At 72.4% G+C, this 57,671-nt stretch carries 54 protein-coding genes and 1 rRNA gene (1 of these 55 running past the window's edge); 42 read left to right on the forward strand and 13 right to left on the reverse strand.

The window, feature by feature from the left end:
• Positions 1–94: ribosomal RNA gene (rrf, locus tag ACIQMJ_RS39455) — 5S ribosomal RNA — on the forward strand; the annotation flags it as partial.
• Positions 95–181: 87 nt separating this feature from the next.
• On the opposite strand, the gene ACIQMJ_RS39460 is transcribed toward rrf, so the two are convergent.
• Complete coding sequence (locus ACIQMJ_RS39460; RefSeq protein ID WP_499766137.1) at positions 182–1,402, reverse strand: hypothetical protein; 1,221 nt, start codon at positions 1,400–1,402, stop codon at positions 182–184.
• A 159-nt stretch (positions 1,403–1,561) separates the two neighbouring features.
• On the opposite strand from ACIQMJ_RS39460, the gene ACIQMJ_RS39465 reads away from it, so the two are divergent.
• From ACIQMJ_RS39465 to ACIQMJ_RS39525, 13 genes are all read left to right on the forward strand, one after another.
• Positions 1,562–2,410 carry a hypothetical protein gene (locus ACIQMJ_RS39465; RefSeq protein WP_499766138.1) on the forward strand — a complete coding sequence of 283 codons (849 nt, stop codon included), beginning with the start codon at positions 1,562–1,564 and terminating at the stop codon, positions 2,408–2,410.
• Between the two features lie 96 nt (positions 2,411–2,506).
• The gene (locus ACIQMJ_RS39470; protein WP_499766139.1) at positions 2,507–3,295 is read left to right on the forward strand and encodes an HAD-IIA family hydrolase; all 789 of its coding nucleotides are present in this window, start codon (positions 2,507–2,509) and stop codon (positions 3,293–3,295) included.
• Between the two features lie 4 nt (positions 3,296–3,299).
• On the forward strand, positions 3,300–3,473 hold the full coding sequence (locus ACIQMJ_RS39475) for a hypothetical protein (RefSeq protein WP_499766140.1): 174 nt from the start codon (positions 3,300–3,302) through the stop codon (positions 3,471–3,473).
• Between the two features lie 3 nt (positions 3,474–3,476).
• Positions 3,477–4,283, forward strand: coding sequence for a TlyA family RNA methyltransferase (locus ACIQMJ_RS39480; RefSeq protein WP_499766141.1), 807 nt, complete (start codon positions 3,477–3,479; stop codon positions 4,281–4,283).
• On the forward strand, positions 4,280–5,188 hold the full coding sequence (locus tag ACIQMJ_RS39485) for an NAD kinase (RefSeq protein ID WP_499766142.1): 909 nt from the start codon (positions 4,280–4,282) through the stop codon (positions 5,186–5,188). Before ACIQMJ_RS39480 ends, ACIQMJ_RS39485 begins: the two co-directional genes overlap by 4 nt.
• Before the next feature lie 75 nt (positions 5,189–5,263).
• Positions 5,264–7,045 carry a DNA repair protein RecN gene (recN, locus tag ACIQMJ_RS39490; protein WP_499766143.1) on the forward strand — a complete coding sequence of 594 codons (1,782 nt, stop codon included), beginning with the start codon at positions 5,264–5,266 and terminating at the stop codon, positions 7,043–7,045.
• A complete protein-coding gene (locus ACIQMJ_RS39495; protein ID WP_499766144.1) occupies positions 7,042–7,674 on the forward strand; it encodes a hypothetical protein in 633 nt (210 codons plus the stop codon). The genes recN and ACIQMJ_RS39495 overlap by 4 nt, the downstream gene beginning before the upstream one ends.
• Positions 7,675–7,799: 125 nt before the next feature.
• Complete coding sequence (locus tag ACIQMJ_RS39500; RefSeq protein WP_499766145.1) at positions 7,800–8,528, forward strand: hypothetical protein; 729 nt, start codon at positions 7,800–7,802, stop codon at positions 8,526–8,528.
• A 75-nt stretch (positions 8,529–8,603) separates the two neighbouring features.
• Positions 8,604–9,788, forward strand: coding sequence for a putative cytokinetic ring protein SteA (gene steA, locus ACIQMJ_RS39505; protein WP_499766146.1), 1,185 nt, complete (start codon positions 8,604–8,606; stop codon positions 9,786–9,788).
• Complete coding sequence (locus tag ACIQMJ_RS39510) at positions 9,785–10,723, forward strand: copper transporter (RefSeq protein ID WP_499766147.1); 939 nt, start codon at positions 9,785–9,787, stop codon at positions 10,721–10,723. The genes steA and ACIQMJ_RS39510 overlap by 4 nt, the downstream gene beginning before the upstream one ends.
• 249 nt (positions 10,724–10,972) lie before the next feature.
• Complete coding sequence (pyrG, locus tag ACIQMJ_RS39515) at positions 10,973–12,661, forward strand: CTP synthase (RefSeq protein WP_499766148.1); 1,689 nt, start codon at positions 10,973–10,975, stop codon at positions 12,659–12,661.
• Positions 12,662–12,699: 38 nt separating this feature from the next.
• Positions 12,700–13,278 carry an NUDIX domain-containing protein gene (locus tag ACIQMJ_RS39520; RefSeq protein ID WP_499766149.1) on the forward strand — a complete coding sequence of 193 codons (579 nt, stop codon included), beginning with the start codon at positions 12,700–12,702 and terminating at the stop codon, positions 13,276–13,278.
• Positions 13,279–13,424: 146 nt separating this feature from the next.
• Positions 13,425–13,805, forward strand: coding sequence for a DUF2752 domain-containing protein (locus ACIQMJ_RS39525; RefSeq protein ID WP_499766150.1), 381 nt, complete (start codon positions 13,425–13,427; stop codon positions 13,803–13,805).
• Here the strand turns inward: ACIQMJ_RS39525 and ACIQMJ_RS39530 are convergent.
• Positions 13,794–14,414 carry a DUF1707 domain-containing protein gene (locus tag ACIQMJ_RS39530; RefSeq protein ID WP_499766151.1) on the reverse strand — a complete coding sequence of 207 codons (621 nt, stop codon included), beginning with the start codon at positions 14,412–14,414 and terminating at the stop codon, positions 13,794–13,796. The two genes, ACIQMJ_RS39525 and ACIQMJ_RS39530, sit on opposite strands and share 12 nt — an antisense overlap.
• 69 nt (positions 14,415–14,483) lie before the next feature.
• Between ACIQMJ_RS39530 and ald the strand changes: the two genes are divergently transcribed.
• From ald to ACIQMJ_RS39590, 12 genes are all read left to right on the forward strand, one after another.
• Entirely contained in the window at positions 14,484–15,602 is a 1,119-nt protein-coding gene (gene ald, locus ACIQMJ_RS39535) for an alanine dehydrogenase (protein ID WP_499766152.1), read from the forward strand.
• 659 nt (positions 15,603–16,261) lie between these two features.
• Positions 16,262–17,143 carry a site-specific tyrosine recombinase XerD gene (xerD, locus tag ACIQMJ_RS39540; protein ID WP_499766153.1) on the forward strand — a complete coding sequence of 294 codons (882 nt, stop codon included), beginning with the start codon at positions 16,262–16,264 and terminating at the stop codon, positions 17,141–17,143.
• 75 nt (positions 17,144–17,218) lie between these two features.
• The gene (locus ACIQMJ_RS39545) at positions 17,219–17,563 is read left to right on the forward strand and encodes an ArsR/SmtB family transcription factor (protein ID WP_499766154.1); all 345 of its coding nucleotides are present in this window, start codon (positions 17,219–17,221) and stop codon (positions 17,561–17,563) included.
• 115 nt (positions 17,564–17,678) lie between these two features.
• Complete coding sequence (locus ACIQMJ_RS39550; RefSeq protein ID WP_499766155.1) at positions 17,679–18,653, forward strand: ParA family protein; 975 nt, start codon at positions 17,679–17,681, stop codon at positions 18,651–18,653.
• Positions 18,650–18,970 (forward strand): hypothetical protein, encoded by a 321-nt coding sequence (locus tag ACIQMJ_RS39555; protein ID WP_499766156.1) that lies wholly within the window; start codon positions 18,650–18,652, stop codon positions 18,968–18,970. Before ACIQMJ_RS39550 ends, ACIQMJ_RS39555 begins: the two co-directional genes overlap by 4 nt.
• A 56-nt stretch (positions 18,971–19,026) precedes the next feature.
• On the forward strand, positions 19,027–19,857 hold the full coding sequence (locus ACIQMJ_RS39560) for a segregation and condensation protein A (protein WP_499766185.1): 831 nt from the start codon (positions 19,027–19,029) through the stop codon (positions 19,855–19,857).
• On the forward strand, positions 19,854–20,615 hold the full coding sequence (gene scpB, locus ACIQMJ_RS39565; protein ID WP_499766157.1) for an SMC-Scp complex subunit ScpB: 762 nt from the start codon (positions 19,854–19,856) through the stop codon (positions 20,613–20,615). The genes ACIQMJ_RS39560 and scpB overlap by 4 nt, the downstream gene beginning before the upstream one ends.
• Positions 20,608–21,351, forward strand: coding sequence for a pseudouridine synthase (locus ACIQMJ_RS39570; RefSeq protein ID WP_499766158.1), 744 nt, complete (start codon positions 20,608–20,610; stop codon positions 21,349–21,351). The genes scpB and ACIQMJ_RS39570 overlap by 8 nt, the downstream gene beginning before the upstream one ends.
• Positions 21,352–21,524: 173 nt before the next feature.
• On the forward strand, positions 21,525–25,283 hold the full coding sequence (locus ACIQMJ_RS39575) for an nSTAND1 domain-containing NTPase (RefSeq protein ID WP_499766159.1): 3,759 nt from the start codon (positions 21,525–21,527) through the stop codon (positions 25,281–25,283).
• 250 nt (positions 25,284–25,533) lie between these two features.
• Positions 25,534–26,301, forward strand: a complete 768-nt coding sequence (locus ACIQMJ_RS39580; RefSeq protein ID WP_387499947.1) for an ABC transporter permease — start codon at positions 25,534–25,536, stop codon at positions 26,299–26,301.
• Positions 26,298–27,104, forward strand: a complete 807-nt coding sequence (locus ACIQMJ_RS39585; RefSeq protein WP_499766160.1) for an ABC transporter permease — start codon at positions 26,298–26,300, stop codon at positions 27,102–27,104. Before ACIQMJ_RS39580 ends, ACIQMJ_RS39585 begins: the two co-directional genes overlap by 4 nt.
• Positions 27,101–27,982, forward strand: a complete 882-nt coding sequence (locus ACIQMJ_RS39590) for an ABC transporter ATP-binding protein (protein ID WP_499766161.1) — start codon at positions 27,101–27,103, stop codon at positions 27,980–27,982. Before ACIQMJ_RS39585 ends, ACIQMJ_RS39590 begins: the two co-directional genes overlap by 4 nt.
• A gap of 541 nt (positions 27,983–28,523) precedes the next feature.
• Here the strand turns inward: ACIQMJ_RS39590 and ACIQMJ_RS39595 are convergent.
• The gene (locus ACIQMJ_RS39595) at positions 28,524–29,771 is read right to left on the reverse strand and encodes a 4-hydroxybenzoate 3-monooxygenase (RefSeq protein WP_499766162.1); all 1,248 of its coding nucleotides are present in this window, start codon (positions 29,769–29,771) and stop codon (positions 28,524–28,526) included.
• A gap of 80 nt (positions 29,772–29,851) precedes the next feature.
• Between ACIQMJ_RS39595 and ACIQMJ_RS39600 the strand changes: the two genes are divergently transcribed.
• The 5 genes from ACIQMJ_RS39600 (at position 29,852) to ACIQMJ_RS39620 (ending at position 36,227) form a co-directional block, all read left to right on the forward strand.
• Positions 29,852–30,940 carry an ABC transporter substrate-binding protein gene (locus ACIQMJ_RS39600; RefSeq protein WP_499766163.1) on the forward strand — a complete coding sequence of 363 codons (1,089 nt, stop codon included), beginning with the start codon at positions 29,852–29,854 and terminating at the stop codon, positions 30,938–30,940.
• Between the two features lie 362 nt (positions 30,941–31,302).
• Positions 31,303–34,341 carry a sensor histidine kinase gene (locus ACIQMJ_RS39605; protein ID WP_499766164.1) on the forward strand — a complete coding sequence of 1,013 codons (3,039 nt, stop codon included), beginning with the start codon at positions 31,303–31,305 and terminating at the stop codon, positions 34,339–34,341.
• Positions 34,338–34,760 carry a roadblock/LC7 domain-containing protein gene (locus tag ACIQMJ_RS39610; RefSeq protein WP_073890506.1) on the forward strand — a complete coding sequence of 141 codons (423 nt, stop codon included), beginning with the start codon at positions 34,338–34,340 and terminating at the stop codon, positions 34,758–34,760. The genes ACIQMJ_RS39605 and ACIQMJ_RS39610 overlap by 4 nt, the downstream gene beginning before the upstream one ends.
• 47 nt (positions 34,761–34,807) lie before the next feature.
• Positions 34,808–35,404, forward strand: a complete 597-nt coding sequence (locus ACIQMJ_RS39615) for a GTP-binding protein (RefSeq protein WP_053721146.1) — start codon at positions 34,808–34,810, stop codon at positions 35,402–35,404.
• Between the two features lie 70 nt (positions 35,405–35,474).
• The gene (locus ACIQMJ_RS39620; protein WP_499766165.1) at positions 35,475–36,227 is read left to right on the forward strand and encodes a class I SAM-dependent methyltransferase; all 753 of its coding nucleotides are present in this window, start codon (positions 35,475–35,477) and stop codon (positions 36,225–36,227) included.
• Here ACIQMJ_RS39620 and ACIQMJ_RS39625 read toward each other — a convergent pair.
• The 4 genes from ACIQMJ_RS39625 to ACIQMJ_RS39640 form a co-directional block, all read right to left on the reverse strand.
• Positions 36,181–37,719 (reverse strand): diguanylate cyclase domain-containing protein, encoded by a 1,539-nt coding sequence (locus ACIQMJ_RS39625; RefSeq protein WP_499766166.1) that lies wholly within the window; start codon positions 37,717–37,719, stop codon positions 36,181–36,183. The genes ACIQMJ_RS39620 and ACIQMJ_RS39625 overlap by 47 nt on opposite strands.
• Before the next feature lie 113 nt (positions 37,720–37,832).
• Positions 37,833–38,297, reverse strand: a complete 465-nt coding sequence (locus ACIQMJ_RS39630; protein WP_499766167.1) for a hypothetical protein — start codon at positions 38,295–38,297, stop codon at positions 37,833–37,835.
• The gene (locus ACIQMJ_RS39635; protein ID WP_499766168.1) at positions 38,263–38,895 is read right to left on the reverse strand and encodes an RNA polymerase sigma factor; all 633 of its coding nucleotides are present in this window, start codon (positions 38,893–38,895) and stop codon (positions 38,263–38,265) included. Before ACIQMJ_RS39635 ends, ACIQMJ_RS39630 begins: the two co-directional genes overlap by 35 nt.
• A 148-nt stretch (positions 38,896–39,043) precedes the next feature.
• Positions 39,044–40,243 carry a S8 family peptidase gene (locus ACIQMJ_RS39640; RefSeq protein ID WP_499766169.1) on the reverse strand — a complete coding sequence of 400 codons (1,200 nt, stop codon included), beginning with the start codon at positions 40,241–40,243 and terminating at the stop codon, positions 39,044–39,046.
• 76 nt (positions 40,244–40,319) lie between these two features.
• On the opposite strand from ACIQMJ_RS39640, the gene ACIQMJ_RS39645 reads away from it, so the two are divergent.
• The 3 genes from ACIQMJ_RS39645 to ACIQMJ_RS39655 are packed head-to-tail and all read left to right on the forward strand — an operon-like array spanning position 40,320 to position 43,806.
• Entirely contained in the window at positions 40,320–42,935 is a 2,616-nt protein-coding gene (locus ACIQMJ_RS39645) for a CHAT domain-containing protein (RefSeq protein ID WP_499766170.1), read from the forward strand.
• A 33-nt stretch (positions 42,936–42,968) separates the two neighbouring features.
• Complete coding sequence (locus ACIQMJ_RS39650) at positions 42,969–43,397, forward strand: nucleoside deaminase (protein WP_499766186.1); 429 nt, start codon at positions 42,969–42,971, stop codon at positions 43,395–43,397.
• Positions 43,398–43,455: 58 nt separating this feature from the next.
• Positions 43,456–43,806 (forward strand): hypothetical protein, encoded by a 351-nt coding sequence (locus ACIQMJ_RS39655; protein WP_499766171.1) that lies wholly within the window; start codon positions 43,456–43,458, stop codon positions 43,804–43,806.
• Positions 43,807–43,810: 4 nt separating this feature from the next.
• Here ACIQMJ_RS39655 and ACIQMJ_RS39660 read toward each other — a convergent pair whose 3' ends face one another.
• A complete protein-coding gene (locus ACIQMJ_RS39660; RefSeq protein WP_499766172.1) occupies positions 43,811–44,170 on the reverse strand; it encodes an STAS domain-containing protein in 360 nt (119 codons plus the stop codon).
• A gap of 58 nt (positions 44,171–44,228) precedes the next feature.
• Positions 44,229–45,317, reverse strand: a complete 1,089-nt coding sequence (locus ACIQMJ_RS39665) for a carboxylate-amine ligase (RefSeq protein ID WP_499766173.1) — start codon at positions 45,315–45,317, stop codon at positions 44,229–44,231.
• A gap of 111 nt (positions 45,318–45,428) precedes the next feature.
• On the opposite strand from ACIQMJ_RS39665, the gene ACIQMJ_RS39670 reads away from it, so the two are divergent.
• Positions 45,429–46,391, forward strand: coding sequence for a DNA topoisomerase IB (locus tag ACIQMJ_RS39670; RefSeq protein WP_499766174.1), 963 nt, complete (start codon positions 45,429–45,431; stop codon positions 46,389–46,391).
• A 424-nt stretch (positions 46,392–46,815) separates the two neighbouring features.
• Here ACIQMJ_RS39670 and ACIQMJ_RS39675 read toward each other — a convergent pair whose 3' ends face one another.
• The 4 genes from ACIQMJ_RS39675 to ACIQMJ_RS39690 form a co-directional block, all read right to left on the reverse strand.
• Complete coding sequence (locus tag ACIQMJ_RS39675; protein ID WP_499766175.1) at positions 46,816–47,739, reverse strand: hypothetical protein; 924 nt, start codon at positions 47,737–47,739, stop codon at positions 46,816–46,818.
• Positions 47,740–47,977: 238 nt separating this feature from the next.
• The gene (locus ACIQMJ_RS39680; RefSeq protein WP_499766176.1) at positions 47,978–48,355 is read right to left on the reverse strand and encodes a hypothetical protein; all 378 of its coding nucleotides are present in this window, start codon (positions 48,353–48,355) and stop codon (positions 47,978–47,980) included.
• 49 nt (positions 48,356–48,404) lie between these two features.
• The gene (locus tag ACIQMJ_RS39685; protein WP_499766177.1) at positions 48,405–49,151 is read right to left on the reverse strand and encodes a SigB/SigF/SigG family RNA polymerase sigma factor; all 747 of its coding nucleotides are present in this window, start codon (positions 49,149–49,151) and stop codon (positions 48,405–48,407) included.
• A complete protein-coding gene (locus ACIQMJ_RS39690) occupies positions 49,148–49,510 on the reverse strand; it encodes an ATP-binding protein (protein WP_499766178.1) in 363 nt (120 codons plus the stop codon). The genes ACIQMJ_RS39685 and ACIQMJ_RS39690 overlap by 4 nt, the downstream gene beginning before the upstream one ends.
• 213 nt (positions 49,511–49,723) lie before the next feature.
• Between ACIQMJ_RS39690 and ACIQMJ_RS39695 the strand changes: the two genes are divergently transcribed.
• The 7 genes from ACIQMJ_RS39695 to ACIQMJ_RS39725 form a co-directional block, all read left to right on the forward strand.
• Positions 49,724–50,509, forward strand: coding sequence for an ABC transporter ATP-binding protein (locus tag ACIQMJ_RS39695; protein ID WP_499766179.1), 786 nt, complete (start codon positions 49,724–49,726; stop codon positions 50,507–50,509).
• Entirely contained in the window at positions 50,506–51,324 is an 819-nt protein-coding gene (locus ACIQMJ_RS39700) for an ABC transporter ATP-binding protein (protein WP_499766180.1), read from the forward strand. Before ACIQMJ_RS39695 ends, ACIQMJ_RS39700 begins: the two co-directional genes overlap by 4 nt.
• Complete coding sequence (locus ACIQMJ_RS39705) at positions 51,321–53,174, forward strand: AMP-dependent synthetase/ligase (RefSeq protein ID WP_499766181.1); 1,854 nt, start codon at positions 51,321–51,323, stop codon at positions 53,172–53,174. Before ACIQMJ_RS39700 ends, ACIQMJ_RS39705 begins: the two co-directional genes overlap by 4 nt.
• A complete protein-coding gene (locus tag ACIQMJ_RS39710) occupies positions 53,171–54,058 on the forward strand; it encodes a branched-chain amino acid ABC transporter permease (protein ID WP_499766182.1) in 888 nt (295 codons plus the stop codon). Before ACIQMJ_RS39705 ends, ACIQMJ_RS39710 begins: the two co-directional genes overlap by 4 nt.
• The gene (locus tag ACIQMJ_RS39715; protein WP_141982011.1) at positions 54,055–55,155 is read left to right on the forward strand and encodes a branched-chain amino acid ABC transporter permease; all 1,101 of its coding nucleotides are present in this window, start codon (positions 54,055–54,057) and stop codon (positions 55,153–55,155) included. The genes ACIQMJ_RS39710 and ACIQMJ_RS39715 overlap by 4 nt, the downstream gene beginning before the upstream one ends.
• 13 nt (positions 55,156–55,168) lie before the next feature.
• Positions 55,169–56,461, forward strand: a complete 1,293-nt coding sequence (locus tag ACIQMJ_RS39720; RefSeq protein ID WP_499766183.1) for an ABC transporter substrate-binding protein — start codon at positions 55,169–55,171, stop codon at positions 56,459–56,461.
• Positions 56,462–56,616: 155 nt separating this feature from the next.
• The coding region annotated (locus tag ACIQMJ_RS39725) for a WXG100 family type VII secretion target (protein WP_499766184.1) crosses the window boundary (this coding region is incomplete at its 3' end): on the forward strand, positions 56,617–57,671 show 1,055 of its 2,078 nt. The annotated region continues 1,023 nt past the right edge of the window.

The raw sequence follows: 57,671 nt of genomic DNA on the forward strand, positions 1-57,671 counted from the left end.
AACACCCGGTCCCATTCCGAACCCGGTAGTTAAGCCTTCCAGCGCCGATGGTACTGCACTCGTGAGGGTGTGGGAGAGTAGGACGCCGCCGAACAATTTTTCCCTGAAAGGGCTTGTGGTGGGGGCACATTGAGTTGTGCTCCAACCGCAAGCCCTTTCGGCGTGTCCACAGTAGGAGGAGTTAGTGTCCAGGTTCGGGGATCGACCCGGCGACCGTCAGCGTGGCCAGGGAGACCGACCGCGCCGATCCGACGACGGTGGCCGTGCCCAGGGAAGCCGCAAGCCGAGCAGTGGTGGCTATCCGCGCCGGGACGACCGGCCGAGCTACGACAAGCCTCGTGGTGCCGACCGGCGTGACGACAACCGAGGCGAGCGTCCTCGCTACGACAAGCCCCGTGACGACCGCGGTGCGGCTCCACGACGGGATGACAGCCGGAGTGGTGGTTTCCGTCGGGATTCCGGTGACCGGCCCAGCTACCCGCGCCGCGATGACCGGCCGAGTGGTGACCGCGGGGGCTACCAGCGTCGCGACGACCGCACCGGTGATCGGGGCGGGTTCCGGCGCGATGACAACAGGCGTGACGACAACCGGCGTGACGACAACCGGCGTGACGACAACCGCGGTGAGCGTCCCCGTTACGACCGGCGCGACGACCGGGGTTCCGACCGGGGTGAGCGCAGCAGCTACCCGCGCCGGGACGACCGGTCCGGTGGTAACCGTGGTGGTTACCAGCGTCGGGATGACCGCCCGAGCGGTGACCGGCCCAGCTACCCGCGTCGGGATGACCGGTCCGGTGGCGACCGCGGTGGCTACCAGAAGCGCGATGACCGGCCCAGCGGCGACCGTGGCGGGTACCCGCGTCGGGACGACCGGCCCAGTGGTGACCGTGGTGGTTACCAGCGGCGTGACGATCGGCCCAGTGGCGATCGTGGTGGTTACCAGCGTCGCGATGACCGGCCGAGTGGCGACCGGCCCAGCTACCCGCGTCGGGATGACCGGCCGAGTGGTGACCGTGGTGGTTACCAGCGCCGTGACGACCGGCCGAGTGGCGACCGTGGTGGCTATCAGCGTCGGGACGACCGGCCCAGTGGCGACCGGCCCAGCTACCCGCGTCGGGACGATCGGCCGAGTGGTGACCGTGGTGGTTACCAGCGCCGTGACGACCGGCCGAGCGGTGACCGGCCCAGCTACCCGCGTCGGGACGATCGGCCGAGTGGTGACCGTGGTGGTTACCAGCGGCGTGACGACCGGCCCAGTGGTGACCGTGGTGGCTATCAGCGTCGGGACGACCGGCCCAGTGGAGACCGTGGTGGTTACCAGCGGCGCGACGATCGGCCCAGCGGTGACCGTGGTGGTTACCAGCGCAGGGATGACCGGCCCCGTTACGACAAGCCGAGCCATTCCAAGCAGGGGCACGACAAGCCGAGCAACGACCGGCGCGATGAGCGCAGCCGGGAGCGGGCGGCGCGGTTCCAGGAGCGGGCGTCCCAGCCTGAGGACCGTCAGGTCGGCGAGGACACCGCGGCCGATGTCGAGGCGAGCACTGTCGAGGCCGTCGAGGTGGAGGCCGTTGAGGTCGCGCCCGTTGTCGCCGAGGAGTCGGTGACGGCCGAGGCCGAAGACGGCGCTGACACGGACGGCGTCGACACCGACGAGACCGACACGGACGAGGCTGAAGAGGCCGAGGCCGTGGAGGCGGCGGTCGAGGGTGATGGCGAAGAGCGGGTGTTCGTCCGGGCGCGCACGCCGGAGCTGCCCGAGGACGCCGACATCTCCATCCTCGACCCCGACGTGAAGCAGGAGCTGCGCGGGCTGCCCAAGGGGTTGGCGGAGATCGTCGGCCGGCACCTGGCGGCGGCGGGCATGCTGATCGACAGCGAGCCGGAGTTGGCGCTGGAGCACGCGCGGTACGCGCGGTCCAAGGCGGCGCGGGTCGCGGTGGTCCGGGAGGCAGCCGGGTTGGCCGCCTACCACGCCGGGGAGTGGGCCGAGGCGTTGTCCGAGCTGCGGGCGGCGCGGCGCATGTCGCAAGGCACCGGGCACCTCGCGGTGATGGCCGACTGCGAGCGGGCGCTGGGGCGTCCCGAGCGGGCCATCGAGCTGGCGCGGGAGGCGCAGGGGGCGGTGCTGTCGCCGGACGAGGCGGTGGAGCTGCGGATCGTCGCGGCCGGCGCCCGGCGGGACATGGGGCAGCTGGACGCGGCCGTGGTGGCGTTGCAGGGCGACGACCTGGACGAGAAGCGGCGTGACCCGTGGAGCGCGCGGCTGTTCTACGCCTACGCCGACAACCTGGAGGCCGCCGGCCGCACCGAGGAAGCCGTGAAGTGGTTCCTCAACGCCGCCCAGGCCGACGACGACAACGAGACCGACGCCGCCGAGCGCGCGTTCGACCTCAGCCCGCAGGACTGAGCGGCACCGACCGAAGTCACACCTGAAGGCTCGGCACCACCCGGTGCCGAGCCTTCAGACTTGTTCCCAGCCGGACCACCCCGAACGGAGAAGCCTGTGCTGCTGGACCGCTACGACGCCCTGCTGCTGGACCTCGACGGGACGGTCTACCGGGGCCAGGAGGTCGTGCCCGGGGCCGTCGAGGCGGTCGCGGCCGCCCGTGCGCGCGGCACGGCCATCCGGTTCGTCACCAACAACGCGTCCCGGTCGCCGGAGACGGTGGCCGGGCACCTGACCGAGCTGGGCTTCACCGCCGCGCTGGACGAGGTCAGCACGAGCGCCCAGGCGGGTGCGGCGATGCTGCTGGACCTGGTGCCGAAGGGCGAGCACGTGCTGGTCCTCGGCACGGACGCGCTGGCCGAGCAGGTGCGGTTGCGCGGCTACCGACCGACGCGTGACGCCGAGCACGCCCGAGCGGTCGTCCAGGGCCTGTCGCAGGACCTGGGGTGGCGTGAGCTGGCCGAGGCGTGCGTCGCGATCCGCCAGGGCGGCGCGCACTGGATCGCGTGCAACGTCGACGCCACCCTGCCCACCGAACGCGGCCTGCTGCCCGGCAACGGCTCGCTCGTCGCCGCGTTGCGGACGGCGACCGGCGTGGAACCGCTGGTCGCGGGCAAGCCGGCCACGCCGCTGCTGGAGCAGGCGGCGAAGTCGGCGGGCGCGCACCGGCCGCTGGTCGTGGGCGACCGGCTGGACACCGACATCGCGGGCGCGGTCAACGCGGGCATGGACTCGCTGCTGGTGCTCACCGGCGTGTCCACCGAAGCGGAGGCGGACGAGCTGCCCGAGGACCGCCGGCCGACCTACGTGGCTGCCGACCTGTCCGTGCTGCATCGGCTACCTTGAATCCGTGAGCTTCGAGGTTCCCCTCCCCGGCCCGCCGCGTGATCCCGTGGCCGGGATCGACGACGCCCTGGCCGGTCTCGACGGGCTGGACGGGCTCGACGTGGTCGAGCACGTGGCCCGGTTCGACGACGCGCACACGGCGTTGACGGTCGCGCTCTCCAGCATCGACAAGGTCTGACCGGTGCCGCGCAGGGCTCGGCTGGACGCCGAACTGGTCCGCCGCGGGCTGGCCAGGTCACGGGAGCACGCGAGCCAACTCGTCGCCGAGGGCCGGGTGACCGTGCGCGGCACAGTGGCCACGAAACCCGCCACCGCCGTCGAGCTGGACACCGCGCTGGTCGTCCGCGACACCGACGACCCGAACTACGCCTCGCGGGGCGCGCACAAGCTCGTCGGCGCGCTGGAGGCGTTCGACGGGGTGGACGTCAAGGGCAGGCGGTGCCTGGACGCGGGCGCGTCCACCGGCGGGTTCACCGACGTGCTGCTGCGCGCGGGGGCGCGGCAGGTCGTCGCGGCCGACGTCGGCCGGGGCCTGCTGGACTGGCGGTTGCGCACCGACGACCGGGTCGTGGTCAAGGACAAGACGAACGTGCGGTCCTTGACACCCGAAGACATCGGCGGCCCCGTTGAACTCGTGGTGGCCGATCTGTCGTTCATCTCGTTGAGGCTGGTGCTGCCGGCGCTGGCCGGGTGCCTCGACGAGGAGGGCGACTTGCTGCCGATGGTGAAACCCCAGTTCGAGGTCGGGAAGGAACGCCTCGGGTCGGGCGGTGTGGTGCGCGACCCGGAGCTGCGGGCCGAGGCGGTGCTGGACGTGGTCGCGTCGGCCGCCGGGCTGGGCCTGCGGCTGCACGGCGTCACCGCGAGCCCGCTGCCCGGTCCGTCGGGCAACGTCGAGTTCTTCGTCTGGCTGCGCCGGGGTGAGCCCCTGGACGCGGCGGACGCCACCGCGCTCGTGCGCGCCGCCGTAGCGGAAGGACCGCAGTGAGCACTGGTCCGGTGCAGAGGGAGATCCTGCTGGTCGTCCACACCGGACGGCGCAGCAACGTGCTGGTGGCCCAGGAGGTCGCGGCGCGGTTCGCGGCGGGCGGGGTGAAGCTGCGGGTGCTGGAGGACGAGGCGCCCGACCTGGACCCGTCGTGCTTCGCGCAGGTCGTGCTGGCCGACGAGAAGGCCGCCGAGGGCACCGAGCTGGTGTTCGTGCTCGGCGGCGACGGCACGCTGCTGCGCGCGGCCGAGCTGGCGCGGGCGGCGGGTGTGCCGGTGCTCGGGGTGAACCTGGGCCGGGTCGGGTTCCTTGCCGAGGCCGACTCCGACGCGCTCTACGAGGCGATCACCCACGTCGTCGACCGGGACTACGAGGTCGAGGAGCGGATGACGCTCGACATCACCGCGTCGGTCGACGGCGAGGTGCTGGAGGGCACGTGGGCGCTCAACGAGGCCAGCGTGGAGAAGAGCACCCGGGAGCGGATCCTGGACGTCGTGGTGGAGGTGGACGGGCGGCCCGTGTCGGCGTTCGGCTGCGACGGGGTGCTGGTGGCCACCCCGACCGGGTCGACGGCGTACGCGTTCTCCGCGGGCGGGCCGGTGGTGTGGCCGGACGTGCAGGCGCTGCTGGTGGTGCCGAGCAACGCGCACGCCCTGTTCGCGCGGCCCCTGGTCGTGTCGCCCGCGTCCGTGGTGGCGCTGGAGGTCGACCCGGAGGGGCACCCGGCGGTGCTGTGCGCGGACGGTCGCCGCACGGTGAACCTGCCGCCGGGGGCGCGGGTCGAGGTGGTCGGCGGCAGCACGCCGTTGCGGCTGGTCCGGTTGCGGCCAGGTCCGTTCACCGACCGGCTGGTGGAGAAGTTCGAGCTGCCCGTGCAGGGGTGGCGCGGCCCGTCGGCCAAGTGACGCCCGCTAGATCAACAGCGGAACACCCTCCCCCGAACACACGCTTTGTCCGCGTCGCCCAGTAGTGTTCCGTGCGTGCTGGCCGAGATGCGCATCCAGGGCCTCGGTGTGATCGACGAGGCCACCCTTGAGCTCGATGCCGGTTTCACCGTGGTGACGGGCGAGACCGGCGCGGGCAAGACCATGGTCGTCACCGGGCTCCACCTGCTGGGTGGTGGCCGGGCCGAGGCGTCCCGCGTGCGCAACGGCGCGGACAAGGCGGTGGTCGAGGGGCGGTTCGTCGCACCCGCGGGCAGCCCGGCGGCGAAGGTCGCCGAGGAGGTCGGGGGCGAGCCCGACGACGACGGCAGCGTGATCGCGATCCGCACCGTCGGCGCCGACGGCCGGTCCCGAGCCCACCTGGGCGGCCGGTCCGTGCCGGTCGGCGTGCTGTCCGAGCTGGCCGAGCAGCTCCTCGCCGTGCACGGGCAGAACGACCAGCTGCGGCTGCTGCGGCCCGCCGAGCAGCGGTCGGTGCTCGACCGGTTCGCCGGTGACGAGGTCGCCGAGCCGCTGCGCGCGTACCGGAAGGTGCGCGACGAGTGGCTGCGGGTGGCGACCGAGCTGGCCGAGCGCACCGCCCGGTCGCACGAGCTGGCGCGCGAGGCCGACATGCTGCGGCACGGGCTGGCCGAGATCACCGCGGTCGACCCGAAGCCGGGCGAGGACGAGGAGCTGATCGCCGAGGCGCGCCGGCTCGCCGACGCCGACCAGTTGCGCGAGGCCGCGTCCGGCGCGCAGTACGCGGTGGCGGGTTCGCCCGACGGCGACCCGGACGTGCCGGGCGCGCTGGGGCTGATCGGGGAGGCGCGGCGCAGGCTGACCGCGTCGGACGACCCGAAGCTGCGCGACCTGGAACCCCGGCTGGTGGAGGCGGAGACGCTGCTGGCCGACGTGGGCGCGGAGATCGCGTCGTACCTGGAGCACCTCGACGCCGACCCGGCGCGGCTGGAGCAGGTGCTCGCCCGCCAGGCCGAGCTGAAGTCGTTGACCCGCAAGTACGCCGCCGACGTGGACGGCGTGATCGCGTGGGCGCAGGACGCGTCGGCGCGGCTGTCCGGGCTCGACACGTCCGACGAGGCGCTGGCGGCGCTGGCGGCGCGGCGCGACGAGCTGGCCGCGGAGCTGGCCGCGTACGCGCAGCAGGTGACCGCCGAGCGGGTCGCCGCGGCCGAGGAGCTGGGGCGGGCGGTGTCCGACGAGCTGACCGGCCTGGCCATGCCGCACGCCACGGTGGAGGTCGCGGTGCGGCCCCGGGTCGCCGAGCAGGGCGACCCGCAGGCCCTGAAGGTCGGCGGGCGGTTGCTGCACGCGGGCGCGAGCGGTGTGGACGACGTGGAGCTGCGGCTGATCGCGCACCCCGGCGCGCCCGCGCTGCCGGTGCACAAGGGCGCGTCCGGCGGTGAGCTGTCGCGGGTGATGCTGGCGCTGGAGGTCGTGCTGTCGCACTCCGACCCGGTGCCGACGCTGGTGTTCGACGAGGTCGACGCGGGTGTCGGCGGCCGGGCGGCGGTCGAGGTGGGCCGCAGGCTGGCGAGGTTGGCGCGCAGCCACCAGGTCATCGTGGTCACGCACCTGCCGCAGGTCGCCGCGTTCGCCGACCGGCACCTGGTGGTGGACAAGACCGCGGACGGCGTGCTGACCCGCAGCGGCGTGCGGAAGCTCGACGAGTCGCAGCGCGTGGTGGAGCTGGCGCGGATGCTCGCGGGCATGGACTCCACCGACACCGGCCGCGCGCACGCCGAGGAGCTGCTGGCGGCGGCGAAGGCCGACAAGGAAGCCGTGCCCGTGGTGCGGCGCAAGGCGAAGAAGAAGTGAGCAGGCGGCTGCTCGGCGCGGCCATGCTCGTGGTGGCCGGCGTGGTGGCCGTGGTCGGCACGTTCCTGCCGCTGTACGCGGAGGGTTCCGCCCACCTCGGTTCGGAACCGCTGGTCACCGTCACGTCGTGGGAGTACGTGTTCAACAACCTGCCCGGGAACCCGGAGTTCCCGCCCATGCGGAGCCCGCAGTACGGGGTGCCGATCGCGGTGGCGGCGGTGCTGCTGGCGATCGCGGCGGCGCTGGTGTTCCTCCCGGAGTCGCAGCGGCTGGCCTCCCGGTACCTGGCGATCGGCGGCACGGGCGTGCTCGTCGGCTCCGTCTGGGCGGCGGTGGCGGTCGTCGTGTCCCTGCTCGGCAACGCCGAGCGGCAGGAGACGGCCGGCGGTTTCACCGTGAACGTCGGTGAGGGCGTCCCGGTGCTGGGCGCCGCGGTGCTGCTCGCGGCGGCGGGCGCGGTGCTGGTGCACGCCCGGCGACCCGAGCCGCGCCCGGAGGGGCCGGTGGTCTACCGGGTGGACGGCGTCGAGGGCGACGACGACACCGACACCCCGCCGTTCGGGATCCCGGTGGTCGACGTGGCGCAGCTGCCGGACTCGGAGTACGAGCGCCGCGCCGACGGTTCCTGAGCGCGGACCGCCGAAACGGCACCCGGTCGGCCGATGGCGGCGGCGCGCGGCGCCGCTTTGCTGGGAGGTGACGGTCGACCGGTCCGCCGGGCCGCGGCACGTCATCGAGCAGAGGGGAACGCCACATGACCCGGCGCGCTATCGCCGTCCTCACCATCGGCGCGGGCGCGCTCGTGGTGGTGCTGGGCTCGCTGTTCACCCTGTACGGGGTGGAGACCGAGATGCGGCCCGGGCCGAACGGCGTGCCGCGCGACGTGCCGCGGCTGGTCGCGCTCACCGGGTGGGAGTACGTGCAGGCGCCGTCGGTGCCGGGCCGCCCGGACGGCGTCACGTTCGACTACCCCGTCTACGGGTACGGCCTGGTCTTCGGCGCGGCCCTCGCCGTCGTCGGCGGGCTGCTGCAACTGCGGTCGCCGCTGCTCGCGGCGATCGGCCGGTTCGGGGTGCTGGCCGCGTTCGGGGTGGTCGTCGGCGCGCTGTGGTCGGCGCTGGAGACGCTGCGGACGTTGTTCGGCACCGGCGACGTGCCGCCCTCGATCGGGACCTCGGACGCGTTCTTCGGCGGGGGCACGTGGCTGGTCGGCCTGGGGGCGCTGATGCTGCTCGCGGGTGCCGCGGTGGCGCACGACTGGCCGGCGCGCGTGCCGCGCCCCACCGGGGTGTCGGTGTACCAGGTGGACGACGACGACACGCCGCCGTTCGGCATCGCCATCCCCGTGACCGAGCTGGACGTGCCACCGGGTGGTCCCGCCGCGCCGCCGGTGGCCGAGCTGCCGCCGGCGGTGGAGCTGCCCGACCGGTCGGCGGACGAACGACGTCACCCGACCGGGGGTAATCCGTCCACTGTGGATTAGTGGTGTCACTGACCAGCCCCGATCGGCTCGGCGTGTTAACCGCGGACCGCGCGCGAGGTGAGTCACCATCGGGTCATGAAGCTCTCCGGGTTGCTCGGCCGCACGCACCAGGAACTGCCAGGCGTCACCGGTGTGGCGCGGGTCGACCGCCGCTCGGGCGACCTGCTGCGCCGGCTGAGTCCCGGTGACGTCGCGGTCCTCGACCACGTCGACCTCGACCGCCGCACCGCCGAGGCCCTCGTGCACGCCGAGGTGGCGGGCGTGGTCAACGCCTCGCCGTCCATCTCCGGCCGGTTCCCCAACCTCGGCCCGGAGCTGCTGGTGGAGGCGGGCGTGCCGCTGATCGACGGCGTCGGCACGGCGGTGCTGCGCGAGGTCAGGGACGGCACGAAGCTGCGGCTGCACGACGGCGGCGTGTTCGTCGGCGGGAAGGAGGTCGCGCGCGGGGTCGAGCAGACCGCCGAGTCGATCGCCGACTCGATGATCGAGGCCAAGGCGGGCATGGCCGCGCAGCTGGAGGCGTTCTCCGCGAACACCATCGAGTTCCTGCGCCGGGAACGCGCGCTGCTGCTCGACGGCGTGGGCGTGCCCGAGCTGTTCGTGCCCATCCGCGACCGGCAGGTGCTGGTCGTCGCGGGCGGCCCCCGGCACGCCGAGGAGCTGCGCAAGCTGCGCAAGTACATCCGCGAGCACCGGCCCGTGCTGATCGGGGTGGACGCGGGCGCGGACACCCTGCACGACGCCGGGTTCGCCCCGGACGTCATCGTCGGCGACCCGGACGCCATCGGCACCGAGACGCTGCGGTCGGGCTCGGAGGTCGTCGTGCCCGCGCAGGTCGACGGCCACGCGCCCGGCCTCGAACGCATCCAGGACCTCGGCATCGGCGCGGTGACGTTCCCCGCGACCGGCAACGCCGAGGACCTGGCGCTGCTGCTGGCCGAGTCGCACGGCGCGACCCTGGTGGTGACCGTGGGGCTCCAGGCGGGCCTGCGGGAGTTCCTGGACCGGGGCAACGCGGGGTCCACCCCCTCGACGTTCCTGACCCGGCTCAAGCTCGGCAACAAGCTCGTGGACGGCCACGCCGTCGCCACCCTGCACCGCAGCCGCGTGTCGACCGGCCTGGTCGTGCTGCTGGTGCTGGCCGCCGTGGTGGCGATGGTGGCCGCGCTCGCGGTGTCCGGGGTCGGCCACGTGTACGTCGACGTGGCGGCCGACGCGATCCGCTCCGTCGTCGACTGGTTCAGGGGGTTGTTCGGGTGATCTCGCTGCGCTACCACATCGTCTCCATCACCGCGGTGTTCCTGGCGCTGGCCGTCGGGGTGGTGCTGGGCTCGACCGCGATCAGCGGCCGGCTGCTGTCCGGGCTCGCCGACGACAACGGCTCGCTGGGCCGGGAGGTCACCGCCCTGCGGGCCGAGCGCGACGGCCTGGACGCGCGGCTCGCCGACGCCGACCGGTTCGCCGGCACCGTCGGCCCGCTCGCGGTGCGGGGGCAGCTCGCCGACCGGACCGTCGTGCTCATCACCACCTCCGACACCCGGCCGGGTGACCGGGACGGGCTGGTGGAGCTGCTGCGCGCGGCGGGCGCGAAGGTCACCGGCGAGGTGCAGCTCGCCGACCCGTTCACCGACCCGGGCAAGGCGGACCAGGTGCTCGACCTGGTCGCCCGGCTCCAGCCCGCGGGCACCCGGCTGCCCACCGGCGCCGACCCCGGCACCCGGGCGGGCGGCCTGTTCGGCTCGGTGCTGCTGCTCGACAAGGACACCAACCAGCCGCGGGCCACGCCGGACGAGGCGGCGGCGGCGCTGGGCGGGCTGTCCAGCTCCGGGTTCGTCAAGGCGGGCCAGGTGCCGGAGCCCGCGCAACTGGCCGTCGTGCTCACCGGCGGCGCGCAGGCGGGCGACGCGGCGGCCGACCGGGCGGCGGTCCTGGCGCGGTTCGCCGCCCAGCTCGACCGGTCCGGCGCGGGCGTGGTGCTGGCGGGCGGCGACGGGTCCGCCGACGGCACCGGCGCGATCGGCGTCGTGCGGGCCGACACGGCGGCCACGTCCGTGCTGTCGACCGTGGACCACGCCGGCACGGCGGCCGGGCGGGTCGTGGTGGTGCTCGCGCTGCGTGAGCAGGTGGAGGGCAAGGCGGGCCGGTACGGGGTGGCGGGCAACGCCGAAGGCCCGGCACCCGGGATGGCGGGCTGAGCAGCGCGGTTCCCGCCGCTCCGGCGGGCGGTCGGCCGGGTGTTCGGCCGCTGTTCCCAGGCGGTTCGCGGGCCCGTGGTCGCCTGTTCGAAGCGCCCTAGGCCATCCGAGTGACCCGCTTGCGTGCCCGCCGGCGCGCTGGGTGACCACCGGCGTGTTAGCGTTAGGGCCCGTGGACAGGGCGCTGAGCTGTGCGGAACCACCGCAGCCTGCCCCTAGCGGACATCCAGACCACGGGGAGCCTCCTTGGTGCAGCAGGCACGTACGACCAAGCACGTTTTCGTCACCGGGGGTGTGGCGTCGTCCCTCGGCAAGGGGTTGACCGCGTCCAGCCTCGGTCAGCTGCTCACCTCTCGCGGTCTCCGCGTGACCATGCAGAAGCTCGACCCCTACCTCAACGTCGACCCGGGCACGATGAACCCGTTCCAGCACGGCGAGGTGTTCGTCACCGACGACGGCGCGGAGACCGACCTCGACATCGGCCACTACGAGCGGTTCCTGGCGCGGGACCTGTCCGGTGACGCGAACGTCACCACCGGGCAGGTGTACTCCGAGGTCATCGCCAAGGAGCGGCGCGGCGAGTACCTGGGCGACACCGTCCAGGTGATCCCGCACATCACCGACGAGATCAAGCGGCGCATCCGGGCCATGGCCGAGCCGGGCCCCGACGGCGTCGTCCCGGACGTGGTGATCACCGAGGTCGGCGGCACGGTCGGCGACATCGAGTCGCTGCCGTTCCTGGAGGCGTGCCGGCAGGTCCGCCACGACGTGGGCCGGGACAACGTGTTCTTCCTGCACGTGTCGCTGGTGCCCTACCTCGCGCCGTCCGGTGAGCTCAAGACCAAGCCGACGCAGCACTCCGTGGCCGCGCTGCGCAACATCGGCATCCAGCCCGACGCCATCGTGTGCCGGGCCGACCGGGAGATCCCGGACTCGCTCAAGCGCAAGATCGGCCTGATGTGCGACGTGGACACCGAGGCCGTGGTGGCGGCGGTGGACGCGCGGTCCATCTACGACATCCCCAAGGTGCTGCACGGCGAGGGCCTGGACGCGTACGTGGTGCGGCGGCTGGACCTGCCGTTCCGCGACGTCGACTGGACCGTGTGGGGCGACCTGCTCGACCGCGTGCACAACCCGTCGGAGAAGGTCCGCATCGGCCTGGTCGGCAAGTACGTCGACCTGCCCGACGCGTACCTGTCGGTGACCGAGGCGCTGCGCGCGGGCGGGTTCGCGCACCGCACCAAGGTCGAGATCGCGTGGGTGCCGTCCGACGAGTGCCAGACGCCGTCCGGCGCGGCGCACGCCCTGGGCGGGCTCGACGCGATCCTCATCCCCGGCGGGTTCGGGGTGCGCGGCATCGAGGGCAAGATCGGCGCCATCACCTACGCCCGGACCCGCGGCATCCCGCTGCTGGGGCTGTGCCTGGGGTTGCAGTGCCTGGTCATCGAGGCGGCGCGGAACCTCGCGGGCATCTCGGACGCGAACTCCGCGGAGTTCGAGGACACCGGGTCGCCGGTGATCAGCACCATGGCCGACCAGGAGGACGTCGTCTCCGGGCAGCGGGACATGGGCGGCACGATGCGGCTCGGCGCCTACCCGGCGTCGTTGCTGCCGGGTTCGCAGGTGGCGGCGGCCTACGGGTCGCTGGAGGTGTCCGAGCGGCACCGGCACCGGTACGAGGTCAACAACGCCTACCGCGCGAAGTTGGCGGAGGCCGGGCTGGTGTTCTCCGGGACGTCGCCGGACGGGCGGCTGGTGGAGTTCGTCGAGCTGCCGGCCGACGTGCACCCGTTCTTCGTGGCCACGCAGGCGCACCCGGAGCTGAAGTCCCGTCCGACCCGCCCGCACCCGCTGTTCGCGGCGTTCGTGAAGGCGGCGCTGGACTACCGGCTGGCCGACCGGCTGCCGCTGCCCGAGCCCGCGGGGGCCGCGCAGTGACTCCTCGGCACGAGTTCGGAACTGTTTCGTCGCGGGACGTGCACGTCGGGCGCGTCGTCGCGTTGCGGGTGGACGAGGTCGCCATGCCTGGTGGCGGTACGGCGTCGCGCGAGGTGGTGGAACACCTCGGTGCGGTCGCGGTGGTGGCCTTGGACGATGCCGGTGCGGTGGTGCTCATCCACCAGTACCGGCACCCGCTCGGCAGGCGGCTCTGGGAGCTGCCCGCCGGGCTGTTGGACGCCGGGGACGAGGCTCCGCTGGACGCCGCGAAGCGGGAGCTGGCCGAAGAGGTCGGGCTCGCGGCGTCGGAGTGGACGACGTTGGTGGACGTCGCCGTCTCACCGGGGTTCACCGACGAGGTGGTGCGGGTGTTCCTGGCACGCGGGCTCACCGAGGTGGACCGCGACGTGCAGGGCGAGGAGGAGGCCGACCTGGAGGCGAAGCGCTTCCCGTTGGCCGAGGCGGTGGACATGGTGCTGTCCGGGGAGATCGTCAACGGCCCCGCCGTGTCCGGGCTGCTCGCCGCGCACGTCGTGGTCACCGGCGGCGGGACGGGGCGCCCCTCCGACGCCCCGTTCACCGACCGCCCGACCCGCTTCGCCGCCCGTTCCAGCTGACCTGGACATTGAACTCGGGGTACCTGGGCGTTCGACTCTCGGGACCTGGACGTAGGACTCTCGCGTGAGTCGAACGCCCAGGTCCCGAGAGTCCTACGTTCAGGACCCTTGAGTTCAACGTTCAGGTAGGGCGAAGGCGGCGGATAATGGGTGGCGTGGGTGTGAGAGGACCGTTGGCGGTGGCCGCGGCGGCGGTCGTCGGGTGCGGGGTGTTGTTGTTCGTGGACCCCAACCAGCCCGGGTCGCTGTTGCCGCCGTGCCCGCTCTACGCGTTGACCGGCATCCAGTGCCCGGCCTGCGGGTCGACGCGGATGGTGCACGCCCTGCTGCACGGTGACCTGGTCGCGGCGTGGGGGTTCAACGCCGTGATGCTGGTCGTCGGGCTGCCGCTGCTGGTGTGGCTGTGGACGCGGTGGTTCCGGGCGGCCAAGGACGGGCGGCCGACGCCCCCGGTGTCGCGGAAGGTCGGCGTGCCCGTGGTGGCCCTGGCCGTGACGTGGATGGTTGCGCGGAACCTAGTCGCGTAGCTTGCGGCCCTGGCTGTCGGTGCCGCCGTTGACCAGCAGGATGATCCCGTCGATCAACGACCAGATCCCGCACCCGCCGCACGTCAGCAGCTGCGCGATACCGATCCCCGTGTCCCCGATGTAGAACCGGCCGATGCCGAACGGCAGCGCCAGCTGCAGCACGCCCGCCGCGATGCGCGACTTGTCCGACAGCGGCTGCCCGGTCAGCGGGTCCACGCCGTACGGCGCGTTCGGGTTGAACCCCGGCGGGTAGCCGTACGCCGTGCCGTAGGTCTGGGACGGGTCGGCGTAGCCGGGCGGCGGGTAGCCGGGGACGCCCTGACCGGGCGTGGGGGCGTACCCGGGCGGGGGCGGCGGCGCCTGGTAACCGGCGGTCGGCGGGTAGGTGGCCGTCGGCGGGTAGGTGGGCGGCAGGAACGCCGGGTGCGGCTGCGGCAGGTCGTGGAACAGGGCGGCCAGCTCCTGCGCGGACTGGGCCGCGGACGCGTAGCCGACGCGCTGCTCGTACTCGCCGATCTCCAGGCGACCGGCCGCGAAGTGGTCGTTCAGGGCGCTGATCGCCTCTTCGCGCTGCTGGTCGCCGATGCGCACCTGGTGTGGTTCCGACACGGGTGGAACGCTAACAGCCCGGAGCCGCCGAGCAGGCCGGAACCCGCTGGTCGACCTACCCTTCGTAGGGTGTTGGTCGGAGTCCCGCGAGAGGTGAAGAACCACGAGCACCGGGTCGCCATCACCCCGGCGGGCGTGGTGGAGCTGACGCGCCGGGGTCACCGGGTGCTGGTCGAGGCGGGCGCGGGCGGCGGGTCCTCCATCCCGGACGCCGAGTTCGTCGCGGCCGGCGCCGTCATCGCCCCGAACGCCGACGACGTGTGGGCCGACGCCGAGCTCGTGCTCAAGGTCAAGGAACCGGTCGCCGAGGAGTTCCACCGGATGCGGTCGGGCCAGACCCTGTTCACCTACCTGCACCTGGCCGCGAACGCCGCGTGCACACGGGCGATCGTCACGTCCGGCATCGACGCGATCGCCTACGAGACCGTGCAGCTCGACGACGGCTCGCTGCCGTTGTTGGCCCCGATGAGCGAGGTCGCCGGACGGATGGCCGCCCAGGTCGGTGCGCACTGCCTGGAGCGCAACCAGGGCGGACGCGGAGTCCTGCTCGGCGGCGTGCCGGGCGTGCCCGCCGGGAAGGTGGCGGTGCTGGGTGCGGGCGTCGCCGGCATGAACGCCGCCGCCGTCGCGCTGGGCATGCAGGCCGAGGTGGTCGTGCTCGACACGAACGTCAACCGGCTGCGCCAGATCGACTTCGCCTATCGGGGGCACTTGCAGACGGTGGCGAGCAACTCGTACGAGGTGGAGAAGGTGTGCAGGTGGGCCGACCTGGTGATCGGCGCGGTGCTGGTGCCGGGCGCGAAGGCTCCGACGCTGGTGGGCAACGACCTGGTGTCGACCATGCGGTCCGGCTCGGTGCTGGTCGACATCGCGATCGACCAGGGTGGTTGCTTCGCCGACTCACGGCCTACGACGCACGCGGAGCCGACGTACCGGGTGCACGACTCGGTGTTCTACTGCGTGGCCAACATGCCCGGCGCGGTGCCGCACACTTCGACTTGGGCGCTGACGAACGTCACGCTGCCGTATGTGGTGGCGTTGGCGGACAGGGGTTTTCGGGGAGCGGTGGGGGCGGACGCGGCGTTGGCCAAGGGGGTGAACGTGGTCGGGGGTGTGGTGGTGCAGGCTGGGGTGGCGGAGGCGCACGGGATGCCGTACGTGCCTTTGGGGCAGGTGTCAAAAGCTTGAAAGATCAAAGATCACAAGCGTCCTCGCCGGACGGGCAGATCAGCAGGATGACCCAACAACGCCCGGATCTCCCTGTTGGGTTGTGGGTCGGGTTTCGTGTCATCCCACCGACCTCCCGAAGGGCTACCACACGCGTCAAGGGGGGCGACATCAGTGGACGCCGTAGCCCGCAGTGGACTTCGCCCCCCCTTGACACGTGCGGTAGGGCTGCGCCAGGTCGGCGGGATGACACGAAGTCCTACCTATGCAGCAAAAACGCCCAGCGAGGTGGGTCGAGGGTCGCGAGTCCCGGCCGGGGTACGGACGAGCCCGGCGCGGTCGGCCGCGTTGGGGTTGCCCTTCCCATGGGAGGGGTTCGTGTCATCCCGCCGACCTGGCTTTGCCGTACCGCACGTGTCAAGGGGGGCGAAGTCCAGCAATGCCCGCGGCGCTTACTGATGTCGTCCCCTTGACGCGTGTGGTAACCCGGAGGGAGGTCGGTGGGATGACACGGAACCCGACCCACGACGAAACAGGAGATCCCGGAGGTGGTCGGGGTCATCCTGCTGATCTGCCCGTCCGGCGAGGACGCTTGTGATCTTTTGATCTTCGATGTTAAGGCCGTGATGACTCCCAACCACCCATCCGAACCCCCACCGACGACCCCGGCGGCGCGTGCGATGCGGGCCTACCTGGACCACCTCGCCGTCGAACGGGGCACGGCGCGCAACACGCTCGACTCCTACGGACGCGACCTGCGCCGCTACGCCGAGCACCTGACCGCCGCCGGCGTCGAAGACCTGGCCGACGTCACCGAAGCACTGGTCGGTGACTTCCTCGCCGCGCTGCGCGAGTCCGGCCTGGCCGCCTCCTCCGCCGCGCGCACCCTGGTGGCCGTGCGCGGCCTGCACCGGTTCGCGCACCTGGAAGGCATCACGGCGGACGACCCGGCCCGCGCGGTCCAGCCGCCGACACCGCCCCGCCGGTTGCCCAAAGCCCTGCCGGTGGGCGACGTGCTCAAGCTCCTCGACGGCCCCGCCGACACCCCGGCCCAGCTTCGCGACCGGGCCCTGCTGGAACTGCTGTACTCCAGTGGCGCGCGGATCTCCGAGGTCGTCGGGTTGGACGTGGACGACGTCGACGCCGAAGAGCGGACCGTGCTGCTCGACGGCAAGGGTGGCAAGCAGCGGATCGTGCCGGTCGGTCGGCCGGCCCTCCAGGCGCTCGACGCGTACCTGGTGCGCGCCCGGCCCGTGCTGGCCAAGAGGGGCACGCCCGCGTTGTTCCTCAACGCCCGGGGTGGGCGGTTGTCGCGGCAGACGGCGTGGCACGTGCTGAAGACCGCGGCCGAACGGGCGGGGGTCCAGGCCGAGGTCTCGCCGCACACGCTGCGCCACTCGTTCGCCACGCACCTGCTGGAAGGGGGCGCGGACGTGCGCGTCGTGCAGGAACTGCTGGGGCACGCCTCCGTCACCACGACGCAGGTCTACACGCTGGTCACCGTCAACACCTTGCGCGAGGTCTACGCGACCGCTCATCCTCGCGCAACGGGTGGAACGTGAGCGGCCCACGAGTACCGTGAGCGCTCGCCCGCCCCACGTCATCGACGAGCCCGACGAGCTGGAGGTGCCGACCCGGTGCCGAACCTGGACGAGCCCGAGCGCAGCGCGATCGAGCTGGGCGCGGTGCTGCACGCGCTGAGCGACCCGACCCGGCTGGCGGTGGTGCGGCAGATCGACGCCGACGGCGAGCGCCTGTGCGGCGCGCTGATGGTGGACGTCGCCAAGTCCACGTTGTCGCAGCACCTGCGCGTGCTGCGGGAGGCGGGCATCACCCGCACCAGGGCCCGCGGCAACCAGCGGTGGGTGTCGCTGCGGCGCGACGACCTGGACGTGCTGTTCCCCGGCCTGCTCGACGTGGTGCTCCGCGCGGCCGAGCGCGGTGGCCGCCCGAGCGGCGACCCGGCCGGTGCGGCGCGCTGACCCGGAACCGGAACGCGTCGGGAACGATCGGCCGCGCTTCGGCGGGGCGCGTTGCTGGTCGCCGTCCGTGTGCTTAGGCTGCGCCCAGGCAGAGGACTAGGAATCGGGAAGGGCGATGTCGACACCGGAGCACGCGGGCCAGCCGTGGGGCGCACCCCCACCGCCCCCGCCACCGTCCGGTGTGCCGCGCGCCTCGGTCGAGCTGAGCCTCGCCCCGCACGCCGCACCCGCGGACGAAGACGCGACCGAGCAGGTCGCGGGCGACATCGGGCCGACCGGCCGACCGTTGCGCCACGTCGCCGACCCGCCGCTGATCGCCCGGCACGGCCCGGCGAAGATCCTCGCGGTGTGCAACCAGAAGGGCGGGGTCGGCAAGACCACGTCCACCATCAACCTCGGCGCGGCCCTGACCGAGTACGGCCGGCGCGTGCTGCTGGTCGACTTCGACCCGCAGGGCGCGCTGTCGGTCGGCCTGGGCGTGCACCCGCACCAGCTCGACCAGACGATCTACAACGTGATCATGGAGCGCAACGTCGGCGTCGGTGACGTGATCATGCGCACCCCGGTCGAGGGCATGGACCTGCTGCCCAGCAACATCGACCTGTCCGCCGCGGAGATCCAGCTGGTCTCCGAGGTGGGCCGGGAGCACACGCTGGTCCGCACGCTGCGCCCGGTCATCGAGCACTACGACTACGTGCTGGTGGACTGCCAGCCGTCGCTCGGCCTGCTCACGGTCAACGCCCTCGCGGCGGCTGACGGCGTCCTCATCCCGCTGGAGTGCGAGTTCTTCAGCCTGCGCGGGGTCGCCCTGTTGATAGACACCATCGAGAAGGTCAGGGAGCGGTTGAACCCGAAGCTCGAGATCACCGGCATCCTCGCCACCATGTACGACCCGCGCACGCTGCACTCCCGCGAGGTGATGGCGCGCGTGGTCGAGGCGTTCGGCGACGTCGTGTTCGACACGGTGATCAACCGCACGGTCCGGTTCCCGGAGACGACCGTCGCCGGTGAGCCGATCACCCGCTGGGCGCCGCGGTCGGGTGGCGCGAAAGCGTACCGCGCGTTGGCGCGCGAGGTGATCGCCCGGTGACCCGACGCCCATCACTGCCGGGCGCGTCCGAGCTGTTCCGCCTCACCACCGGCGCCGCCGCCGACGACGCGCCCGCGGCCGAGGCTCCCGCGCAGCGGCGCGGCACGGGGCGGCAGAAGCACTCGACCAAGATCACCGTGTACGTGTCGGACGAGGAGCTGCTGGCGCTGGAGCACGCGCGGCTGGCGTTGCGCGGCGAGCACGGCCTGGCGGTCGACCGGGGGCGCGTGGTGCGCGAGGCCATCGCGATCGTGCTGGACGACCTCGAAGGGCACGGCGAGGACTCGCTGCTGGTGCGTAGGTTGCGCGAGCGGTGAGCGGTGACGCGCCCGGGACCGGACCGGTCGCCGCCGGACCCGCCGCGGCCGAACCCGTGGTCGCCGCGCCGGTCGGGGTGGTCGAGCCGGCGGCGGTCGACGACGGCCGGTTCAAGGTCAAGCTGACCAACTTCGAGGGGCCGTTCGACCTGCTGCTCCAGCTGATCTCGCAGCACACGCTGGACGTGACCGAGGTGGCGCTGCACACCGTCACCGACGACTTCATCGCCTACATCCGGGCGCTGGGCGACGGGTGGGACCTGGACGAGACGACCGAGTTCCTGGTCATCGCGGCGACCCTGCTCGACCTCAAGGCGGCCCGGCTGCTGCCCGCGGGCGACGTGGAGGACGAAGAGGACCTGGCCCTGCTGGAGGCCCGGGACCTGCTGTTCGCCCGGCTGTTGCAGTACCGGGCGTACAAGCAGGTGGCGGCGCTGTTCGCCGAGCTGGAGCGGGGCGCGTACCGGCGCTACCCGCGCTCGGTGGCGCTGGAGCAGCGGTACGAGGGGCTGCTGCCCGAGGTGATGCTGGGCGTGGACGCGCGGCGGTTCGCCGAGATCGCCGCGGTCGTGTTCCGGCCCAAACCGCCGCCGACGGTGTCGACGTCGCACATCCACCAGCACCGGGTGTCGGTGCGCGAGCACGCCGACATGCTGCGGGCTCGGCTGGCGGAGCTGGGCACGGCGACGTTCGCCGAGCTGATCGCCGAGTGCACGGAGACGATGGAGGTCGTGGCGCGGTTCCTGGCGCTGCTGGAGCTGTACCGGGAGCAGGCGCTGGCGTTCGAGCAGCCGGACCCGCTGGGGGAGCTGCGCATCACGTGGGTCGGCGGCACGGTCGAGCAGGCGCGGGCGCACGCCCGGGACGAGGACGAGGAGTACGGGTGAGCGACCGCGGAGCAACCGGTCCCGCCGGGGCGGACGAGCCGGCGGTCGGGCCCGACGTGGCGGTGGAGCCGGCCGGGGCCGAGTCGGGGCCCGGGCGGCCGACCGGGACGCCGGGGGGACCCGACGCGCCGCCGGCCGCCGGTGGACCCGTGCCGCTGCCGTTGGCCGTCGAGGCCGAAGGCGACGACGAGGCCGAGACCGGCGGGGTGCCCGACCTCGCCGACGAGGCCGAGTTCGAGGGCGCGCTGGAGTCGATCCTGCTGGTCGTGGACAGCCCGATCGCCGAGGAGCAGCTCGCGGGCGTGCTCGACCAGTCCGTGAAGCGCGTCACGGCGGCCCTGCGCCGGCTGTCCGCCCGGTACACCGAGCAGGGCAGCGGCATCGACCTGCGTAGAATCGGGGACGGCTGGCGGTTCTACACGCGGGACCGCTTCGCGCCATTCGTGGAGAAGCTGCTGCTCGACGGGCAGCGTGCCAAGCTCACCCGGGCCGCGTTGGAGACACTCGCGGTCATCGCCTACCGGCAGCCCGTGACCAGGGCCCGGATCGCGGCGGTGCGCGGGGTGAACGTCGACGGGGTCATCCGCACGCTCGTCGCGCGCGGCCTGATCGCCGAGACGGGCACGGACTCCGACACGGGTGGCATCCTTTACCGCACGACCGAACTGTTCCTGGAGCGGTTGGGGCTGTCGTCGCTGGGCGACCTGCCGCCGATCGCTCCCCTCCTGCCCGAAGTGGATGCGATCGACGATGTCTGACCAGGCCCACCCCGAGGGGATCCGGCTCCAGAAGGTGCTCGCCAAGGCGGGCATCGCCTCGCGGCGGGTCGCCGAGGAGCTGATCGAACTCGGCCGCGTCCAGGTCGACGGGGAGGTGGTCCGCGAGCAGGGCCGCCGCATCGACCCGGACACCGCGGTCGTGCACGTCGACGGCGTGCGCGTGGTGCTCAAGGAGGACGTGGTCACCCTCGCCTTCAACAAGCCGCGCGGGGTGCTGTCCACCATGCACGACGACGCGCACCGCCCGTGCGTCGGCGACTACCTGCACAACCGCAAGGAACGCCTGTTCCACGTCGGCCGGCTGGACGCCGACACCGAGGGCCTGCTGCTGCTGACCAACGACGGCGACCTCGCGCACCGGCTGATGCACCCGTCCTACGAGATCACCAAGACCTACCTCGCCGAGGTGCCCGGCCCGATCCCGAAGGACCTGGGCAAGCGGCTGCGCGCGGGCGTCGAGCTGGAGGACGGCCCGATCGCGGTCGACTCGTTCAAGCTGATCTCCTCCATGCCGGGCAAGGCGCTGGTCGAGGTGGTCCTGCACGAGGGCCGCAAGCACATCGTGCGCCGCCTGCTCGACCACGTCGGCCACCCGGTGGAGCACCTGGTCCGCACCGCGGTCGGCGAGGTGCGCCTGGGCAACCAGCGCCCCGGCTCGATGCGGGTGCTCAACCGGCAGGAAGTCGGCTCCCTGTACAAGGCCGTCGGGCTGTAGCCGGGGCAGGCGCTTGGCGGGGTCCCCCTTCCCCGCCAAGCGCCCCTCCCCCTGGTGGAACCCCTACCCGGTTCCACCGCCATTCCTACGGCAGACGGGTTGTTCAGTGTCAGCGCGTGGACGCTGAACAGGCTTTTCTGAACAATCGCCAGCGTCGAAGGGGAGGGCGACGCATGGCCAGACGGGAGGGCCCGTTACGGGCCGACAGCCGTGACCTGGGGGAGTTCGCCGCCGACCTGAGGGCGTTGCGGGAACGGGCGGGCAGCCCCACCTACCGGCGGCTGGCCCACGAGGCGCACTACTCGGCGGCGGCGCTGTCGGAGGCGGCGAACGGGCGGCGGCTGCCGAGCCTCGCGGTCACGCTCGCGTACGTGCGGGCCTGCGGCGGTGACGTGGCGGCGTGGGAGGCGCGCTGGCGCGAGCTGGCCGACCGGGCCGCCGACGCGAACCCGCGCACCCCGCCGAAGGGCACCGATTCCCCGTACACGGGGTTGGCGGCGTTCCAGGTGCGGGACGCGGACCGGTTCTACGGCCGCGACCGGGTGGTGCGGGAGCTGGTGGAGCTGCTCGGGCGACGCCGGTTCGCGGGGGTGTTCGGCGCGTCCGGCTCGGGCAAGTCGTCGGTGCTGCGCGCGGGTCTGGTGGCGACGTGGGGCCGGCCCTCGGTGGTGCTCACGCCCGGCGCGCGACCGGTGGAGGAGCTGGCGGTGCGGGCCGCGGCGTGCACCGGCCGGGACGCCGCCGCGCTGGCCGCCGAGTTCACCGCCCACCCGGAGAACCTGCACCTGCGGGTGCGGCAGGCGCTCGTCGAGGGCGACGAGGACCTGCTGATCGTGGTCGACCAGTTCGAAGAGGTCTTCACGCTGTGCCGGGAGCCCGCCGAGCGGGCCGCGTTCATCGCCGCGCTGACCACCGCCGCCACCGCGCCGACCAGCCGCACGCGGGTCGTGCTGGGCGTGCGCGCCGACTTCCTCGGCCACTGCGGGCAGTACCCGGAGCTGGTGGACGCCCTGCGCGGCGGGCACGTGCTGGTCGGGCCGATGACGGCGGACGAGCTGCGCGAGGCGATCGTGTCGCCCGCCGTCGCGGTCGGCTGCAAGGTGGAGACGGCGCTGGTCACCCGCCTGGTCGCGGACGCGGCGGGCCAGCCGGGGGTGCTGCCGCTGGTGTCGCACGCGCTGCTGGAGACGTGGCGCAGGCGGCGCGGTGTCGCGTTGACGCTGGCGGGCTACGAGGAGGTCGGCGGGGTCGAGCACTCGATCGCGCGCAGCGCCGAGCAGGTCTACACCGCGATGAGCCCGGCCGGGCGGCAGGTGGCCAAGCAGGTGTTCCTGCGGTTGATCGCGGTCGGGGAGGGCACCGAGGACACCAAGCGGCGGGTCGCGCGCGCCGAGGTGGACCACCACGCCGAGAACGACGGCCGTGAGGTGCTGGCCGCGTTGGCGCAGGCGCGGCTGGTGGTGCTGGACCGGGACTCCGTGGAGCTGGCGCACGAGGCGTTGATCCGGAACTGGCCGCGGCTGCGCGACTGGATCGCCGAGGACCGGGCGGGCCTGCGGGTGCAGCGGATGCTGACCGAGGCCGCGCACACGTGGGAGTCGCTGGAGCGGGACCCGGGCGCGCTGTACCGGGGCACGCGGCTGGCGCTGGTGCGCGAGTGGGTGGACGGCACGCGCGGGCCCCGGCTCACGCCGGGTGAGATCCGGTTCCTGGAGGCCAGCATCGCCGCGGACGACGCGGTGCGCGCCATCGAGCAGCGGCGGACCCGCAGGCTGCGGCAGCTCGTGTCGGTGATGGCGGTGCTGCTGCTGTTGGCGGGTGGCGCGATCGTGCACGCGTTCCGGGCCGAGCGGTCCGCGACCGAGCAGCGCAACATCGCCCTGGCGCACAAGGTGATCACCCAGGCCGCCGCGCTGCGCGACACCGACCCGGCGCTGTCGTTGCAGCTCACCCTGGCCGCGCACCGGCTCGCGCCGCTGCCCGAGACGCGGGACGCGCTGTACGGCGCGTTCGCCGAGCCCTACGCGACCCGGATCGGCGCGGTGCGCAGGATGGCGGTCAGCCCGACCGCCGGGCTGCTCGCCGTCGCCGACGACACCAGCGTCACGGACGTGCGGCTGGTGGACATCGCCGACCCGCACCGCCCGGAGCACCTCGGCCCGCTGACCGGGTTGGTCGACCCGTGGGTGCTGGCGTTCAGCGACGACGGCACGTGGCTCGCCGGCGCGTCCACCGACGAGGTCGTGGTGTGGCGGGTGGCGGACCCGCGCCACCCGGTGATCGCGCACCGGTTCGGTGACGTGGCGATCGAGCCGGTGTCGGCCCTGTCGTTCTCGTCGGATGCCCGGTACCTGGTCGCGGGGTTCTCCGGCGGGCCGCCGCACGCCTGGGACCTGGCCGGGGGCGGGCCGGTGGCGTTGCCGCTGCCGGTCGGGTCGACGGTGGCGTTCCTGTCCGGGCACGTGGTCGCGGTCGTGTCCGGTGACCGGGTGCTCGCGGTCGACCTGGCCGGCGGCGCGTACGGCGTCCTGGTGAGCGGGGTCGGCGCGGTGACCGCGCTGGCGGTGGGCGACGGCGGCCGGGTGGTCGCCACGGCGGGGGAGGACCGGGTGGTGCGGCTGTGGGAGGTCGGTGACGTCTCCGGTCCCGCCCGGCAGACCGCCGTCCTCCGGCACGGCGGTGATGTGCGAGCGCTGGCGTTCAACCAGGACGGACGGGTGCTGGCCACGGCGGGGGACGACCGCTCGGCCCGGCTGTGGGACGTCACCGACCGGCGGTCGCCGGTGGAGGCCGCGGCGCTCGACGGGCACCTCGGCCCGGTCACCGCGGTGGGCTTCGCCGCCGGGGGACTGGCCCTGGTCACCGCGGGCAGCGACCGGTCGGCCCGGCTCACCGACCTCACCGGCCTGCCGGTCGCGCACCCCGTGACGCTGCGGTCGGTCACGGTCGCCGCGGACCGCGGGCTCGCCGCCACCGTCGACGTCGAAGGCGTGCTGCGGCTCGTGGACATCTCCGAGCCGCGCGGCCCGCGCACCGCGTGGCCGCTGACCGCGCACCCGGGCCGGGTGCGGGCGGCGGCGCTCAGCCCGGACGGCGAGCACCTGGTGACCGTCGCCGACGACGGTGCGGTGCGGGTGTGGCGCACCACCAACCCGGCCGCGCCCGACCTGGTCGGCGAGGCGGGTCGGGCGATGTCGGTGGCGTTCAGCCCGAAGGGCACGCACTTCGCCACCGGTGCGCTCGACGACGGGGTGACGCGCCTGTGGAACGTGGCGACCCTGTCCCGGATCGCCGAGATGCGCGACAAGCACCAGCCCGACGCGCCGACCGTCGCGCTGGCGTTCGACGCGGCGGGCGACCGGTTGGTGGTCGCCAAGCTCGGCGGGTCGATCGAGGAGTGGGACACCACCGTGCCGATGTGGCCGATGCGGTGGCGGCGCGACGTGCTCGACGTCCGGTACGCCACCGCGGTGGCGCCGGTGCCCGGCGGGATGGTGACGGTGGAGCCCGACGGCCGGGCCGTGCTGTGGCGGCAACCCGACCGGCAGGGCGACTCCCGGGTCGGCCCGGAGGTGCGGTTCGCCTCCGCCGAGCCGCTGGGGTCGGCGGTGCGGGCGGTCGCGGCGGCGGGCGACCTGGTCGTGGTCGCCGGGGCGGACGGGACGCTGCGGCTGTACGACGTGGCGGGCGGCGGGCCCGTGCGGCAGGTGGCGGTGTTCGCGGGCCACTCGTCGGGGACGAACTCGGCGGCGTTCGCGGCCGACGGGCACACGCTCGTCAGCGCGGGCGACGCGGTGCTGCGGTTCTGGGAGACCGACCTGGGCGCCGTGATGGGCCGGATCTGCGCCACCGTCCACCCCGGCATCACCGCGCAGCAGTGGGCGGGCTACTTCCCGGACCTGCCCCACGACCCGCCGTGCGACTGGCACTAGTGCCCCAGCCGATCCGCCGTGCGACGGGCGCCGGCTCGCAGGCCGACGCGCCGTGCGGTGAGGGCCGGGGCAGGACACTGCCGTGCGCTCGGGGCGGAGCCGCCGTCCGGGCGGTGCTTCAGCGTCCGCTGACAGCAATTTGCAAGATCACATCATGAAGTTTTACCGCCACTCATTGTGGCGGGGCACTTCACTCTCTAGATTGAGCCGGGTTAGTTGGGGTTGATCAACTGGGAAGAGGCGTTTGCGCGTGCGTGCGCTCACCCGAGGACTGCTCGGTGTGGCCGGGTTCCTCGTCATCTGGGAGCTGTTCGGCCGGTCCCGGCTGGTTCCCTCGGAGTACTTGCCACCGCCGTCCGTCGTAGCGGTGGAACTCGTGAAGTTGTTGGGGGATGAGGCTTTCCTGCGGGACGTCATCGCGACCGTCCTCGCCGTGCTCATCGCCGTGGCGCTGTCGGTCGGGATCGCCGTCCCGCTCGGCCTCGTCCTGGGCAGCGTGGCGTCCGTCCGGCACGCCACCCGCGCCGTCGTCGAGTTCCTGCGCCCCATCCCGTCGGTGGCGCTGATCCCGCTCGCGGTGCTGCTGCTCGGCATCGGGCCGGAAACCAAGATCACCCTCGCGGTGTACGCGGCGATCTGGCCCATCCTGTTCAACACCATCTACGCGCTCGACGAGCTCGACCCCCTGCTGGTCGAGACCGCGCGCGCGTTCGGCTCCGGCCGGGTGCGCGTGCTGGCGTCGGTCGCCCTGCCCAGCGCGTTGCCGTTCGTGCTGACCGGCATCCGGCTCGCCGCCACGACGAGCCTGGTCGTGATCGTCAGCGTGGAGCTGCTGGAAGGCGGCTCCGGCGGCATCGGGCAGTACATCGCGATCGCGCGCAGCGGCGCGGGCCGGATGGACATCGTCCTGGCCGGCACGGTGGTCGCGGGCGTCATCGGCTACCTGCTCAACGAGGGGCTGGAACGCGCGCAGCGCCGCTGGGTCGGCTGGAGCGCGGTCACCGGAGGTCGGTCGTGAGTCGATTCCTTCAGCGGTGGGCGGTGTTCGCGGGCCTCGTCGTGGTCTGGGAACTGCTCACCTGGTACGCCGACGACACCTTCTTCCCCCGCCCCACCATGATCGCCGTGGCCGCGCACGACCTGTGGTTCTCCGGTCCGGCCGGTGACCTGTTCCTCACCGACACGGTGTTCGACCACGTGTTCCCGAGCATCGGCCGGCTGCTCGTCGGCTGGGGCGTCGCGGCCGTCGTCGGCATCTCGCTCGGCGTGGCGCTGGGCCGCTCGGACAAGGCCGCGGAGTACGTCGGGCCGCTGCTGACGTTCATGCGCTCGATCCCGCCGCCCCTGCTGGTGCCGGTGTTCCTGCTCGTGTTCAGCGTCGGCACCACCATGCAGCTCGCCACGATCATCTTCGGCGTGCTGTGGCCCATCCTGCTCAACAGCATCGACGGCGCCCGCTCCGTCGACGCCACGAAGTTCGAGACCTCGGCGGTGTTCCGCATCCCGAAGCCACAGTGGATCCTCGGTGTCGTCCTGCCCTCCGCGGCGCCGAAGATCTTCGCCGGGCTGCGGGTCTCCCTGTCGCTGTCGCTGGTGCTCATGGTCGTGTCCGAACTCGTCGGAACCGACAACGGGATCGGGTCGCAACTCCTCGTCGCACAGCGGGAGTTCGACTTCCCCGACATGTGGGCCGGGATCATCCTGCTGGGTGTCCTCGGCTATGCCCTCAACACCGTGCTCCTCTTCTTCGAGCGCAAGGCCCTTGCGTGGCAACCGAAGCAGGAGCGCACCCCCGCGACGGTGGAGGAAAAAGCAGTATGACCGCGATGCTCGAAGTGGCCGACCTCGGCCACACCTACCAGGCGAAGGACGGCGCGCACACCGCGATCGCCGACCTCTCGTTCACCGTCGGCACCGGAGAGCTGGTCTGCGTCGTCGGCCCGTCCGGCTGCGGCAAGTCCACGCTGCTGCGCACCATCTCCGGGCTGATCCGCCCCACCCGCGGCGAGATCAGCCTGCACGGCGACGAGGTCCGCGGCGTGCCCGACGACCTCGCCGTGGTGTTCCAGGACTACAGCCGCTCGCTGTTCCCGTGGTTGACGGTGCAGAAGAACGTCGAGTTCCCGCTGCGCCGCACCCTCGGTCGCGCCGAGCGCCGCGCCCGCGCGGCCGAGGCGCTGGAGTGGGTCGGCCTGTCGGCGGCCGGCCGCAAGTACCCGTGGCAGCTGTCCGGCGGCATGCAGCAGCGCGTCGCCATCGCCAGGGCGCTGGCCTACCGGCCCGCGCTGCTGCTGATGGACGAGCCGTTCGCCTCGGTGGACGCGCAGACCCGGTTCGAGCTGGAGGACCTGCTGCTGAAGGTCCGCACCGAGCAGGACACCACCGTGCTGGTGGTGACGCACGACATCGACGAGAGCGTCTACCTGGGCGACCGCATCCTGGTGCTCTCCACGTCGCCCGCGTCCGTGGTGGCCGACCTGAAGGTCGACCTGCCCGCCCAGCGCGACCAGATCACCACCCGCGAGTCCGAGGAGTTCGTCGCGCTGCGGGCCGAGGTGGCGCGGCTGCTCAACGTCGGCAAGACCTCCGAGGAGGTCCGGGCCCGGCGCAAGGCGAACGAGCAGCAGGCGGCGAAGTGGGCCGAGGCGGAGCGGGCGGAGGCTTCGCGCGCCGAGGCCGAGGAGCGCGCCACGACGTGACGGGCGCATTCCGGGACTAGGAACGCCGGACGGGCGATCCGCGGCTTGTCGGCCCTCTCAGGGGCGGCGCCGGGGGTCGCCCGTTGTCGTGCGCGGAGGTATCCGGCGCGGTTATGGGCGTGGGTTTCGACGGCGGTCGTTCACAACGATTGGACATCTTTCCCGCCGCGGGACGGGCCATCACCATGATCACCGCGCCGTCGCCGTTCGATTACGCGCCGTGCCCGCCAGCGCCTTTCCGACCCGCTTTGTGCGGACATTCCATCGGTTCTGCCTATGGCTCCGGTGGGCGCCGCGAGGATATCGACGGGCGCGTCGGGCCGTCCGCCGGATGGAATCGGAGGCTGATGCATCCGACAATGCCGGTGTGTCGCCGGGCGCGGCCGGATTTCGAATGGTCGCGGAATCCGGTCCGGCCATCGCCTTGTTCTCCGGGTCGGGCACATCGACGGGCCCGGGCGGAGAACAAGGCGTCGGTAAACCGGCCTTATCGCGGGGAGTTCCCGGGGAAACCGCCCCCGCTAATCGTGAGGTGTTCTGCTCAGGGCCCCACGTAGTTTTGGGCGAAATAGCCCGCGGACGAGCCGGAGGCGATGAGGTGTTCGAGCCTGGCTTGACCCAAACGGCTCAGGAACGGCTCCGGCGAACGGTGGATCATGAACACCATCCACTGCGAGAACTCCTGCGCACGCCACACGCGTCGCAGGCACACCTCGGAGTAGCTCCGCAGGCCCGTCTCATCACCCGTTCGGTGGTAGCGGGTCAGGGCGTCGGCGAGCACCTCGGCGTCGTGCAACGCGAGGTTCATTCCCTTCGCCCCCACCGGGGTGATGATGTGGGCGGCGTCGCCGAGCAGGTACAGGTTGCCGTGGTTCATTGGTTCGACCACGTGGCTGCGCATGTCCAGGATGCGCTTCTCGACGATGCGCCCTTCGGTCAGCTTCCAGTCGGAGTCCCGCAGCGCCAGCCGCTTGTGCAGCTCCGACCACACCCTCTCGTCGGGCCAGTTGTCCACCGTGTCGTCCACCGGGACCTGGAGGTAGTAGCGCGAGACCGTGGAACTGCGGAGCATATGACCCGCGAATCCGTCCGGGTGCAGCGCGTAAATCACCTTGTGGGTGGACGGCGGGGCCTCGGCCAGGACGCTCAGCCACTCGATGCCGTGCTGGTGGCTGAACTCCTGCACCGCGCCCGGCGGGATGCTGCGCCGCGTCACGCCGTGGAACCCGTCCGCGCCGGCGATGAACGAGCAGTCCAGCCGCTCGCGCGTCCCGTCGGCGTTCGTCCAGGTCAGGGCCGGTTCAGCGGTCTCTATGTCGTGCACCTGGACGTCCGTGACGGCCCACCGGACATCGCCTCCCCGTTCGTCGACGTAGTGCCGCACGAGGTCCTGGACGACCTCCTGCTGCGGGTAGATGTAGTGGGTCTGGCCGTCGTACAGGGTGGCGTAGTCCACCTCGTACGCCTCGCCGTTCACCCGGAATTCGCACGCGCCATGCCTGTCCGCCTCTTGGAGCAACCGGTCCGCGAGACCGTGCTCTGTCAACATTTGCACCGCGCGGTGCTCCAACACCCCGGCGCGCGGCCGGGTCTCGATGTACTCGCGGGTGCCTTTTTCCAGCACCACGCAGGGGATTCCGGCCTCGCGGAGCAGGTTCCCCAAGGTCAATCCCGCGGGGCCCGCTCCGACGATGCCCACCGGGCGCCGGTTGCTCTGTACGGCCCATTCCGCGTCAAGATCGCTCACCGCATACCCCAACCTCTGGACAGCCTGTGCAAAGATGCTCACCGAAGGTAGTGGATCAGCCTTCGAGTGTCGGTCGACTGGGGTCTTGCCGAACCGCTCGTGTCACTTTGAGTGGTTCCGCAGTGCCTCTGTCGCCCGTGCATCCTGCCCCCGCAAAGTCGTCACTCCAACAGGAGATGCCCCCCATGTCTCGAAGAGTCGGCCTCTCGGCACGAAGGATCTTCGGCGTTGTCTCCGCGGTCGCGATGCTCGCCGTCGTCTCCGGCTGCGGTCTGCTCGGTGGCTCCGAGGAGAAGCCCACCGACACCGCCGCGACGCCGGGCAAGGTCGAGAAGGCCACGATCACCGTCGGCCTGCTGAACATCCTCGACGTCGCGTCGGTCCACGTCGCGCAGCAGAAGGGTTACTTCAAGGACGAGGGTCTCGACCTCAAGATCGAGATCATCCAGGGTGGCGCCATGGCCATCCCGGGCCTGATCAACGGCAGCCTGGACTTCACCTTCGGCAACTGGGTGTCGTTCTTCGGCGCCGAGGCGAAGGAAGCCGCGAAGAGCGTCGACGGCCTGAAGCTGGTCAGCGACGGCTACCAGGCCAAGCCGGAGATGTTCCTGATCCTCGGCAAGTCGGACTCGCCGATCAAGTCCCCGAAGGACCTCGAGGGCAAGACCATCGCGATCAACACGTTCAAGAACATCGCCGAGCTCACCGCGAAGGCCACGCTGGAAGCCAACGACGTGGACCCCGCCAAGGTGACCTTCAAGGAGCTGCCCTTCCCGGACATGGAAGCGGCGGTGCAGAACGGCTCGGTCGACGCGGCGTTCATGGTGGAGCCGTTCATCAGCAAGGCGCAGCGCCAGAGCGGCCAGATCACCCTGCTCGACGCGGCGTCCGGCCCCACCGCGGACATCCCGATCGCGGGTTACGCCACGACCGGCAAGTTCCTGAAGGAGAACCCGAACACCGTCGCCGCGTTCCAGCGCGCGATGGCTAAGGGCCAGCGCGACGCGGCGGACCGCCCCACGGTCGAGCCGCTGCTCGTCGAGTACGCGAAGATCGACAAGGAAACCGCCAGCCTCGTGCACTTCGGCGAGTTCCCGACCACGCTCGACGCCACCCGCCTGCAGCGCGTGGCGGGCTTGATGCGAACCTACGGCTTGCTCGAGAAGGACTTCGACGTCAAGCCGATGTTGGTCGCCGCGTCGGGTAGCTGATCCGGTGGGGGAGCCCGTCGTCGGGGCCGGGCTCCCCCTCGGGTGTTTCCCGTTCGGGTCGAGGGTGTGAAATAACCATGACCGCCGGTTAGCGATCGTTTAGCGCGTCCAGGTGTGGCTCGCGCGACAATGGTTGATTCGCAAACTACCGGTCACCTCGTCCGAACGGCGGTATGACTCGGCGGATTTTTCCACCAAGATCCACCGGGTTTGTAGGGATGTGTCGTTTCACCGGGCTGGGGAGTGTGCTGACGGTGCGCGGTCACGACGACCACGCCTCCGGGAGAGATCCGGAGCGGATTCAACTCGACGCGGGCGCCGCTGGCAGCGGTCCGCCCGACTCGGGACCGAGCACAGGCGCCGTGCCCGCCGACCGGGGCGTGTCCCGGTGGCGACTGCGGAACTGGCGCCTGCGCAGCAAGCTGGCCGTGGTGCTCCTGGTGCCCGCGCTGAGCACGCTGACCCTCGCCGGGCTGAGGTTGAACACCCAGCTGGACGACGTGGAGCTGTTCGGCCAGGTCCAGCGGGAGCTCCAGCTGTCCGCCCAGGTGGCGGCGGTGTCCGACGCCCTGCAACTGGAGCGCGACGCCGCGGTCTTGTTCGTCGCGGGCGGTCGGCGGGACAACGCGGGCGAGCTGCAGACGCGGTCCAGCAAGGTCGACGCCGAGGTCGGCAGGCTGCGCGACGTCGCGGCCGCCACGACCGGCGTCGACGACGCGGTGCGCGAGTCGTTCCAGAAGTCGTTGCAGTCGCTGGACGGCCTCAACGCGCTGCGGAACACGGTGACCACCACCAAGTACCCGGACATCTCGGTGCACAGCGCCTACGGCCAGGTGCTGGCCGCGCTGGCGCAGGTGCACCGCGCCACCGCGAGCAGCCTGAGCAACGAGACGATCACGCCGCTGGCGGGCGCCAACCTCGCGCTGTACTCGGCGAAGGAGCAGCTGTCCCAGCAGAACTCGATCCTGCTGTCCGCGGCCAAGCGCGGCGAGTTCGCGCCCGGCCAGGCCAACGCGCTGCGCGCGGCGCAGTCCCGGCTGGACGCCGCGCTCACCGACTTCGCCAACACCGCGAGCCAGGAGAACCGCCAGCTGCTGTCGGACACCGTGTCCGGCACGCCGGTGGACGCCCGCAACAGCCTGGTGCAGCTCGCGCTGGTGCAGCAGAACGACACCAACGAGGTGTCCATTTCGGACGGCGACGTGATGGCCGTCGGCGAGCAGACCGCGGCGCTGCTGCGCGAGGTGTCGCAGGACATCGAGCGGCAGGCGGACAAGGCGTCGATCGAGCTGACCGAGGCGGCCCGCGCGTCCGCGTGGCGTGACGCGGCGCTGGTCGCGGCGGCGCTGGTGATCGCGTTCGCCCTCATGGCGTTCGTCGCCCGCTCGATGCTGACGCCGCTGCGCGTGCTGCGCCGCACCGCCCTGGACGTGGCCCGCAACCGCCTCCCGGACGCGATCAAGCGGATCCGGACGCACCGCGACCCGGCCCGCGCCGCGGAAGAGGCGCTCGTGCCGGTGCCGATCAACACGACCGAGGAGGTCGGCCAGGTGGCGCGGGCGTTCGACGCCGTGCAGCGCGAAGCCGTCCGCCTCGCGGTCGAGCAGGTGGCGCTGCGCGCGAACGTCAACGACATGTTCATCAACCTGTCCCGGCGCTCGCAGGCGCTGGTCGAGCGGCAGATCACCGTCATCGACCGGCTGGAGCAGGACGAGCAGGACCCCGACCAGCTGGCCAGCCTGTTCGAGCTGGACCACCTGGCCACCCAGATGCGCCGCAACAGCGAGAACCTGCTGGTGCTCTCCGGCACCACGGTCAACCGCCGCGTCACCCGGCCGGTGCCGATCTCCGAGGTGCTCGGCGCCGCGGTGTCCGAGGTCGAGAAGTACGCCCGGATCCAGATCGCGCCCGCGCCGGAGCTCAAGGTCCAGGGCCGCGTGGTCAACGACCTCGCGCACCTCATCGCCGAGCTGCTGGACAACGCGACCGCGTTCTCCAAGCCCACCACCAAGGTGACCGTGCGGGCGATCGAGACCCGGCGCGGCGAGGTGTCCATCCGCATCCACGACCGCGGTGTCGGCATGCAGGAGCAGGACGTCATCGAGGCCAACACCAAGCTCGCCGACCCGCCCGAGGTCGACGTGTCGGTGGCCCGCGAGATGGGTCTGTACGTGGTCGGCCAGCTCGCCAAGCGGCACAACATCCGGGTCACGTTGAGCAACAACGACGACATAGAGGGTGGCGTCACGGCCCAGGTCGTGCTCCCGGTCGACCTGCTGCACCGCGGCCCCGAGCCGGTCGCGCCCCGGCCGGCGCCCGCGGCGCTGCCGCAGCGCCAGGCCGTGCCGCAGCTGGAGGACAGCGGCGTCGGCGTGCTGGCCGGCGTGCCCAAGTGGACGCCGGAGATCGCGCCCGGCGGCTACGCCCCGCTGGACCTGCCCGCGACGACGGGCCCGCAGGTCGTGCACACGCACGAGGCGGAGCCCGGCGGGTTCTTCCAGGTCGAGCAGACCCCGGTGGACGACCTGTTCACCGCCACCGTGACCGAGACCGTGCCGCCGCCCGGCGACGAGGTGCCGGACTACTCCTACCCGCCGTCCGCCGCCGCGCCGGCCCCGCCCGCGCCCGCCGTGGTCGAGGAGGAGGACGACGCCTCCACCCAGCGGCTGCCGATCTACGAGGACGTGCTGTCGCGCTGGTTCCAGGGCGGCGAGTCCGAGGGCGGCGCCGTGCGGGGCGAGCTGGGCGAGCAGCAGCAGCAGCAGCCGGCCGCCGCGCCGCCGGAGACCGCGTCCGAGAGGACGATGTTCGCCGACCGCGCCGAGCTGATGGGCATGGACGGCGGCGGCCACGAGGGCACCGCGTCGGAGCAGACCGCGTACACCGACCGGTCGGACCTGATCACGTCGCCCGCGCCGATCGCCAAGCCGACGCCGCCCGCGCCGCGCGGTTCCACCCCGGCCGGTCTGCCCAAGCGCGAGCCCGCGCCGTCGGCGATCCCCTCGTCCGGCGCGTCGTCGGCGCCCGGCTGGGGCGCGGCGGCGGACGACAGCTGGACGGCGGCGTCCAGCGCGCTCAAGGCGCCCGTGGACGACACGACCACCGCGGGCCTGCCCAAGCGGGTGCCCAAGGCGCGCCTGATGCCCGGGTCGCTCTCCGCGCCCGCGCCGCGCGCCGGTGCCGCCCCGGCGGCGCAGCCCGCCAACGGCGCCACGTCGGCGGGCGTGGCGACCGCCGCGCCGCCGCGCCGGTCCGCCGACCGGTTGCGCCAGCGCTTCGCCACCTACCAGCGTGGTGTGCAGCTCGGCCGCCAGGCGGGTGAGGACACCGGCCTGCCCTGGGAAGGCCCGTCGTTCGGCAACGAGGACAACACCGGTAATCAGACCAAGGAGCAGAAGTGACCACCGCAACCGAGGAACTCGACAACTTCAGTTGGCTGGTCGATGACTTCGTCGCCCGGGTCGCGGGCGTCGCGCACGCGATCGTGGTCTCCGCGGACGGCCTGTTGCTCGCGTCCTCGGAGCGGTTGCCGATCGACCGCGCCGAGCAGCTCGCGGCGGTCGCGTCGGGCCTGGTCAGCCTCAACCTCGGCGCGGCGCGCTGCTTCGAGGCGGGCGACGTCAAGCAGACCGTGGTGGAGATGGAGCGGGGCTACCTGTTCCTGATGTCGATCAGCGACGGCTCGTGCCTGGCCGTGCTGGCCGCACCCAACTGCGACATCGGCCTGATCGGCTACGCCATGACGCGGCTGGTCGAGCGGGTCGGCGTCCAGCTCACCCCGGAGATCCGCTCGCAGCTGCACGTCGCCATGCGCGGCTGAGGTCCCACCACCCGGCGAGGTCCTACTACTAGGGAAAGCAGAGCAACATGAGCGGTGGCGCTCCCGGACGGCCGGGGTCACCCGCGGCGAGCCTGACCGTCACGTCGACGAAGATCGTGGTGGCCGGCGGGTTCGGTGTCGGCAAGACGACCTTCGTCGGGTCGGTGTCGGAAATCGTGCCGCTGACGACCGAAGCGGTGATGACCGAGGCCAGCGTCGGCGTGGACGACCTGTCGGCGACGCCCAACAAGATGACCACCACGGTGGCCATGGACTTCGGCCGGGTGTCGCTGGACAGCGACCTGATCCTCTACCTGTTCGGCACCCCGGGCCAGCACCGGTTCTGGTTCATGTGGGACGACCTGGTGCGCGGCGCGATCGGCGCCGTCGTGCTGGTCGACACCCGCAGGCTGTCGGACGCGTTCGCCTCGATCGACTTCTTCGAGGACCGCGAGCTGCCGTACGTGGTGGGCGTGAACTGCTTCGACGGCCTGCTGCACCACCGCATCGAGGACATCCGGGAGGCGCTGACGATCGACCAGTCGGTGCCGATCGTGCCCTGCGACGCGCGCAACCGGCAGTCGACCAAGCAGACGCTGATCACGTTGGTGCAGCACGCCATGCGGCAGCCGACGTTCGCCTGATCCACCGCGCGGCGGGCCGCGACCGGAAAACCGGTCGCGGCCCGTTGCCGTGCGGGGCACACTCGGCCGGGTGGCGGACGCCTTCGAGGACCCGGACCTGGCCGCTTACTACGACGTGATCAACCGGTGGGGCGACGACAGCCGCTTCTACCTGGACCTGGTGCTGGCCGCGGACTCCGTGCTGGACGTGGGCTGCGGCACGGGCATGCTGCTCAAGGGGGCGCGCGCCGCCGGGCACCGCGGCCGGCTGGTCGGGCTCGACCCGGCCGAGGGCATGCTGCGGCAGGCGCGGGACGCCGCCGACGTCGACTGGGTGCGCGGCGACCTGGGCACGGTGTCGTTCGACGGCGAGTTCGACCTGGTCGTGATGACCGGTCACGTGTTCCAGGTCTTCCTCACCGACGACGAGGTGCGCGCGCAGCTCACCGCCGTCCACCAGGCGCTCAGGCCGGACGGCCGGTTCGCCTTCGAGACCCGCGACCCCGGCGCGCGGGCCTGGGAGCGGTGGACTCCCGAGAACGGCACGGACATCGTCGGCGCCGGCGGCGAGCGGGTGCGCGTCGAGCACCGCGTGGAGAGCGTGGTGGACGGCGTGGTGTGGCTGACCGAGACGTTCAGCAGCCCCGACTGGCCGGAACCGCGCGTGGACCGGGGCGGGCTGCGGTTCATGACCGCGGGCGAGGTCGACGCGGTGCTGCGGGAGACCGGGTTCGAGGTGGCCGAGCGCTACGGCTCCTGGGACCGGAGCCCGTCGACCGGCGGGAGCCGCGAGATCATCACGATCGCACGACCAGGTCCGCCTCCGGCAGCCGGCCGTCGCTGACGACCAGCGCGCCGGCCGCCCGCACGAGCGGCAGCACGGCGGCCAGCGCCTTGTGCGCCAGCGCCTCCTCCGGCGGCACGTCCGGTTCCACGCCGTGCAGCCCGTGCCGCTGCACGGCGGACAGCTCGGGCAGCGCGAACGTGAAGTCGTGCAGCAGCAGCCGCACTCCCATGCCCGCCAACGCGAGCAGGTTGTCCTCGACGGCGTCCGGGTCCTCGGCGAGGGCGCGCGCGGACAGGCTCAGCCACAACCGCTCCGGCGCGACGCCGCCGGCGCGGATCGCCTCCGCGACCGGCGCGGTCAGGTCCGGGTCGCGCGACTGGTCCGGTGACAGGTGCGCGAGCACCGGCACGTCCTCGGACGCGGCGAAGCCGCACGCCTCCTCCAGCACCCACTCGGCCAGCCGGCCGCCGATGCCGAGCTCGTCGGCGAAGCGCAGGCACTCGTGGTGCGACACCGGGCCGTACTCCGCCTCGTGCCACCGCAGCCGGGCCGCGAACGCGACCCGTTCGCCGTGCCGCTCCACCGGCAGGTAGTCCAGCGCGATCTCGCCGTTCTGCAACGCGCCCGGCATGGTCGCGATCAACGAGAGCCGGGCCCGGTCGCGGGCGTCCTGCCCGGCGTCGTAGATGCCCCACTGGCCCTTGCCGCCGGTCTCCGCGCGGCGCAGCGTGCTGTGCGCCTGGCGCAGCAGCGCCATCGCGTCCGAACCGCGGGCCGACGTGCGCACGAAACCCATGCCCGCGGACACGCCGACGCCGTGCCCGGCCAGGTGCACCGGCTCGACCAGCGCGGCCTCGATCGCCTCGGCCAGCGCGGAGATCCCGGGCGTGGTGGGCGAGTCCTCGATCAGCACGACGAACTCGTCACCGCCGATGCGCGCGACCGTGGCGTTCTCACCGGCCACCACCTCGGTCAGCCGCCTCGCCACGACCTTCAGCAGCTCGTCGCCCGCCTCGTAGCCGAGGCCGTCGTTGACGATGGCGACGCTGTCCACGTCCAGGTAGCACAACGTGATCGAGCCGGGCCGGCCCAGCGCCTCCTCCAGCCGGGGCAGGAAGCTCTGCCGGTTCGGCAGCCCGGTCAGCACGTCGTGCAGGGCCTGGTGGCGCAGGTAGTCGCTCAGCACCCGCTGCTCGGTGGTGTCCTCGACCACGGCGACGTGCCAGCGCGGCCCGCCGTCGGGGGCGCGCACCACCGACAGCGCCACGGTCGTCCACATCGGATCGCCGGCCGCGTCGGTGAACTGCCGCTGCACCCGGACCCCGTCCGCGTCGGGCGGCGCGGCGCCGACCAGGCCCGCCAGGTCGGCAGGGGACAGCATGGCCTCCAGCGCCGGGTTGGCACCCACCAGCGCGCCGCGGCCGTCGAAGATCGCGATGCCCGCCGTGGAGCCGACGAAGACCTGCCGGAACAGCTCCGGCAGTGCCCACGCCTCGACGGCCGCGGGGGCGATCCCCTCGGCCGGGGCGACTCGGGCGGGCTCGGTCATGTGGGCGGTGCGGCGGTGGGTGGAGCAGGGGGGCGAAGATCAGGTCAGTGCATCTTCCGGACCACCGGCCACCGCCGTCAAGGTTTCACCCGACCGGGTCTCACCCGATCGGATCACACGCAGACCCAGTCGGTCATCACCGTCGTGCCGCCGACCTCGCAGCGGAACCGCACCGGGCCCGACGGCGGCGGGCCGAGCAGGAACATGCCCAGCTCGTCCAGCTCCGCCTCCTCGACCGGCCCGGTCGGCGTGACGAGCTCGACCCGGCCCGGTCCCGCCGGCAGCACCTGGCCCGCGACACCCGCCTCGGTCACCTCGACCTGCACCGACACGCCCTCGGCGTCGAACACGAGCTGCCGCGCGGTCTGCGCGGCCCGCGCCCGCACCGCCAGCTCCGCGTCCAGCACCGAGTCGTAGGTGGTCAGCGCCCGCAGCTCGGCGTCGACCGTGCGCCACGTGAACGCGGCGCGGGCGGCTTCGAGCAGGTGCTCGGGCACGTCGCGCGCCTCGGCGAGCGCCTCGCCCAGCTCCCGCAGCAGCACCTCATCGCTTTCCCACCCCGGATCGTCCCTCAACACCGACCACACCTCCTCCGCCCACCGGCCGCGGGTCGACCAGCTTCAGCACCGCGGGAGTCTTGCGCAACTTCTCCAGGCACCTGACCCGGGTGGGCCCGATGCTGCCCACCGGCACACCCAGCTCCTCGCCGACCTCCGCGTAGCTCGGCGGCGGGTCGGCCATGAGCTTGGCCAGCAACACCCGGCACTGCTCGGACAACGAGCCGAAGCCCTCGCGCAGCGCCTGCCGCCGCTGGGCGGCCTCCAGCTCCTCGTCCAGGTCCGCCACCGCGTCGTCCGGGCTCGCCGGCTCGTCCTCCGACTGCGGGTCGTACGGCTGCGTGCGGTGCTGCACCCGCAGCAGCCGCAGGCACTCGTTGCGCGCGGTCGTGGCGATCCAGCCGGGCAGCGCGTCCGCCTCGCGGAGCTTGCCGAGCTGCTCCACCAGCCGCAGCCACACGGTCTGGTGCACGTCGGCCACGTCCGCGTGGCGCAGCCGGTGCCGGTGCACCACCGCCAGCACGAGGGGCGTGAAGCGCACGACGATCTCGTTCCACGCGCGCTGGTCGCCCTCCGCCGCCGCGCTCACGAGCTCGGCGATGGGGGATGCAGGGGTCACGTCCCCTCCTCTTGTCCAGGGGATGCTGCGCACGGGCCCCGGCCGGATCCGGCACGGACCCACGCCGGGTCACGGACTTCGCACTCTTCGCTGCCACACACTACGGAGGCGCGACCCGTCCGCCAGATACACGCGTCGCGCGATCGGGTTATTCGACGAGGACGCCGTAGCCGAGGAAGAACTCCGGCTTGCCGCCGAGCAGCTTGTTCCGCGCCTCGACCGCCGACAACCCGTGCTGGGTCATCGTCGCGGCGATCCGCCCGGCCACGTGCGGCGCGGCGAACGACGTGCCCAGCCAGTAGGCGAACCGGTCGTAGACGTCCACCGGCAGGTCGGGCAGCTCCCACCGGCCCTTCAGGTAGGTGCTGGTCCGGTTGCCGACCGCGCACGCGTCGACCCAGTGCCCGTGGTTGGCGTAGCAGGCGGGCGTCAGGACGCCGTTGAGGTCCCGGGCCACCGCGGACACGCCCACCACGTTCTGCAGGGCGGCGGGCCAGGTGGGCCGGGTGGTGCCCTGGTTCGCCGCGGACGCCACCACGACCACGCCCTGCGGCAGGGCCTCGATCGCCTGGCGCACCGGCTCGGAGGCGGTGTCGTCCTGGGTGAAGCAGCCCATCGAGATGTTGACGACCTGCACCTTCTCGTCGAACGACGACAGCGCCGCGACGAACTGCTCCTCGGTGCCCAGCCCGATCGGGTCCAGCGCCTTCTCCGGGTCGAACCGCACGCCCGGCGCCGCCTGCCGGATCACGCCCGCGACGAACGTGCCGTGCCCGCCTTCGAGCGCGAACACGTCGTCGTGCGCGTAGGCCGCGTCCACGTCCTCCGCCTTGGGCAGGAACGCGTCGCCCAGCCACAGCGGGTGGTCCACGGCCGCGGTCGCGGAGATGCCCGTGTCGACGATGCCGACGACCACGCCCTTGCCGTGCCCGGTGGTGGCCGGGTCCGGGTCGGCCAGCGGCTGGCCCACCTTCGGCGGCTGGCCCGGGTTGCCGTGCATGTTGCCGCCGTGGCCGACCAGCACGTGGTGCGGCTGCACGAACGGCACGCGCTCACCCGGCCACTGCCTCGGGTCGCGCAGCAGGCGCACGATCTCCGGGATGTCGTCGGGGGTGCGCGGCACGAGCAGCCGGCTCATCCGGGCGAAGTCCCGACCCCGGACGGTGCCGATGTTGTTCTGCGCGAGCTTGCGGCTCACCCGGTCGACGTCCTCGGGGATGGTCAGCAGCTCACCGGAGACGAAGAGGAACTCGCGCCCGCGCTCGGGGTGCAGCCGGTAGCTCTTGTGCGCTCGGATGGCCTGGTGGAACGCTTCTTGGTACAGCTCGGAGCGATCGGGTTCGGACACCGAGACCTCACAGCAGCGTCGACAGGTGCTGAGCCTGAGCAAGCTACCACAGCGCCGCTGGTAATAAGGTGGGTTCGTGGCAGGGGTTTCCGCCGCCGCAGCGCTGGAAGCCCGGCAACGGGACCCGCGCGCGGCGATCGAGATGGGTCGGTCCGCGCTGCGGGCGGCGAGGGCGTCGGGGGACGACGAGGAAGCCTCCGCCGCCGAACGCGCCATCGGTCTCGCGTGGCGGGAGCTGCACGACTTCGACGCGGCGCTGCGCCACCTGCGGCGCGCCGTGCGGACCGCCGAACGGGCGGGGTCGGCGCGCGCGGCGGCGCTGGCCCGGATGAGCCTGGCGTTCGTGCTGTCCAACACCGGGCGGCACGCGCAGGCGCTGCGCGCGATCAACGAGGCCCTGCCGCACCTGCGCGGCGTCGACGCGGGCAGCGGCCGGATGCAGCGGGGACTGGTGCTGCACTACCTGTGCCGCTACGACGAGGCGCTGCGCGAGTACAACGGCGCGATCGAGGTGGTGCGCCGCTTCGGCGAACGGCTCGTGGAGGCGCGGGCGCTGAACAACCGCGGGCTGCTGCGCGCCTACACCGGCGGCCTGCGCGCGGCCGACGAGGACTTCGACCGCGCCGCCGTGCTCTACCAGGACCTGGACCAGGCGCTGGCCGTGGCCGACGTGCGGTGGAACGCGGGCATCTCGGCGTCGCGCGCGGGCGACGTGCCGCGGGCGTTGACGATGTTCGCCGAGGCCGAGCGCGAGTACCGGCGGCTGGCCGTGCCGCGGCCCGCGCTGCTGATCAACCGGCTGGAGCTGCTGGTGTCCGTGCCGCTGCTGGAGGAGGCGCGGGCGGCGGCCGACCGGGCGCTGGAGGAGCTGGGCGGCGACCTCGTGCTCGCCCGGTCCGAGGCGCTGTTCTACCGGGCCCGGGTCGCGCTGCTGGAAGGCGACCTGGACCGCGCGGTGGAGTTCGCGGTCGCCGCGCGCAAGGGGTTCCGCCGGGAGAAGCGCGACGTGTGGGCCGAGGGCGCGCGGCACGTGGAGCTGCGCGCGGCGTACCTGAGCGGGCAGCGGACCAGGGCGCTGGTGGCGGCGCTGACCCGGGTGGCGTCCCGGCTCGACGCGCTGGGCTGGCGGATGGCCGGGCTGGAGGCGCGGGTCGACGCGGCGCTGGTCGCCCGCGACCTCGGCGACCGCACCCGCGCCGTGGCGGAGCTGACCACGGCGGGCGCGGCCCGGCGCGGCGGCCCGGCGGCGCACCGGGTGCAGGGCTGGTACGCCGAGGCGTTGCGGCGCGACCTGCTCGGCAACGCGCGGGGCGCGCAGATCGCGCTGCGGCGCGGGCTCGTGCTGCTGGACGACTACCGGGTGTCGCTGGGCGCGACCGAGCTGCGGGCGCTGACCGGCGCGCAGGGCGCGGCGCTGGCCTCGGAAGGACTGCGCACGGCCGTCGCGGGCGGTCGGGCCGGACGGGTGCTGAGCTGGGCGGAGGCGTGGCGGGCCGGCGCGCTGCGGATGACGCCCGCCCGACCGCCGGAGGACTCCGGGCTCGCCGACGCGCTGGCCGAGCTGCGGGCGGTGACCGCGGACCTGGAGGCGGCGTCCACGGCCGGGCGGCCGACGACCGCGCTGCGGCAGCGGCAGGTGCGCGGCGAGCAGCGGGTGCGCGAGCTGACCCGCCGCACCGGCGGCGGCGGTGCGGTGTTCAAGCCGCCCGAGGTGGGCGAGCTGGCGCGGGCGCTGGGCACGTCGGCGCTGGTGGAGTACGTCGACCACGACGGCGCGTTGCTGGCCGTGGTGGTGGCGGGCGGTCGGGCGTCGCTGCACCGGCTCGGCCCGCTCGACGGCGCGCTGCGCGAGCTGCGGCTGCTGCGGTTCGCGCTGCACCGGCTCGTGACGCTGCCCGAGCACGTCGACCGCACGGCCGTGCGCGCGGGCGCCGAGCACGCCGCCAAGCTGCTCCAGGACCGGCTGCTGGAGCCGCTGCGGCGGCGGCTGGACGACCGGCCGCTGGTGCTCGCGCCGACCGGGCGGCTGGGCGGCCTGCCGTGGTCGGCGCTGCCCGCGTGCCGTGGCCGCGCGGTCACCGTCGTGCCGTCGGCGACGGTGTGGCTGCGCGCCACCACGTCCACCCTGGTGTCGCACCATCGCGCGGTCCTGGCGGCGGGGCCCCGGTTGCCGGCCGCGCCGACCGAGATCGCCGCCATCGCGGCGCTGGGCCGGGCCTCCGCCTCGGTGCTCGTCGACGAGGCGGCGACGGTGGACGCGGTCGCGTCCGCGATGGACGGCGCGCCGCTGGCGCACGTGGCCGCGCACGGCTCGTTCCGCGCGGACAACCCGCTGTTCTCCGCGCTGGAACTGGCCGACGGCCCGCTGACCGTCTACGACCTCGAACGGCTGCGCACCCCGCCCGCCCGGGTCGTGCTGTCGGCGTGCGACTCCGGCCTGTCCGCAGTGCGGCCCGGCGACGAGCTCATGGGGTTCACCGCGGCGCTGCTCGGGCTCGGCACGCGCACGCTGGTCGCGCCGGTCATCCCCGTGCCCGCCGAGGTGACCACGCCGCTCATGGTCGACCTGCACCGCAGGCTCGACGCGGGGCAGACGCCGTCGGTGGCGCTGGCCGGCGCGCAGCAGGCGCACCGGGAGGACGGCGACGCCGCGTTCGCCGCGAGCGCCGGGTTCCTGTGCTTCGGCGCGTGACGCCGTAGGTTGGCGGACGTGGACGAACACGACATGTTGGCGGTGGCGGTGGCCGAGGCGCGCGCCGGGCTCGCCGAGGGCGGCATCCCGATCGGCGCGGCGCTGTTCTCCGCCGACGGGGAACTCCTCGGCCGCGGCCACAACCGGCGCGTGCAGGACGGCGACGCGTCCACGCACGCCGAGACCGCCGCGTTCCGGGCCGCGGGCAGGCGGGCCACGTACCGCGGCACCGTCATGGTCACCACGCTGTCACCGTGCTGGTACTGCAGCGGGCTCGTTCGCCAGTTCGGGATACCCCGGGTGGTGATCGGTGAGGCCCGCACCTTCCACGGCGGTCACGACTGGCTCGCCGAGCACGGCGTCGCCATCACCCTGCTGGACGACGACGAGTGCGTCCGGATGATGACCGACTTCATCGCCGCCAAGCCGGAGCTGTGGTTCGAGGACATCGGCCAGGATTAACGCGCCGCGCCGCGCGACGACACAATCCCGACACGGGCCGACGCCACCATCGTCGGGCATGGAACCGTGGCACGTCGACGAAACGCTCGACTCGCTGGTGCTGGCCGAAGGCGCGGTGGCGGTGGAGGTGCCCGCCAGCTGGGGCTCGGAGGTCAGCACCCACCTGCGCTCCGCCGGACCGCTCGGACCCATCCTCGCCATCCCCGGCCCGCGCCTGCGCTGGCTGTTCCTGGCCAGACCCGACCCCGAGCCCGAACCGCGCCACGTGCCGCCACCGGACGTCCGCTACTGGCACGGGCCGCGCCGCATCCCGGCGGCCGCGTCGCGGTGGGTGGTGCCCCCGGCGGGCGCACTGCCCCCGGTGGGGGCGGTGCGCTGCGCCATCAGGACCGTCCGCCGGTTCCTGTAGGGCCCTACAACCGGGTCAGGGCCTCGTCCACGGAACCGACGACGGTGAACACCGAGCTCAACCCGGTCGCCTCGATCGGGCGCTGCGTCGCCCGGCTCGTCGCCACCAGCACCAGCGGGATGCCCAGGGCACTCGCCCGCTGGTTGCCGACGACCAACGACTCCAACCCGGCCGAGCCGAGGAAGCGCACCCCACCGAGGTCCACCACCACACCCCGCACGTTCTCGACCAGGTGCTCGGTGAGCGGCCTGGTCAACTCCTCCGCGCTGCTCGTGTCCAACTCGCCCGACACGTGCAGCACCACCACGCCGTCCGCTGGTCTGTCGACCCGCACGGAAGCAAGCGTCGCCGCGGGTTCTGGCACGCCGGTACTCCTCTCACTCAGCGACGCCGGCGCGGCGTCGAAATCTCCACGGTAGACCTCAGTCGGCCGCACGGACCGTCTCGGCCAGGACCAGGTCGACCAGACCTCGGGCGTCGGGCGAACCACCGAACGCCCGGCGCTGCCGCGCCGCACCGCTGCCGTGCGCCCCGAGCCACGTCACGTGATCCTCCACAGTGGACAGCGCCGAGGCGTCCGCGAGCGCGCCCGCGCACCACGACACCAGCTCTGCCACCAGGTCCCGGGCCGGCACCAGGTTGCCCGTGCGGGGATCGACCGCCAAGCCGTCCACGCCGTCGCGCGCGGCACGCCAGTAGGCGGCGCGCAACAGCACGTCGTCCACCCGGTCCGGCTCGCCCGACTCGGCGGCCGTGCGGGCGAACGCCCGGATGATCTCCGCGATGACGATCGCGTCCCGCGCCGTCAGCGGGATGTCCGAGACCCGCACCTCGACCGTCGGGTGCTGCACCGACGGCCGCACGTCCCAGTAGACCATCCCCTGGTCCAGCAGCACCTCGGTGCCTTCGAGGGTGCGCACCAGCCGGTCGTACTCGTCGGCGGACCCCAGGTGCGGCGGCGGGCCGCTGATCGGCCACCGCGACCACACGATCGAACGCCAACTCGCGTACCCGGTGTCCTCCGCGTGCTCGATCGGGGAGTTCGCGCTCAGCGCCAGCAGCGTCGGCAACCACGGCCGCAGCGCGTTCGACACCTTGATCGCCACGTCCTGGTCGGGCACGCCCACGTGGACGTGCATCCCGCAGACGCCCTGCCCGCCGATGATCTTGCGGTGCGAGTGCTCCATCATCCGGTAGCGGCGGTCGTCGGTGCCCGGCGGCGGCCCCAGCGTGCCGATCGGCGGGATCGCCGAGGCCAGCAGCCGGCAGCCCGCCGCGTGCGCGGCCTTCGCCAGGTGCACCCGACCCGCCAGCACCTGCTCCGCCAGCTCCTCGGCGGTCTCGCACACCGGCGTCGCGACCTCGATCTGGAACGGCGTGAGCTCCCGTTGCACGTCGTGGCCCGCACCCGCGTGCTGCGCCACCGACTCGGCCAGGGGCACGGGTCGGCGGGATTCGGGGTCGACGAGGAGGAACTCCTGCTCGACGCCGACGGTCCACGGCTCGGTCATGCCGGTCCCATACCCACTCGGCCGGGAGTTCAACCACCGACTTGCCACACGTTCGGCGGACGGCGACCCACCGCGTCGTTTCACCGCGTCGCCCCCGGGAACCTCGCCGGGGTGAGATTGCGCCGCAGTGATCCGTCCGGCCCCGGCTGGCGCCGCCGCGCCCGGGGCCGCGGCTTCAGCTACACCGACGTCGACGGCCAGCCGCTACCGCCCGACGAGGTGGCCCGCGTCAAGTCCCTGGTGATCCCGCCCGCGTGGCGCGAGGTCTGGGTGTGCCCGCACCCGAACGGCCACATCCAGGCGGTCGGCACGGACGCGGCCGGGCGGCGGCAGTACCTCTACCACGAGCGGTGGCGGCAGGACCGGGACGAGGAGAAGCACGAGCGGGTGCTCGCCCTCGCGCCGCTGCTGCCGGGGTTCCGGGCGGAGCTGGCGCGGGAGCTGCGGGGGCGGGGGCGGTCGCGGGAGCGCGTGCTGGCGGTGGCGCTGGCCGTGCTGGAGCAGGGCGTGTTCCGGGTGGGAGGGGAGACGTACGCGGCGGACAACGGGACGCACGGGGTGGCGACGTTGTTGTGCTCGCACGTGGCGGTGCGGGGGTCCACCGTGGACTTCTGCTACCCGGCGAAGGGCGGGATCCAGTTCACGACGGAGGTGGAGGACCCGTCGTTGGCGCGGGCGGTCCGGGGGTTGCTGCGGGGGAGGGGCGAGGAGGAGCGGCTGCTGGTCGACGAGCGGGGGTGCGCGGTGGGGTCGGATGACGTGAACGAGCGGTTCAAGGAGATGGTCGGTGCGGAGTTCTCGGTGAAGGACCTGCGGACGTGGCACGCGACGGTGCTGGCGGCGGCGGCGTTCGCGCGGGAGGGTCGGCCGGAGACGAAGCGGGGGCGCAAGCGGGTGGAGGCGGAGGTGATGCGGGAGGTCTCCGAGCACCTGGGCAACACCCCGGCCGTCGCCCGCAAGTCCTACGTCGACCCGCGGGTGGTGCGGTTGTTCCACGAAGGGGTGGTGATCAGACCGAAGTCGGCTGATCGTGAGACAGTGGAACGTGCCGTGCTGCGGTTGTTGAAGAAGTGAGTCCCACTCGCTTTTGATGCGTTTTCCCAGCTCGGCACTGCGGTCGGGTCACACTTATGGGTGATCAACGGCCGAAAATGTACGGAAACACTGTTACCGCCCCTCGGTTAAAACCATGAGGAGCCCCCGCCGACCACAATCCCGCTCACCCACGCCACCGCAACACCACACACCCACCCCCGGTCGACCCCCACCCCACTCCCGCCGGCGACCACCAGCCCCTACCGCCCGTGCTCGACCTCGCCAGCCCACGCCCCACACCTCGCGCCACACACCCTCGCGCGCGCCTACACACCCGCCCGCGCGCCCTCGCGCCTTCGCGCCGAGATCGGGCCAAGCCGCGTCGAGTCGGACATCGCAGGCCCCGGCATCGCAGGGGCAGGCGGACGCGGCTCAGCTGAGGGCGACTCGAGGCCGGCCGGGGTCAGTCGCGGAGCAGCGCCCCGACGTCCTCGTGCAGCCGGACCGCCCCGCCGACGAGCACGATCTCGGCCCCGCACTCGACCGCCCGCAGTGGCAGCACCTCGTCGGCCCGTCCGCCGTCGATCTCCTGCGAGCCGACGAGCGTGTCGGTGAGCAGCAAGGTCTCCACGCGGCCCTCGGCCAGGGCTTGGCTGACCGGGAGCAGGCCGTGCACGGCGCGTCCCGTCATCCGGGTGGACTCGTCGCGGAACCGTTCGACGACTGCTCGGCGCGCGTCCTGGTTCGCCCGGCCGGCCAGGTGCAGGACGGCTCGGTCGGGCGAACCCTCGACCTCCACCACGAGGTGGTGGTAGCGGGTCGGGAGGGCGACGCGCAGGGATCGCCGGCCGGCCAGCGGGCCGGCGAGGACGAGCAGCGGTGCGCCCAGGCGGTCGACCAGGGTGGTGGCTTCCTCGGCGACGTCGGCCAGCTCCTCGGCTTCCAGGCGGCGTCCCGGTCGGCGGGCGCCCACCGAGGCGACGGCCACCGGGCGGCCGGTCGGGTCGACGCCGCGCAGGTCCGCGCCGTGCTCGCCGACCTGCACGACGACGTGCGGCAGGAGGGGCTCGGACAGGTCGACCAGCGGAAGGATGTACGGGAGCGGGCCGCAGCGGGCCGTGTAGCCGGACGGTGGGACGGGGACGTACTGGTCGACCAGCACGCGGCCGCTGCCCACGACCAGACCGCGGCCGGCGAGGCCGCGGGGGGTCACGCCGGACATGATCGCTTTGTGCGCCAACGCCACGAGGTAGGGGTCGGCGTTCATGGCCTGGAGCTGGTCGCGCATCGCCCGCCACCGCAGGTCCACGTGATCGCCGACGTCGAGGAACACGGAGACGAACGGCCCCTCGACGTCGACCAGGTTGTGCAGACTCGCCGTGTGCATCGGTCCTCCCCGTTCGGGTCATACGGTTGATACCCGAAAGGGGGGTGGTGCAACCGCCTTCACCGGCAACGAGAACGCCACCCGAGACGGTCGCGAAATGCGGGTTCACGCGCGAGGAAGAGGGGAAGAGGGCGCGCGGAAGAGGAAGAGGGGAAAGCGCGGAGGAAGAGAAGAGGGTGCGAAGGGAAGAGGGTGTGTGAAGGAGGGGAAGGGGATGGTCGCGGGTGGGGGAGGGCGGTCAGCGGGAGTCGGCGATGCGGCGGGCGCGTTGTTCGCACCACGCGCAGCTCTCGGCGACGGCCACGGACGCGAAGCCGATCAGCAGGTGCACCGCGTTGCCGGCGAACCCGGCGTCCATCGCGCCACCCGGCTCGCCCACCCCGAACGCGAACACGACCAGGAACACCACGCCCATCATCGAGCCGACCAGCCGCGCCACCCGCGTCCGCACGGCCGCCGCCCCGATCACGGCGCCGGTCACGACGTGCAGCACGCCCAACCGCGGCTCGGAACGCACGAAGTCCACCACACCCCACGCCACCAGCAGCACACCCAACAGCAGAGCTGTCCGCTGCGGCCACGACAGCTTCACCAGGCCCGTCACCACCGCGACCACCTCTCCTCGTCCAGCCCGTGTCGGAAGGAAGGGCCCCGGTCGGCGAGCGCTACTCGTCGTCGAGCAGCGACCGCAACCGGGCCAGTGACCGGCTCAGCAGTCGCGACACGTGCATCTGCGACACGCCGACCGAGTCCGCGATCTGGCTCTGCGTCATCCCCCGGAAGAACCGGAGCACGACGATGCGCCTCTCCCTCTTGGGTAGCCCGCGGAGCATCGGATCCAACGCGTGTTGCAGCTCGACCACCTCCAACGCCGGATCGTCGCTGATCAGGCGGTCGGCGTGGTTCAGCTCCTCGCTGATCGACTCCTCGTCCAACGACAGCAGGTGGTACGCCGAGGTGGCGTGCAGGCCCTCGTACACCTCGTCCACCCCGATGCCGAGGTGGCGGGCGACCTCGCTGGGCGTCGGCGTCCGCCCGGACACGCGGGACAGCTCGACGCGCGCGGTGTCGATGGCGACGCACAGCTCCTTCAACCGCCGCGGCACGCGCACCGCCCACCCCTGGTCGCGCAGGTACCGCCGGACCTCGCCGGTGATCGTCGGCACGGCGAACGCCAGGAAGTCGATCCCGCGCGTCACGTCGAACCGGTCGACCGCGTTGATCAGCCCGACCGCCGCCACCTGCCGCAGGTCCTCCACCGACTCGCCGCGCTCGGCGAACCGGTCGGCGATGTGCCTGGCCATCGGCAGGTGCTCGGTGACCAGGCGGTCACGCAGCCGCTGGTAGTGCTCACCGTCCCGCTCGGCTTCCGCCAGTTCGTGGAACAGCGGCTGGTAATCCACGGCGTTCATGCCCGACACCTCAACTCGACCCGCAACCGGCCCTCCCCGTCAACCCAGGTGGCCACCGCGTCGGTCACGGAACTGACAACCCGCCAGTACAACGAGTCATGATCGGGGACGGTGACGGCCGATGAGCGGACCTCCGCCTGGAAGCGCACGGAATCACCTTGCCGGGCGAACCGGCACACCATGACGGCCGAGGGGTCCAGGGTCCGGGAGATCAGGGCGCTGCACGCCTCGTCGACCGCGATGACGAGGTCGATGGCCATCTCCGGCGTGCGCTTCGCGATCGCGGCGGCGACCGCGCGAACGGTCGAGAGGTAGGCGGGTCTGGCCGCCACCCTGAGCTCCACCTCCGAGCCGTTCATGTGTGGCGAACGCTCCTCACACCCTCGTGGTCGGTCGCCGGGGGCATACCCACCGACCCCCGCCGCTACACCAGTCCACACAGGACTGAGCAACAGAATCGAGAAAGCCGAACATGCGGTGGGCTGGTTCATCACGGTTTGCGAACAGCGGTAGGTAACCCTGTGACTGGAGTCATACTGATCGCCTCCCCGACACCCCCACGGAGGCGCCTGGTGCTGGAGGCGAACAACCTCGAGGTGGTCTACGACGACGTGATGCTCGTGCTGCGCGGCGTGAGCCTGAGGGTTCCCGAAGGGCGGATCGTCGCCCTGCTCGGCGCGAACGGAGCGGGCAAGACCACCCTGCTGCGCGCCCTGTCCGGCCTGCTCGACGTGCACGACGGCAAGGTCACCCGCGGTCGGATCACGCTCGACGGCGAGCCGATCCACCGCTCGTCGCCGACGCGCATCGCGACGCTCGGCGTGAAGCAGGCGCTGGAGGGCAGGCGCATCCTGGCCGAGCTGACGGTCGAGGAGAACCTGCGCATCGGCGGGCACAGCAGGCCGCGCGGCATCAAGCGGAACCTGGACCGGATGTACGAGTTGTTCCCCCGGTTGCGCGAGCGGCGGCGGCAGAGCGCGGGCTACCTGTCCGGCGGTGAGCAGCAGATGCTGTCCATCGGCCGGGCGCTGATGTCCGAGCCGCGCTACCTGCTGCTGGACGAGCCGAGCCTCGGCCTGGCCCCGCTCATGGTCCAGCAGATCCGCGACCTCATCGTGAAGATCAACTCGTCGGGCACGACCGTGCTGCTGGTCGAGCAGAACGCGACCATGGCGCTGTCCATCGCCGACCACGGCTACGTGCTGGAGACCGGCAAGGTCGTGATGGACAAGCCCGCGGCGGCGCTGCTCGCCGACGAGGACGTGCGCGAGTTCTACCTGGGCCTGCGCGGCGAGGGCGCCACGCAGTCGTTCCGCGACGTGAAGCACTACAAGCGGCGGAAGCGGTGGTTGTCGTGAAGCCCGAGAACGGGAACGCCGAACCCTGGACCAACGTGCTCGAAGTCAGGGACGTGACGCTGGCGTTCGACGGCGTCACGGCCGTGGACGGCGTGTCGTTCCACGTCGCCGCGGGCGAGCTGTTCGCCATCATCGGGCCCAACGGCGCGGGCAAGACGTCGATTTTCAACGTGCTGTCGGGCGTGTACCGGCCGCAGCGGGGCTCGGTGCGGTTCCGGGGCGAGGAGGTGCTGGGCCGGCGCCCGCACCGGATCGCCGCCATGGGCATCGCCCGGACGTTCCAGAACATCGAGCTGTTCGCGCACCTCACGGTGGTGGAGAACCTGATGCTGGGCCGCCACAACCACATGCGGTACGGGGCGCTGGCCGCGTTCGCGTGGGTGGGCAGGGCCCGGCGTGAGGAGCTGGCCAACCGGGCCGCGGTCGAAGAGGTGATCGACTTCCTGGAACTGGAGCAGTGGCGGCGGCTGCCGGTGGGCCTGCTGCCGTACGGCGTGCAGAAGCGCGTGGAGCTCGGGCGGGCGCTGGCCATGGAGCCGAAGGTGCTGCTGCTGGACGAGCCGGTCGCGGGCATGAACGTCGAGGAGACCGAGGACATGGCGCGGTTCGTGCTCGACGTCCGCGACGAGCTCGGCATCGCGATGATCATGGTCGAGCACGACATGGGCCTGGTGATGGACCTCGCGGACCGGGTGATGGTGCTCGACTTCGGCAAGCCGATCCGCACCGGCACGCCCGCCGAGGTGCAGCGCGACCCGGACGTCGTGCGCGCCTACCTCGGCGAGGCGCACCAGAGCGTGGGAGGTTCGGCATGACCGCGACGACCGCCACCGGGCTCACCACCGTCGTCACCCGCGTGCGCGACCGGGCCCTGAAGACACCCGACGCCGTCGCGCTGCGGGCCAAGGACTTCGGCATCTGGCGCGAGGTCACCTGGTCGCAGTACTGGGCGCAGTCCGAGCTGGTCGGGCACGCCCTGCTGGCGCTCGGCGTCGACCCGGGCGACCGGGTCGCGATCCACTCGGAGAACCGCCGCGAGTGGCTCTACGCCGACGTCGGCGCGGTGGCCGTGCGGGCGATCACCGTGGGCCTGTACCCGACGAACCCGGCGAGCGAGGTCGCCTACCTGCTGTCGCACTCCGGGGCGCGGGTGCTCATCGCCGAGGACCAGGAGCAGGTCGACAAGGCGCTGGCCGTGCTCGACGCCCTGCCGGAGCTGGAGCGCATCGTCTACCTCGAACCGCGCGGCATCCGGCACCGCTACGACAACCCGAAGCTGCTGTCGTGGGACGACTTCCTGGCCCTGGGCCAGGAGCACCGCGCGGGCAACCCCGACGCGGTCGCGCGCCGGATGCGCGAGGTCGAGCCGGACGACGTGATGACGTTGATCTACACCTCGGGCACGACCGGTCCGCCCAAGGGCGCGATGCTGACCGTGGCCAACGTCGAGTTCGCCGTCGAGTCCCTGATCGAGGGCGGCGGCTTCACCGACCCGCCGCCGTCGCCCAAGGACATCACGCTGTCCTACCTGCCGCTGTGCCACGTCGCCGAACGCATCTTCACCACCTGGTTCAGCGCGTCGGCCGGGGTGCAGGTGCACTTCGCCGAGTCCATCGAGACCGTGCAGGCGAACCTGCGCGAGGTGCAGCCGACGATCCTGTTCGGCGTGCCGCGCATCTGGGAGAAGGTGCTGGCGGCCATCACGATCAGCGCGTCCAGCGCCACCCGGCTCAAGCGGGCGACCACCCGGTTCTGGCTGCGGGTGGCCGACGGGCTCGGCGAGCAGCTGGTGCGCAACGGCGGCAACCACACGGTCACCACGCGGCTCAAGTACGGCGTGGGCTGGCTGTTCTGCTTCCGCGCCCTGAAGACGCGGATCGGCATGCGGCACGTCCGGTACGCGTCGTCCGGCGCCGCGCCCATCTCGCCGCAGGTCCTGCGGTTCTTCATGGGCATCGGCGTACCGATGCACGAGGTGTACGGGATGACCGAGAACAGCGCCGTCGCCACCGGCAACCGGCCCGGCCGGGTGAAGGTCGGCACGGTCGGCGAGCCGCACCCCGGCGTGGAGCTGCGGATCGCCGACGACGGCGAGATCCAGACCAGGCACGCGGGCGTGTTCGCGGGCTACTGGCGCGACGAGGACGCCACCCGGCGGGCGATGACCCCGGACGGCTGGCTGCGCACCGGCGACGTCGGCGAGTGGGTCGACGGCACGCACGTGCGCATCACCGACCGGATGAAGGACATCATCATCACCGCGGGCGGCAAGAACGTGGCGCCGTCCGAGGTCGAGAACGCGCTGAAGACCTCGCCGTACATCAAGGAAGCCGTCGTGCTCGGCGACCAGCGCCCGTACCTGGTGGCGTTGATCGGCATCGAGCACGACACCGTCGGCCACTGGGCCAGGCAGCGCGGGATCGCCTACACCACCTACCGCGACCTCGCGGAGAAGGACGAGGTGCGCGAGTTGGTGCAGGGCATCGTGACGGAGGTCAACGAGCGGTTCGCGTCCGTGGAGCAGGTCAAGAAGTTCCGCATGCTGCCCAAGGAGCTCGACCACGAGGACGGCGAGCTGACCGCGACGCAGAAGGTGAAGCGGTCGGCGCTGGCCAAGGTGTTCGGCGAGCTCGTGGACGACATGTACCTCGGGGGGCGCGGATGACCGAGTTCCTGCAATCGCTGGTCCGGGGCCTGGGCTCCGGGTCGATCTACGCGCTGCTGGCGCTGGGCTTCGTCATCATCTACAAGTCCACCCGGGTGATCAGCTTCGCCCAGCCGGCGTTCATGCTGGCGGGCGCGGTGCTGGTCAGCTACCTGGCCGCGGACGTCGGGTTCTTCGCCGCCGTGCCGATCGCCGCGGTGCTGATCGCGGTGCTCGCGCTGGGCGTGGAGCGGACCGTGCTGCGGCCGATGATCGGCAAGCCGGTGTTCGTGGTCGCGATCATCACCATCGGCGTGGACGTGGTGGTGCGCGTGGTGACCAACGCGTTCATCGGGCTGGACGTGCGGCAGGTCGGCGACCCGTGGGGGCTGAGCACCGTGACGCTGCTCGGCGTCGAGGTGCAGCAGCGCTACCTGGTCATGTTCGGCACGACGGTGGCGGTGGTCGCGGTGCTGTTCGCGTTCTTCCGGTTCTCCCGGGTCGGGCTGGCGATGCGCGCGGTGGCCCACGACCAGGAGGTCGCGCTGGCGCAGGGCATCTCGGTCGGCTCGGTGTTCGCGCTGTCGTGGGCCATCGCGGGCGGCCTGGCGGCGCTGGCCGGGGTGTTCGTGGCCACCGGCGCGGGCGTGGACCAGCAGTTGTGGGTGATCGCGCTCAAGGCGTTGCCGGCGATCATCCTCGGCGGCCTGGACTCGCTCGGCGGCGCGGTCGTCGGCGGGCTCGCGGTCGGGGTCGTGGAGTCGCTGGTCGGCACCTACCAGGGTGACGTCGCGCCGTGGCTCGGACCGAACTTCGCGCTCGTCGCGCCGTACGTGCTCATGCTGGTCGTGCTGCTGCTGAAGCCCTACGGGCTGTTCGGCAGCAAGGAGGTGGAGCGGCTGTGAAGGGTCGTCCGGAGCTTTACACCTCCTATGAGCAGGACATGGCGTTCCTCAACACGCGCCCCAAGCGGACGTGGACGGGAGCGTTGGTGGTGGTGGCGCTGCTGGTGCCGTTCGCCATCACCGACGACCTGCTCATGCTGCTGGCCACGGGGTTCGTGGCGGCGATCGGCGCGATCGGGCTGAACATCGTGACCGGGTACGCGGGGCAGGTGTCGCTGGGGCACGCGTTCTTCCTGGCCATCGGCGCGTACACCGGCGCGGCGCTGTCGGGCGACCCGGACGGGCGGGTGCTCGGGTTCGGCGTGACGTCGCTGCCCGTGTGGCTGCTGGCGTCCGGCCTGGTGGCGGGGCTGGCGGGGCTGGTCGTGGCGCCGATCGCGGTGCGGTTGCGGGGGCTGTACCTGGCGATCGTGACGCTGGGGCTGGTGTTCCTCGGCGAGCACGTGTTCCGCGAGTGGACGTCGTTGACCGGCGGTCCGGGCGTGGGGCGGCCGGCGGCGGTGCCGGAGCTGTTCGGCGTGCGGCTGGACCGGCCGTCGGAGTTCTTCAGCGGGCCGCAGCAGCTGTACCTGCTGATGTTCGTGCTGCTGGTGATCTTCGCGGTGCTGGCGCGCAACCTGGTGCGGTCGCGGATCGGGCGGGCGTTCGCGGCGGTGCGGGACCGGGACCTCGCGGCGGCCGTGATCGGCGTCGACCTGACCCGGTACAAGGCGCTGGCGTTCGCCGTGTCGTCGTTCTACGCCGGTGTCGCGGGCTCGTTGTTGTTCGTGGTCAACGGGTTCTTCGACCCCGGCTCGTTCGGCCTGCTGCTGTCGGTGCAGTACATCGCCATGGTGCTCATCGGCGGTGCGGGCACGATCTCCGGCGCGATCATGGGCGCCTTGTTCATCACGCTGCTGCCGCGCATCACCCGGGAGCTCCCGGCGGTGTTGCCGTTCATCAGCTCGGACGCGACCGGTGCGGTCACGGTGTTCCAGGTCGAAGCGGTCCTGTACGGGCTGCTGATCGTGGTGTTCCTGATCGTGGAACCACGTGGCCTGTTCGGTATCTGGGTGCGCGTCCGCAACTACTGGCGCACGTGGCCTTTCTCGTACTGAAAGGGTGGATGGGATGGCAAGTCACAGAGCGGTGCTCGCGGTGCTCTCCGTGGTGGCGCTGGCCGCTGTCGCGTGCCGCGGCGGCGACGGCGCGGCCCCGCAGGAGGGCAAGGGCGGTATCAAGGTCGACTTCGGCGTGACCAGCGAACCGTGCCCGGACACCGGTCACAGTGACCGGGGCTGCATCTACCTCGGGTCGATCTCGGACCTGACCGAAGGGCCGTTCAAGACGCTCGCGGTGCCGATCACGGAGTCGCAGAAGGCGTTCTGGAAGCGCGTCAACGACCAGGGCGGCATCGGCGGCTACGACGTCGACGTCACCACCTACGTCAAGGACAACAAGTACAACCCGCAGATCCACAACCAGGTCTACCAGGAGATGAAGGGCAAGATCCTGGCCCTGGCGCAGACCCTGGGCTCGCCGACGACCGCGGCCATCCTGCCGGACCTGGAGACCGCGCAGATGGTCAGCGTGCCCGCGTCGTGGACGTCGCTGTGGGGCGTGGAGGAGGTCGTGCTGGAATCCGGCGCGAACTACTGCGTCGAGTCGATGAACTCCGTCGACTACGCGGTGGACGAGCTGGGGGCGAAGAGCGTCATGGCCGTGCACCTGCCCGGTGACTACGGCGACGACGCGGCGGCGGGCGCGAAGATCGCCGCCGAGAAGCGGGGGGTGACGTTCAGCAACGCGGTCACCCAGACCGGCCAGGACAACCAGGGCGGTGCGATCGACGCCGTGCTGGCGAACAAGCCGGACGTCGTCATCCTGACCACCGGGCCGACCGACGCGGCGGTGATCATCGGCCAGACGGCGGCGCGCGGGTTCAAGGGCAAGTTCATCGGCACGTCGCCGACGTGGAACCAGGGCCTGATGCAGAGCCCCGCCGCGCCCGCGATCAAGGCGCTGTACCTGCAGTCCGCGCCGTGGAAGTCGTGGGCCACCGACAGCCCGGGGCACAAGGCGCTGCGCGAAGCCCTGCCGAGCGTGACGCCGAACGACGGCTACACGGCCGGGTGGGTGTGGTCGTACCCGTTGAAGGCGGCGTTGCAGAAGGCGGCCGGGAACAAGGACCTGACCCGGGCCGGTGTGCTGGCGGCCGTGCGGCAGTTGAACTCGGTGGACTACGAGGGCATGTTGCCGGACGGGGCGGGCAACTTCGCGGGCAACTCGAACGACGCGGCGTTCCGGCAGACGTTGATCTACAAGCCGGACGAGCAGGCGGCGACCGGCGTGGGTCTGGTGGAGGACTTCTTCACCGGGCCGACGGCGAAGGACTTCAAGTTCGAGAAGCCCTGCTACACCTGATCCACCGGCGGTGACGCACCCCGGTCGCGCTCGTCGCGGCCGGGGTGTCGTCGTTCCGGGCCGTTGCTCCGATCGAGTCATGTGGAGCGGAACGGGAACCCGTCGGCACCCGGTTGCGCCAGGGTGGGTCGTCCGAGACGACGGGGGGTCGTGCGGTGGCGGAGTCGAACGACCTGGTGGTCGCGCCCGACGCGGAGCCGGGTGGGGTGTTCAACGCCGGTACGGGTGACAACGGTTGGGCGACGGGGATCTCCATCGCGGAGTCGGCGATGGACACGTTCAACGGGATCAAGGACGGGAACTGGGTCGAGGCGGGCCTGGGGATGGTCGGGTTGGCCGCGGACGCGGCGGCGATGGCGATCGACCCGTTCGGGACGTTGATGTCGTCGGCGGCGTCGTTCCTGATGGAGCACGTGCAGCCGCTGAAGGACGTGCTGGACTGGCTGGCCGGGGACCCGCCGGTGATCGAGTCGTACTCGGCGACGTGGGGCAAGGTCGCCGAGGAGCTGGGCAAGATCGCGGAGGAGTACAACGCGGGGGTCCAGCGGGGCACGGCGGGGTGGACGGGTTCGGCTGCGGAGTCCTACCTGACCAACTCGAAGGTCCACGGTGACGCTCTGACGGGTGCGGCGTCGGCCGCGGGGACTGTCGGGACCGTGGTCGGCTTGATGGGCATGGTGGTGGGGTTCGTGCGCGAGATGGTGCGCGACCTGATCGCCGATCTGGTGGGCAAGCTGATCGCGTGGGTGTTGGAGGCGGTGTTCTCGCTGGGGTTCGGGACGCCGGTGATCGTGGCTCAGGCCGTGACGGCGATCTCGAAGTGGGCCGCGAAGATCGCGAAGATCATCCAGGACCTGTTGAGCACGATCAAGAAGGTCTCGCCGATGCTGAAGCGTCTGGTGGAGGTCTTCGAGAAGATCATGAAGGTGGTCGGCAAGCTGGCCGGCAAGGTGACCGGTCTGGACGTGCTGGACCCGAGCAACATCAAGAAGGGCGGCTTCCTGCAGACGGGGAAGGCCGACATCGACACCCCGTCCGGCAGCCCGGACACGAGCCCGTCGGGCACCGGCCGCGACACCGGCACCGGCAACCCTTCTTCTTCCTCCTCCTCCGAACCACCGGCATCGAGCCGCCCCGACACCACCTCGACGTCCAGCAGCACCGCCACCGACGCACCCCCGACCTCCCGCCCGGGCCGCGGCGACCCGAC

Origin of the sequence: Actinosynnema sp. NPDC091369, from assembly GCF_044757065.1 — a bacterium.
In the GTDB taxonomy this organism is placed as follows: domain Bacteria; phylum Actinomycetota; class Actinomycetes; order Mycobacteriales; family Pseudonocardiaceae; genus Actinosynnema.

What these genes read in the sequence shown, in the direction of transcription:
- ACIQMJ_RS39615 (WP_053721146.1), top strand. Translation starts at nt 34,808, where the DNA reads ATGAGCGGTGGCGCTCCCGGACGGCCGGGGTCACCCGCGGCGAGCCTG.
- xerD (WP_499766153.1), top strand. Translation starts at nt 16,262, where the DNA reads ATGCGGGCCTACCTGGACCACCTCGCCGTCGAACGGGGCACGGCGCGC.
- ACIQMJ_RS39460 (WP_499766137.1), bottom strand. Translation starts at nt 1,402, where the DNA reads ATGGCTCGGCTTGTCGTAACGGGGCCGGTCATCCCTGCGCTGGTAACC.
- ACIQMJ_RS39650 (WP_499766186.1), top strand. Translation starts at nt 42,969, where the DNA reads ATGTTGGCGGTGGCGGTGGCCGAGGCGCGCGCCGGGCTCGCCGAGGGC.
- ACIQMJ_RS39665 (WP_499766173.1), bottom strand. Translation starts at nt 45,317, where the DNA reads ATGACCGAGCCGTGGACCGTCGGCGTCGAGCAGGAGTTCCTCCTCGTC.
- ACIQMJ_RS39690 (WP_499766178.1), bottom strand. Translation starts at nt 49,510, where the DNA reads ATGAACGGCTCGGAGGTGGAGCTCAGGGTGGCGGCCAGACCCGCCTAC.
- ACIQMJ_RS39720 (WP_499766183.1), top strand. Translation starts at nt 55,169, where the DNA reads ATGGCAAGTCACAGAGCGGTGCTCGCGGTGCTCTCCGTGGTGGCGCTG.
- ACIQMJ_RS39705 (WP_499766181.1), top strand. Translation starts at nt 51,321, where the DNA reads ATGACCGCGACGACCGCCACCGGGCTCACCACCGTCGTCACCCGCGTG.
- ACIQMJ_RS39710 (WP_499766182.1), top strand. Translation starts at nt 53,171, where the DNA reads ATGACCGAGTTCCTGCAATCGCTGGTCCGGGGCCTGGGCTCCGGGTCG.
- ACIQMJ_RS39685 (WP_499766177.1), bottom strand. Translation starts at nt 49,151, where the DNA reads ATGAACGCCGTGGATTACCAGCCGCTGTTCCACGAACTGGCGGAAGCC.
- ACIQMJ_RS39675 (WP_499766175.1), bottom strand. Translation starts at nt 47,739, where the DNA reads ATGCACACGGCGAGTCTGCACAACCTGGTCGACGTCGAGGGGCCGTTC.
- ACIQMJ_RS39500 (WP_499766145.1), top strand. Translation starts at nt 7,800, where the DNA reads ATGACCCGGCGCGCTATCGCCGTCCTCACCATCGGCGCGGGCGCGCTC.
- ACIQMJ_RS39655 (WP_499766171.1), top strand. Translation starts at nt 43,456, where the DNA reads ATGGAACCGTGGCACGTCGACGAAACGCTCGACTCGCTGGTGCTGGCC.
- steA (WP_499766146.1), top strand. Translation starts at nt 8,604, where the DNA reads ATGAAGCTCTCCGGGTTGCTCGGCCGCACGCACCAGGAACTGCCAGGC.
- ACIQMJ_RS39525 (WP_499766150.1), top strand. Translation starts at nt 13,425, where the DNA reads ATGGGTGGCGTGGGTGTGAGAGGACCGTTGGCGGTGGCCGCGGCGGCG.
- ACIQMJ_RS39550 (WP_499766155.1), top strand. Translation starts at nt 17,679, where the DNA reads ATGTCGACACCGGAGCACGCGGGCCAGCCGTGGGGCGCACCCCCACCG.
- ACIQMJ_RS39625 (WP_499766166.1), bottom strand. Translation starts at nt 37,719, where the DNA reads ATGACCGAGCCCGCCCGAGTCGCCCCGGCCGAGGGGATCGCCCCCGCG.
- ACIQMJ_RS39590 (WP_499766161.1), top strand. Translation starts at nt 27,101, where the DNA reads ATGACCGCGATGCTCGAAGTGGCCGACCTCGGCCACACCTACCAGGCG.
- ACIQMJ_RS39575 (WP_499766159.1), top strand. Translation starts at nt 21,525, where the DNA reads ATGGCCAGACGGGAGGGCCCGTTACGGGCCGACAGCCGTGACCTGGGG.
- ACIQMJ_RS39570 (WP_499766158.1), top strand. Translation starts at nt 20,608, where the DNA reads ATGTCTGACCAGGCCCACCCCGAGGGGATCCGGCTCCAGAAGGTGCTC.